This is a genomic window from Methanobacterium sp. (assembly GCA_012838205.1).
Lineage (GTDB): Archaea > Methanobacteriota > Methanobacteria > Methanobacteriales > Methanobacteriaceae > Methanobacterium.
In genome coordinates, this window is sequence record DUPR01000010.1 from 1 (window position 1) to 42,186 (window position 42,186).

Annotated in this window: 44 protein-coding genes and 1 tRNA gene; 27 read left to right on the forward strand and 18 right to left on the reverse strand. The window is 36.7% G+C overall.

The genetic code is table 11. The annotated features are described in order from the left end of the window. Window positions 1-385: 385 nt before the first annotated feature. The 11 genes from GXZ72_01180 to GXZ72_01230 all read left to right on the forward strand — a co-directional run bounded on the left by GXZ72_01180 (window position 386) and on the right by GXZ72_01230 (window position 9,228). On the forward strand, window positions 386-1,540 hold the full coding sequence (locus tag GXZ72_01180; protein HHT18167.1) for a TIGR04083 family peptide-modifying radical SAM enzyme: 1,155 nt from the start codon (window positions 386-388) through the stop codon (window positions 1,538-1,540). 28 nt (window positions 1,541-1,568) lie between these two features. After that, window positions 1,569-1,823, forward strand: coding sequence for a hypothetical protein (locus GXZ72_01185; protein HHT18168.1), 255 nt, complete (start codon window positions 1,569-1,571; stop codon window positions 1,821-1,823). Window positions 1,824-1,896: 73 nt separating this feature from the next. Then, complete coding sequence (locus GXZ72_01190) at window positions 1,897-2,073, forward strand: TIGR04165 family Cys-rich peptide (GenBank protein HHT18169.1); 177 nt, start codon at window positions 1,897-1,899, stop codon at window positions 2,071-2,073. A 259-nt stretch (window positions 2,074-2,332) separates the two neighbouring features. After that, on the forward strand, window positions 2,333-2,503 hold the full coding sequence (locus tag GXZ72_01195) for a 4Fe-4S binding protein (GenBank protein HHT18170.1): 171 nt from the start codon (window positions 2,333-2,335) through the stop codon (window positions 2,501-2,503). A 1-nt stretch (window position 2,504) separates the two neighbouring features. Next, window positions 2,505-3,686 (forward strand): NAD(P)/FAD-dependent oxidoreductase, encoded by a 1,182-nt coding sequence (locus GXZ72_01200; protein HHT18171.1) that lies wholly within the window; start codon window positions 2,505-2,507, stop codon window positions 3,684-3,686. 615 nt (window positions 3,687-4,301) lie between these two features. Continuing rightward, window positions 4,302-5,798: a DUF2769 domain-containing protein gene (locus GXZ72_01205; protein HHT18172.1), complete on the forward strand. Its 1,497-nt coding sequence runs from the start codon at window positions 4,302-4,304 to the stop codon at window positions 5,796-5,798. Between the two features lie 130 nt (window positions 5,799-5,928). Beyond that, window positions 5,929-6,993, forward strand: coding sequence for a PAS domain-containing protein (locus GXZ72_01210; GenBank protein ID HHT18173.1), 1,065 nt, complete (start codon window positions 5,929-5,931; stop codon window positions 6,991-6,993). Continuing rightward, the gene (locus tag GXZ72_01215) at window positions 6,993-7,907 is read left to right on the forward strand and encodes a DUF5591 domain-containing protein (GenBank protein HHT18174.1); all 915 of its coding nucleotides are present in this window, start codon (window positions 6,993-6,995) and stop codon (window positions 7,905-7,907) included. The genes GXZ72_01210 and GXZ72_01215 overlap by 1 nt, the downstream gene beginning before the upstream one ends. 156 nt (window positions 7,908-8,063) lie before the next feature. Beyond that, on the forward strand, window positions 8,064-8,354 hold the full coding sequence (locus GXZ72_01220) for a metal-sulfur cluster assembly factor (protein ID HHT18175.1): 291 nt from the start codon (window positions 8,064-8,066) through the stop codon (window positions 8,352-8,354). A gap of 48 nt (window positions 8,355-8,402) precedes the next feature. Continuing rightward, on the forward strand, window positions 8,403-8,960 hold the full coding sequence (locus GXZ72_01225; protein HHT18176.1) for an AAA family ATPase: 558 nt from the start codon (window positions 8,403-8,405) through the stop codon (window positions 8,958-8,960). Window positions 8,961-9,155: 195 nt separating this feature from the next. Next, window positions 9,156-9,228 (forward strand) — tRNA-Ile (locus GXZ72_01230). Between the two features lie 584 nt (window positions 9,229-9,812). Here the strand turns inward: GXZ72_01230 and GXZ72_01235 are convergent. The 7 genes from GXZ72_01235 to glmS all read right to left on the reverse strand — a co-directional run bounded on the left by GXZ72_01235 (window position 9,813) and on the right by glmS (window position 18,223). Then, window positions 9,813-12,305, reverse strand: coding sequence for a DEAD/DEAH box helicase (locus GXZ72_01235; GenBank protein ID HHT18177.1), 2,493 nt, complete (start codon window positions 12,303-12,305; stop codon window positions 9,813-9,815). 78 nt (window positions 12,306-12,383) lie between these two features. Beyond that, a complete protein-coding gene (locus tag GXZ72_01240; GenBank protein HHT18178.1) occupies window positions 12,384-12,908 on the reverse strand; it encodes a 2'-5' RNA ligase family protein in 525 nt (174 codons plus the stop codon). A gap of 26 nt (window positions 12,909-12,934) precedes the next feature. Then, window positions 12,935-14,593, reverse strand: coding sequence for an AMP-binding protein (locus GXZ72_01245; GenBank protein ID HHT18179.1), 1,659 nt, complete (start codon window positions 14,591-14,593; stop codon window positions 12,935-12,937). Between the two features lie 100 nt (window positions 14,594-14,693). Then, window positions 14,694-15,104 (reverse strand): acyl-CoA thioesterase, encoded by a 411-nt coding sequence (locus GXZ72_01250; protein ID HHT18180.1) that lies wholly within the window; start codon window positions 15,102-15,104, stop codon window positions 14,694-14,696. Between the two features lie 29 nt (window positions 15,105-15,133). Continuing rightward, the gene (locus GXZ72_01255; GenBank protein HHT18181.1) at window positions 15,134-15,715 is read right to left on the reverse strand and encodes a helix-turn-helix transcriptional regulator; all 582 of its coding nucleotides are present in this window, start codon (window positions 15,713-15,715) and stop codon (window positions 15,134-15,136) included. A 133-nt stretch (window positions 15,716-15,848) separates the two neighbouring features. Next, a complete protein-coding gene (locus GXZ72_01260; protein ID HHT18182.1) occupies window positions 15,849-16,130 on the reverse strand; it encodes a hypothetical protein in 282 nt (93 codons plus the stop codon). A 311-nt stretch (window positions 16,131-16,441) separates the two neighbouring features. Next, on the reverse strand, window positions 16,442-18,223 hold the full coding sequence (gene glmS / locus GXZ72_01265) for a glutamine--fructose-6-phosphate transaminase (isomerizing) (protein ID HHT18183.1): 1,782 nt from the start codon (window positions 18,221-18,223) through the stop codon (window positions 16,442-16,444). A 153-nt stretch (window positions 18,224-18,376) separates the two neighbouring features. On the opposite strand from glmS, the gene GXZ72_01270 reads away from it, so the two are divergent. From GXZ72_01270 to GXZ72_01305, 8 genes are all read left to right on the forward strand, one after another. Then, window positions 18,377-19,123: a phosphoribosylaminoimidazolesuccinocarboxamide synthase gene (locus GXZ72_01270; protein ID HHT18184.1), complete on the forward strand. Its 747-nt coding sequence runs from the start codon at window positions 18,377-18,379 to the stop codon at window positions 19,121-19,123. A gap of 80 nt (window positions 19,124-19,203) precedes the next feature. Next, a complete protein-coding gene (gene purS, locus GXZ72_01275) occupies window positions 19,204-19,458 on the forward strand; it encodes a phosphoribosylformylglycinamidine synthase subunit PurS (GenBank protein HHT18185.1) in 255 nt (84 codons plus the stop codon). Window position 19,459: 1 nt separating this feature from the next. Beyond that, window positions 19,460-20,110 (forward strand): phosphoribosylformylglycinamidine synthase subunit PurQ, encoded by a 651-nt coding sequence (gene purQ / locus GXZ72_01280; protein HHT18186.1) that lies wholly within the window; start codon window positions 19,460-19,462, stop codon window positions 20,108-20,110. Between the two features lie 77 nt (window positions 20,111-20,187). Further along, window positions 20,188-20,913 carry a uroporphyrinogen-III C-methyltransferase gene (gene cobA / locus GXZ72_01285; protein HHT18187.1) on the forward strand — a complete coding sequence of 242 codons (726 nt, stop codon included), beginning with the start codon at window positions 20,188-20,190 and terminating at the stop codon, window positions 20,911-20,913. Continuing rightward, window positions 20,910-21,698: a uroporphyrinogen-III synthase gene (locus GXZ72_01290; GenBank protein ID HHT18188.1), complete on the forward strand. Its 789-nt coding sequence runs from the start codon at window positions 20,910-20,912 to the stop codon at window positions 21,696-21,698. Before cobA ends, GXZ72_01290 begins: the two co-directional genes overlap by 4 nt. A 112-nt stretch (window positions 21,699-21,810) precedes the next feature. Beyond that, window positions 21,811-22,104 (forward strand): signal recognition particle protein Srp19, encoded by a 294-nt coding sequence (locus GXZ72_01295; GenBank protein HHT18189.1) that lies wholly within the window; start codon window positions 21,811-21,813, stop codon window positions 22,102-22,104. A 112-nt stretch (window positions 22,105-22,216) separates the two neighbouring features. Then, the gene (locus GXZ72_01300; protein ID HHT18190.1) at window positions 22,217-23,614 is read left to right on the forward strand and encodes a DHH family phosphoesterase; all 1,398 of its coding nucleotides are present in this window, start codon (window positions 22,217-22,219) and stop codon (window positions 23,612-23,614) included. A gap of 66 nt (window positions 23,615-23,680) precedes the next feature. Next, window positions 23,681-24,484: a winged helix-turn-helix transcriptional regulator gene (locus tag GXZ72_01305; protein ID HHT18191.1), complete on the forward strand. Its 804-nt coding sequence runs from the start codon at window positions 23,681-23,683 to the stop codon at window positions 24,482-24,484. A gap of 86 nt (window positions 24,485-24,570) precedes the next feature. On the opposite strand, the gene GXZ72_01310 is transcribed toward GXZ72_01305, so the two are convergent. Next, the gene (locus tag GXZ72_01310; protein ID HHT18192.1) at window positions 24,571-25,485 is read right to left on the reverse strand and encodes a GHMP kinase; all 915 of its coding nucleotides are present in this window, start codon (window positions 25,483-25,485) and stop codon (window positions 24,571-24,573) included. 125 nt (window positions 25,486-25,610) lie between these two features. On the opposite strand from GXZ72_01310, the gene GXZ72_01315 reads away from it, so the two are divergent. Then, window positions 25,611-26,276: a histidinol phosphate phosphatase domain-containing protein gene (locus GXZ72_01315; protein HHT18193.1), complete on the forward strand. Its 666-nt coding sequence runs from the start codon at window positions 25,611-25,613 to the stop codon at window positions 26,274-26,276. A 14-nt stretch (window positions 26,277-26,290) separates the two neighbouring features. On the opposite strand, the gene GXZ72_01320 is transcribed toward GXZ72_01315, so the two are convergent. Further along, window positions 26,291-26,944, reverse strand: a complete 654-nt coding sequence (locus GXZ72_01320) for a 2,5-diamino-6-(ribosylamino)-4(3H)-pyrimidinone 5'-phosphate reductase (GenBank protein HHT18194.1) — start codon at window positions 26,942-26,944, stop codon at window positions 26,291-26,293. A 263-nt stretch (window positions 26,945-27,207) separates the two neighbouring features. Between GXZ72_01320 and GXZ72_01325 the strand changes: the two genes are divergently transcribed. Then, window positions 27,208-27,597 carry a carboxymuconolactone decarboxylase family protein gene (locus GXZ72_01325; GenBank protein HHT18195.1) on the forward strand — a complete coding sequence of 130 codons (390 nt, stop codon included), beginning with the start codon at window positions 27,208-27,210 and terminating at the stop codon, window positions 27,595-27,597. Between the two features lie 60 nt (window positions 27,598-27,657). Here GXZ72_01325 and GXZ72_01330 read toward each other — a convergent pair whose 3' ends face one another. The 3 genes from GXZ72_01330 to mtxX all read right to left on the reverse strand — a co-directional run bounded on the left by GXZ72_01330 (window position 27,658) and on the right by mtxX (window position 30,045). After that, window positions 27,658-28,416: a TatD family hydrolase gene (locus tag GXZ72_01330; GenBank protein ID HHT18196.1), complete on the reverse strand. Its 759-nt coding sequence runs from the start codon at window positions 28,414-28,416 to the stop codon at window positions 27,658-27,660. 27 nt (window positions 28,417-28,443) lie between these two features. Next, complete coding sequence (uppS, locus tag GXZ72_01335; GenBank protein ID HHT18197.1) at window positions 28,444-29,211, reverse strand: di-trans,poly-cis-decaprenylcistransferase; 768 nt, start codon at window positions 29,209-29,211, stop codon at window positions 28,444-28,446. A 132-nt stretch (window positions 29,212-29,343) separates the two neighbouring features. Continuing rightward, window positions 29,344-30,045: a methanogenesis marker protein Mmp4/MtxX gene (gene mtxX, locus GXZ72_01340; protein HHT18198.1), complete on the reverse strand. Its 702-nt coding sequence runs from the start codon at window positions 30,043-30,045 to the stop codon at window positions 29,344-29,346. 415 nt (window positions 30,046-30,460) lie between these two features. Between mtxX and GXZ72_01345 the strand changes: the two genes are divergently transcribed. Next, window positions 30,461-31,099, forward strand: a complete 639-nt coding sequence (locus tag GXZ72_01345) for a hypothetical protein (protein ID HHT18199.1) — start codon at window positions 30,461-30,463, stop codon at window positions 31,097-31,099. 59 nt (window positions 31,100-31,158) lie between these two features. On the opposite strand, the gene hemL is transcribed toward GXZ72_01345, so the two are convergent. Beyond that, window positions 31,159-32,427 (reverse strand): glutamate-1-semialdehyde 2,1-aminomutase, encoded by a 1,269-nt coding sequence (gene hemL, locus GXZ72_01350; GenBank protein ID HHT18200.1) that lies wholly within the window; start codon window positions 32,425-32,427, stop codon window positions 31,159-31,161. 1 nt (window position 32,428) lies between these two features. Next, window positions 32,429-33,055, reverse strand: coding sequence for a cobalt-precorrin-8 methylmutase (locus GXZ72_01355; protein HHT18201.1), 627 nt, complete (start codon window positions 33,053-33,055; stop codon window positions 32,429-32,431). 331 nt (window positions 33,056-33,386) lie between these two features. Between GXZ72_01355 and GXZ72_01360 the strand changes: the two genes are divergently transcribed. Continuing rightward, the gene (locus GXZ72_01360; GenBank protein ID HHT18202.1) at window positions 33,387-33,653 is read left to right on the forward strand and encodes a hypothetical protein; all 267 of its coding nucleotides are present in this window, start codon (window positions 33,387-33,389) and stop codon (window positions 33,651-33,653) included. Between the two features lie 128 nt (window positions 33,654-33,781). On the opposite strand, the gene GXZ72_01365 is transcribed toward GXZ72_01360, so the two are convergent. The 4 genes from GXZ72_01365 to GXZ72_01380 form a co-directional block, all read right to left on the reverse strand. After that, on the reverse strand, window positions 33,782-34,186 hold the full coding sequence (locus GXZ72_01365; GenBank protein ID HHT18203.1) for an RDD family protein: 405 nt from the start codon (window positions 34,184-34,186) through the stop codon (window positions 33,782-33,784). A gap of 63 nt (window positions 34,187-34,249) precedes the next feature. Then, entirely contained in the window at window positions 34,250-35,260 is a 1,011-nt protein-coding gene (hypE, locus tag GXZ72_01370) for a hydrogenase expression/formation protein HypE (protein HHT18204.1), read from the reverse strand. Between the two features lie 260 nt (window positions 35,261-35,520). Continuing rightward, window positions 35,521-36,645 carry a PAS domain S-box protein gene (locus tag GXZ72_01375; GenBank protein ID HHT18205.1) on the reverse strand — a complete coding sequence of 375 codons (1,125 nt, stop codon included), beginning with the start codon at window positions 36,643-36,645 and terminating at the stop codon, window positions 35,521-35,523. After that, window positions 36,635-37,795, reverse strand: coding sequence for an iron-containing alcohol dehydrogenase (locus GXZ72_01380; protein ID HHT18206.1), 1,161 nt, complete (start codon window positions 37,793-37,795; stop codon window positions 36,635-36,637). Before GXZ72_01380 ends, GXZ72_01375 begins: the two co-directional genes overlap by 11 nt. A 521-nt stretch (window positions 37,796-38,316) precedes the next feature. On the opposite strand from GXZ72_01380, the gene GXZ72_01385 reads away from it, so the two are divergent. From GXZ72_01385 to GXZ72_01400, 4 genes are all read left to right on the forward strand, one after another. After that, window positions 38,317-38,697: a 30S ribosomal protein S8e gene (locus tag GXZ72_01385; GenBank protein HHT18207.1), complete on the forward strand. Its 381-nt coding sequence runs from the start codon at window positions 38,317-38,319 to the stop codon at window positions 38,695-38,697. 116 nt (window positions 38,698-38,813) lie between these two features. Continuing rightward, a complete protein-coding gene (locus tag GXZ72_01390; protein HHT18208.1) occupies window positions 38,814-39,458 on the forward strand; it encodes a hypothetical protein in 645 nt (214 codons plus the stop codon). A gap of 342 nt (window positions 39,459-39,800) precedes the next feature. After that, window positions 39,801-40,481 carry a TIGR02253 family HAD-type hydrolase gene (locus GXZ72_01395; protein HHT18209.1) on the forward strand — a complete coding sequence of 227 codons (681 nt, stop codon included), beginning with the start codon at window positions 39,801-39,803 and terminating at the stop codon, window positions 40,479-40,481. A 49-nt stretch (window positions 40,482-40,530) separates the two neighbouring features. Continuing rightward, entirely contained in the window at window positions 40,531-42,078 is a 1,548-nt protein-coding gene (locus GXZ72_01400) for an ATP-binding protein (GenBank protein HHT18210.1), read from the forward strand. Window positions 42,079-42,186: the final 108 nt, after the last annotated feature.

A 42,186-nucleotide genomic window follows, 5' to 3' on the forward strand; every position in this document is an offset into this window, starting at 1 on the left:
AAACTCTATATTGATACTATATAATATTACAACCAGAACAATATGAACAATTACATTTCCAATTTATTTATTGTCAGGATTTATTGTCAGGGGAATTAATTAATAGTTCATCATAATATTGGGAAAATTACTGGAATAAGTAAAAATTACTGGAATAAGTAAAAATTACTGGAATAAGTAAAATATGGGCTTTTCTTAGGATGTGTTTAGAATTTTTTTTGGCCTGATCAAATATTTATTTATAGGATACTAATACTTGTAATCTGAGGATGTCTGGAAAAAAAGACAATTATTTAAAAAACATAAGTAATTAGTATAATATTAATTTAAAATTAATCATTGAATTTATATTGTTTATAATTTTTCTTTAAAATGGTGAATTTTTATGGCTTTTCATGTGATGCTGGTTCCCACATTGGGATGTCCTTCCAGTTGTGAGTATTGTTGGAGTTCGGAGGAAAGTTCCCCAATAATGGATGTCAATATAATTAGAGAAACAGTAGAATGGCTTAAAGACTTCCGAAACGAACCAGTTACTTTCACCTTCCATGGTGGAGAACCATTACTGGCAGGATATGAATTTTTTAAAGAATCATTACCACTCTTGGCTGATGGATTAGCACATCTTAAGCCAGCTTTTGCAATTCAAACCAATTTATGGAACTTGACACCTGAACTGGCAGAATTATTTAAAGAATATGAGATACCTATTGGTTCAAGTCTGGATGGTCCAGAGGAACTGAATGACTTGCAGAGGGGAGAAGGATACTATCAGAAGACAATGAAAGGTTATGAAATTGCAAAGGAACATGGTTTGCAGGTAAGCTTTATATCTACTTTCACCTCCTATTCCATCCAATTCAAGGAAGAAATTTTCAATTTTTTCCTGGAAAATGGTTTGAACCTTAAACTACACCCTGCTTTGCCATCATTACGTGGTGCTAACCCTGAAAAATGGGCTTTATCCCCTGAAGAGTATGGGGAACTTTTAATTTACCTACTTGATCAGTACTTGGAAAATATGGACAGAATCGAACTTAAAAATATTGATCACCTAGCAAAATGTGTTTTCACACGCCGAGGGGTGGTTTGCACCTTTGTGGACTGCATGGGAGACACCTTCGCAGTTGGTCCAGATGGAAGTATATATCCTTGCTATCGTTTCGTGGGAATGCCTGAATATGTTATGGGAAATGTAAGGGATCATCCCAGTATGGAAGATTTAGCCCAGTCTGATTCTTGGAAGTTACTTCATGGCTTCAAAGACTACGTAGACTCAGAGTGTAAAAGATGCAATTATATAAAGTTCTGCAGAGGAGGATGTCCCTACAACGCCCTTACTATCAATGAAAAAACAGGTAAAGCCGAAATAAGTGGAGTAGACCCCCACTGTACTGCATATAAGATGATCTTCAAGGAAATCACCAAACGAGCTACCAAAGAAATGCTAGGACCCAGTTTGGGCATGGTAAATGATGCATCAGGCATGGACCGAAAAACTAAAAGGGGAATAATGTCTATTATGCTCAAACCTTCTTAGAAAAATAGTAAATAGTGAGTAGATCAATATGAAGAAAAACACTCCAGTGATTATGGGGATAGTTTTAATTTTAGGCATAGCTGCCATTGGTTATTTCGCTGATTTGGACCAACAAAACAATCATTCAACTAATTACTCCCTTTTTAAATATCATAATGTTTCTAATAACACGACATCAGATAATACCATCCAAACTTCAAAATCTTCGCATAAATCATCCCAAAATAAAACTAAAAACAATGATACCAATATAACCGGTCCCTACAATATGACTGTAACTTAACAAAAATTAATCTTATTAGTATCATAATAAACAAAATAAACATGTCTTGTTAATGTGTGAGGAGACAAAATATATGAACCTAGGAAAACTTAATGAAAAATGCCCTGAATGCGGTTCTATGGATAAAACCCTTAGAAGGAGATTAGATAGAGAACATCATGCATTTGGTACAACACAGTCTTTTTCGTGCAGTAATTGTGGTTATGTGTTCAAATCCCCTGAAGATGAAAAAAAAGAGGATGAAAAATAGACACTAATCTCTTTAAATCAATTATATAAAATATTAAGATTTTCAATACGAAAATAGGTATTATTATTCCCAATTAATATTGTGTTTCATCCTTTTTTAAAAAAAAGATCATTTATTCTACTGTGAATAGAAAAAGTTTAAAAAAAAAGTAAAAACTATAAGTAAGAAAGCAAAATGTTTGATAATACTTTAATTAAGTAATTTTTTCAATTAGAATTCAAATAGTTAATTTTTTTAAAATCAATAAGAGACTGATAATATGATAGTTAAGGAATGGTGTATGTACTGCGGAGAATGTGCAGGTGTATGTCCTCGTAACCTCATTGAAGTACGCGAAATAAGCTTAAATTTCAACGAAGAAGATTGTAAAGACTGCAGAATATGCGTTAAGGCATGTCCAGTGCAGGCCCTGGAAAAAGGGGATGATTAATATGATTGAAACTGATATTTTAGTTATAGGGGCCGGCCCTGCAGGTTCAACTGCTGCAAAACACGCAGCCATAGCTGGTTCCAGTGTAATTTTAATGGACAAAAAATCCGAGATAGGATCTCCCAAAAGATGCGCTGAAGGCGTTTCTAAAGAGGGGCTTAAAAAGTTAGGAATCGAACCATCTGAACGTTGGGTGACTAAAGAAGCAAGCGGAATCCGTATGGTTTCCCCAAATGGAACTTCAGTGACCCTTACTGAGGATAAAGTAAAACTCCCGGAAGCAGGTTACATCCTAGAACGTAAAGTCTTTGACAAATACATGGCCATGGATGCTGGTCGTGCTGGTGTGCAAATCATGATCAAAACCCTGGCTACTGGTATGCGAAGAGAAGATGGTCAGATGGTGGTTACTGCTGAGAGCATGGGTGAAGAATTCCAAATCAAGGCTAAGATTGTAATAGCTGCTGATGGCCCGGAATCAAGGGTTGGTAGATGGGCTGGACTTCGAACTTCTCTTAAACCTAAAGATATGGAATCTTGTGCCCAGTTTGAAATGGCAGGAGTTGAGATGGAAGAACCAGACTGCATAGAATTCTATTTTGGTAGTGTATCTCCTGGAGGTTATGCTTGGATTTTCCCTAAAGGCGATGACATAGCTAATGTAGGTCTGGGTGTTTTAACCACTATGACTGATAAAAGCGCCTATGAACACCTTTTAGAGTTTGTGAAGAATAATCCTGCCACCAAAAATGCACAAGCAGTTGAAATCAATGTTGGTGGAGATCCTGTTGGTGGATTACTCAAGAAAAAGGTAACCGATAATGTTCTGGTCACTGGAGACGCTGCAAGTATGGTAAACCCACTTACAGGCGGAGGTATTATTAGTGGAATGTTAGGAGGTCGAATTGCTGGTCAAGTGGCCGCACAAGCTGTAATTGAAGGTGATTACTCGGAAAAAAGCCTTGAAATATATGAAGAACTTTGTGAAGCCGAACTAGGCAAATCATTTGAAAAATATTTAAAGGCCAAAAATTATCTTTTAAGTCTTTCTGATGAGGAATTAGACCAGATTGCAGAAGCATTCCAAAAGAGTGACTTTGAAACTATTAACACCGCAGAAATGGTTAGAAAACTGGTTAAAATCTCGCCAAAAGCCCTTTTAAAGTTGGGTAAATTGTTCTAAATTTTTTTTTAAAAAAAAAAATGATTTTATTTTAACCTCCCCCCCCCCTTTTTAATTTTAGATATATAAACCCTTAATTGGTAATTTTTTTAACATCACTGTTAATGTTGAAATGCGCCTAATTCATCGAGAACATCCTCTTTTTCACAATTGACAAGCATTTTCCAAGCAGTCTGCAGTATAATATTTTTTTCCCAAACTCATTTTTTTTTGTTCTTCAAAATTTCATATATTTATGTTGGATATAAAATAAGCTTCAAATCTAATACTTAAAGATTCAGATTTATCAAAATCAGTCTGCTGGCTGAAACCTACTTTCTTTAGGTGTTATAAGTGAAAATCATAAAAATATTCGGTATAGAAACGGGATGATTGATATTAAATTATTCCATAAAGAATTAATCTCAATTTACGAGTGGTAATTAGTCATATGAAAATATGTATCATTAACCCCAATATAGAGGTTGATCATAATAATGAATGGAACATTAATGGAAAGATTAACATGAACTTACAACTTATTCTAAAATAAGTAAAAAAAAATTCTATTGAAGTAAGAATTGGAGATATAAAAAAAATAAGGAAAATAGTAAATATTGTTGTGGAGGCAATGAAATGAAAGAGGATTCATCACATGAAAGCAGAATTGAAAACACACCAGAAAATAGAGCAAAATGCTTATGCACTTTCTGTCCAAGTTATTCCCAAAACTGCAAGGATGAAGTTCTTTATTGTAGTATTGGGGCTAGTAAATGTGAAATCCCTGTCAACGGTTGCATCTGCAACAGTTGCCCCCTATACTTTGAGTACAATCTGCAAAATATTTATTTTTGCAGCCTAGAAGAAGTGGGAGAAAATAAAACTCTTATGCGCCGGAAATATAATGAAGAAAACACTGATTTTTATGAAAAAATAGTCGAAATCAAAGATAAAGTTGCAGGAGAAAGTTTGATATCTGCCATGGGCTCCTTGAAGGAAATTCCCTGTAAACTAGATGATCTCCATTTTTTACCAGCGCAAATTGAACGGATACCCCTCAACAAAGAGGAAGATGTTAATACATCTATAACTATCGGACCTAAATCTAAAAAACCTTTGAAAGTGTCTTCACCCATCATGATCTCAGGTATGAGTTTTGGAGCAGTTTCCAGGAATGTGCGTCTGGTAATATCCCAAACAGCATCTAAAATGAATATTGGATTTAACACCGGAGAAGGAGGTGTGCTTCATGAGGAAAGAAAAACTTCCCCTGAATTGATGATAGTGCAATATTCAACAGGACGTTTTGGTTTCGATGAAGAACTACTCCAATCTGCTGGTGCTGTGGAGATAAGGTTTGGTCAGGGAGCTTATCCTGGTAAAGGAAGTTATCTGCCTGCCGAAAAAATCACAGAAGAAGTGGCAGAAATTCGTGGACTTAAAAAGGGCGAATCAGCTTATTCCCCAGCCCATCACCCTGACATCACCAGCCCTGAACAATTAGAAGAAAAAATTAACTGGCTAAGGGAACTTGGCAAAGGAATCCCCATAGGGGCGAAAATTGGGTGTGGAAATGTGGAAAAAGATGTTAAAATCTTGTCAAAGGCAGGGATTGACTTTATTTCACTGGATGGTTTTGGTGGAGGTACTGGAGCCACTAATACATATGTGAAAGACAATATGGGAATTCCCATACTGGCTGCTTTGCCCCGTGCCCATAGGAAACTTGAAAAAATGGGAGTTCGTGACAATCTTAGTCTCATTGCCGGCGGAGGATTGATGAACTCTGCAGATTTTACTAAATGTCTAGCTTTAGGTGCGGATGCAGTTTATATAGGCACATCAGCACTGATAGCTATGAATTGCCAACAATATCGTGTCTGTTACAGTGGATTATGCCCAACTGGAGTGACAACTCAAAATCCACAATTAATGGAACAGTTAGATGTCAAAAAGGGGATACGAAATCTTTCTAATTTCATAAATGTTTCTACAGAAGAAATAGCCACCATTACCCGCATGGTTGGTAAAAATGATGTTAACCTTCTGGAAAAAGATGATTTGATAAGTTTAAGCAGGGAAACCGCAATGATCGCCAATGTTAAATGGTTGGATGGTCATTATTTGAACTAGTTTCTCCCTGTAAATGAAATGATATTTATTAATTAACTTATATTCTATTATTTTATTTAGTCTAAGAAATGAATTAAAAATAATGATAATTATTATTTGAAAATTGATTATATTAGTGGGGAATAGTAATTTGAACAAAAAAGATACTGAAGAGCTTTTAGAATGCGAACACATTAGAAATGCTCTTTTATTGGCTAACAAGGAATGGGACAGAACATTCAATGCCCTGCCTGATCTGATAACCATCATGGACACCGAACACCGAGTGGTGAAAGTTAACAAGGCAATGGCTGATAGTGTGGGAGTTTCACCAGAAGAAATCGTTGGAAAAAATTGTTATGAGATGGTTCACGGAACCAGATGTCCCATTGATACTTGTCCACATTCTTTACTTCTTGTTGATGGTGCTCAGCACAAAGCTGAAATTCAAGAGGATAACCTTGGAGGTTTTTTCTTGGTGACTGTCACCCCGATTGAGGATGAAGAAGGAAACATAATGGGTAGTGTGCATGTTGCCAGGGATATCACCAAACGGGTTAAGATGGAAAAGGATCTTAAGAAAGCTTTAAAAGAAAAAGATGTGCTTATGAAAGAGATTTATCATCGGGTTAAAAACAATCTTTCAGTGGTGTCCAGTCTCCTGAGTTTGCAATCTCGCTACATTGAGGATGAATCTGCCAGGGAGATTTTCAAGGACAGCCAAAGCAGGATAAAGACCATGGCCCTTATACATGAAAAATTGTATAGTTCTGGAAATCTTAAACTGGTTAATATGAAAGAATATATTGAGGAGTTGTCACGAGATTTTTCCAATGTTCACCTATCCAATCATGACAATGTAAGTCTGGTGTTAGATATTGAAAATATAATGTTAGATGTTGATACTGCCATCCCAGTAGGCCTTATTATCAATGAATTGCTAACCAACTCTGTGAAACATGCTTTTCCAGCTAAGCAAATAGGGACAATAAATTTGAATTTGAAGAAAGTAGAAAATGGTGAATTGTTACTTGAAGCCAAAGACAATGGTAAAGGGTTACCTTCTGGTTTTAAAATTGAAAATAGTGATAGTTTAGGTTTAAGATTGATACATAGCTTAACTGATCAAATTAATGGCCAGATAGAGGTTGATGGAAGTCAAGGAGCTCATTTTTCTATAAAATTCCATGAACAAAAAAGGGGAAAACGTAAATGATCAAAGTACTATGCACCAATGAAACTTCACTCCACCGACCTGAAGCTCGTCGTTGGAGAGAACGCATGGGGCTATTAGAACCTCTGGGAGAAGTGGTGGTGGTACTGCCTTGCAGCATGCGGAAACCATATTCATCAAGTAAGTCTCATCGGATTTTCAGCCAAGCCACTAGAGGCTTTCAGGAAGCTATTTTAACATCGCCCTTTGGAGTTTGTCCACGAGAAATGGAAAATACTTATCCTATCCAGTCTTATGATGTTTCTACAGTTGGTGACTGGTCATTGGAGGAGATTGCACTCACCGGGGAATGTTTAGCTGAATATGTTCAGGATAAAGAAGTGATAGCCCATGTAGCACATGGTTACTTGACCGTGTGTCAAGAATACTTGCCCAATGCTATTTTTACTTGTATTGATGGTAGGACCACTTCTTCTGAATCCATGCAAAACCTTAAAAAGGAAGTTAAAAAATATGGCAAAATTAAGAGTCGCAAAAGACAGACACATATGCTCAGATCAATTGCAAGATATCAGTTTAATACACAAAAAGCAGATAAATTAGTACCATCCAATTATAAATTGATAGGAAGATTTGACCGGCGTTTGATGCATGAAAATGAACAAATTGCCGTGTTGCATCATGATAACGGCCTTTACAGCCTAAATATGAAAGGGGGCATCTTATTGAATGACATTGGTGTTAACTGGGTTGAAATCGATTTTGATCTTAAGACCAACACCCTTTTTGCACCAGGAGTGGTTGATGCTTATCCCAAGATAATCCCCAAAGATGAAGTGGTTATCATTAGAAATGGAGAAGTTATTGGAGTTGGAAAGTCCCTCATGTCTGGTGAAGAAATGAAAAAAGGAGAAAAGGGTGTTGCTGTGCGGGTAAGGCACAGATTGAGCCAATAGTCTGTGGACTAATATTATGAATAAATATAAATACCATTAATAGAAATAAAAAAAATGTCTTTATTTAATTTATATGAATGTTTTTTAGAGTATTTTACATTATAATCCTATCAAATGGTGTAAAATATACAAAAATCAATTTTTTGAGGTATGATTATGAGCGAAGAATTAATAGCAAAGGTTAGAGAAGCTCTTGGCCAAGTAGCTGATCCCCATATGGGTATTAGTATTGTGGAAATGGGACTTGTGGCAGATATTCAAGCAAGTGAAAAGGATAAAACTGCTAAAATTGTAATAAAACCAACAAATCCAGGTTGTATGAGTGCTGCTAATATGGCAATGCAAGCTCGAGTTGCTGCTGAAAAATTAGAAGAAATTGACAAAGCAGAGATCGAAATTGAAGGCCATATGATGGCTGATGCCATAAATGAAATGGTGAATAAATAATTACCCCCTTTATTGTGTTGGAAGGTCTCGCTACAAGTTGTGTTTAAAATGAGGCCATGGGAGCGAGTTGCTGTAGTGGGAGTTCCTGGAGCAGGTAAAACCTCACTATGCACAGCTGCCTCTGAAAATTCCAAATATCAACACGTGAACTATGGACGGGTGATGTTGGAAATAGCTCAGAATAGAGGTTTAGCCACCACCCTCCCTGAAATGTTCAGTTTAGACCTTACAATTCAACACGGAATATGGGAAAAAACTGCACTGCAGATTAAGGATAAAAAAAATATTCTTTTAGACCTTCATGGTTTAGACCATTTTAGGGAAGGTTATCTGATTTCACTACCCCTGAACATAATCAGGCCAGATATTATAATCATTATCGAATCTGCATATGAGGATATTATCCATAGAATACGTGCTGACCCAATGAAAAAAAGAATTATCCCAGGACAAAAAACACACAATGAACATGTTAAGATGTTAAGACTGGCCATGATCAGTGCTTCGGCATGTTTAGGCTGCAATCTGATAATATTAAATAACTATGATTTTGAAACGTGCTTAACAGAACTGGAATCAATACTGGTAAATAAATCTGACTATTGAAATGTAAATGATTGTAATCTATAACTGGTCTGCCGATATTGTCTAGTAAATGCCAAAATTCCAATAATATTTTCATTAAAAATCTATCAACATCACAAGGATTATATATGATGAAATCTAAATCTTGCATCTACCCCTGCAGTTTTTAAATTAATTATAAAATTCTTGTTCTGAAAGCTGTACTACTATTAAATGGGGCCCGTGGCTTAGGCGGTAGAGCGCACGGCTGATAACCGTGAGGTCCTGGGTTCGAACCCCAGCGGGCCCATTACTACCTTCATTAAGACTTTTTTTAAAGAAATGTCATAATTTTTGACAATCAAAACCCAAAATAGAGATAGTTCCAAAGTTATTGTAAATTTACTGTTGACATCAAATTCTACCTAAAAATAATAAAAAACTCCAATTTAGAAAAAATATATATGCTGAGTTTGGGATACTATATGATGGAGCAATGGTAAATTTGGTAATTAATTACCTCATTTTTTTACCTCTTTTACCATTTTCTTCCTTTTATTTTCGAAAATTAATGACATAATTCTTTATTTTTCCCATTCTAACCCATTTAGTGCCTTATTTTTGCATGATAAACCTTATTATGGTATTTTAATAATGTGAAATCATTCATGTATAAGTAAGCAATTTTTTACAAATTTCCATCCTAAATCTGTTAAAAATATAGACTATAAAAACAAATGATAACTTGAAAAATAATCACATACTACTTATGTATATTTTGAATTTTATTGGACTGGGAAAGGTAATTTTAATCTATTTCTAAACTGGTTCATCAAAAACTTCCAAAAAAAAACTCAAATAGTAATAAAATTTTATTCACATTTAATTAAAAAATCAGTTTTCAATATCCCTTATCAACTGATTAGTTTGCCTGACTACTTTTTTATTTCGGTAAGCATTGGCTATCCTGCGCACTGCTTCAAGCATCCTGATGAGGGAATCCAACCAACTGAAAACATCTCCAGCATAAGCATGGATTTCATAGTCCCGCATTAGTTTTCGACTGATTTCAACTGGATCCCTCCGGTTGAGTCTCTTTTTAACAATTTTACGGGAAAGTTCCCTTTGGAAGCAACCACAAAATGGTCTTTCCTTACATTTACAGGTATAAAAATCCATTTGAAGTTTCATAACACGCTCTCTCAGATGGGGTTCTAGTTTGGAAATTGCACTGCTAGAGCTGAGAATATCAAGAGTGCTGTCTGCAAACAAACGGGTTGACATATTTATTTTTAGTATTCTGCCAATTTGGGTGGTGATTCTGTTGGAAAGATAGGCATTTTCAAAGGGTTCCAACTCTAGGGCAATATCCAAGGGATCCATCTTCATCATATTTTCCCGGATGAAATCACCCTCCTCATAGGATAAAAAAGACACAGAAACTGCTCTACCATAATCTGTGGCTGATATTATGCCCTCTTGTTCATTCACCAGATGATAATCTAAGAGGATGTTGAATGCTTCTTCAAGTTCCAGTGGGAATTCTTCGTTTTCATAATCTTCAGTTAGTTTTGAGAATGTGTCCGCACGTCCAGCACATATATCAGCTAGGAACTGTTCCAGTTGACTGTCCTCAGAATAAGTAACCTTCACTGGTTCCGTTTCACTGGCCAACAACTCCATAGCTTGTGATTCTTCTGTTTCATCCCCATAGCTTCTCCCAACTTCAGGCAAAAGATATACTTTTCCCTGATCATGGTAAGCCGGTCTGCCAGCACGACCTAACATTTGAGAAAATTCATTTGCTGTTAATCGTTTATTCCCCATAACCAGACTTTCAAATAAAACTTGCGAAGCTGGAAAATCCACACCAGCAGCCAATGCAGCAGTAGTTACCACTGCTGCCAACTTTTGATTGGCAAAATCTTTTTCAATCCTGTTTTTCTTAACATAAGATAAACCAGCATGATATGCTGCTGCTTTAACGCCCCTTCTAACCAGATAATCTGCAATACTATGTGTTTTACGGCGTGAATTAGTGAAAATGATACTTTGACCATGATATCCCTTTTTTGATCTGTTCTGGTATTCAACACGGGATAACTGGCTTAAAAGGTGATTTTTTTCCTCTTCTGTGGTGACAAATATTAGGTGTCTTTCTAATGGCACCGGGCGTTGGGGATATTCTACCAGTTTGAGACCAAATTCCGTGGCAATTTCACGGGGATTTCCAACAGTAGCAGATAAACCTATTAACTGTACCGATGGGAAAAGTGTCTTCAAACGATGAATAAGTCCACGAAGTCGAGGTCCTCTTTCATCATCCCCTAACATGTGGATTTCATCTACCACAACTGTCTTTAGGTTGTTTAAATGGGATGATTTACCTGCTCGGAGGAGGAAATCCAGACCTTCATAGGTTCCCACTATTATGTCCGCATCATTAATATCTTCTTCAGGAATAACAATCTCTTCTTTAGCATTGATCCGGCTCATTCCTACTCTTATTGAAACATTTAATCCCATTTTTTCATATCTTCTCTTGAAATCCCCATATTTTTGGTTGGCTAATGCAACTAGGGGGGTTAAAAAAAGGAGTTTTCCACCGGTTAGGGCCTCTGGTATTCCAGCCATCTCTCCAATGAGTGTTTTTCCACTTGCAGTTGCTGAAACCACCAGTAGGTTCTCGCCTTCCAAAAGTCCAGCTTGAATTGCCAGGACTTGTACTGGCAACAGATGGGTGCCCTGTTTTTTAAAAGAGTCTATAAGTTTTTTAGGAATTTTAAGATGGTCTATTCTAACTTTTGGAAGATTAAGAGCACTTTTGGTGCTGATTTTATCATACATGGTGAGTTCTGTATTTTTCAAAGGATCAAAACGGGGGTTAAAAACACTTAGAACCCGTTCCAAGTTACCTGTTTCATCCAACATCTGTTTAAATCTGGGAAACGTGCTCAAATCATACGATCTTGATTTTAATTCTCGTTTTATCTCGTTTTCAGCACATATACGGCAGAGGTAATCTTCGTGGAAAATATATGATTTTTCCTTATTTATTAGGGTGATGAAACCTTCAAATGTGCAGTGCTTGCAGATAAGCGTGTGTTTAAAATTAATATTTAATGAATTAAGTAATTCTTCAGTGTCTGGATCTGAACCTATCAAAAAAATGTTTTGTTTTCTGAGAATTTTCACTGCTTCACTGGGTGGGAATATAATTTCTTTATCCTTCTTAACAATGAACTTGTGAATCTTTAAATTACCATCAACACGACGAAGCTTAATATAACCATAGAAAAGAGGACTTCTCCTACTGTTAATAGCTCCTTTAGAACTTCCAATGGGAAATAACTCCACTATCTTTTTTTTTCGTCTTAAGATTATCATTTTTGCCTTGTTTTATTAATATTCCTAATTGTATTTCCCATAATTAGTTTTAAAAATTGAATATAAAAAAAATGTTGATTAAGATAGTTTTATTTTTTCAAGGGTTTCTACTCGTTCGTCATGATACTCAACCACATCTAACTCCTCTATGCTCCCCTTAATTTCTAGATTCAAATAGTTTATCTGGTCTACCCATTCTTTACAAGTCCATTTTTCCACAGAATTGGCAATTTCAATATGAGGGATGAATGGTGAATCCATGCGCAATTCATGGGACAATTTTCCAGAATACAAGCTGTCATGTAGTTTGATGATCTGACTGTACCCTTCATCTGGCACTAGATAAACATGCCAATATGGTGTAAAAGCGTTTTTATCCATTACTGCACATCGTATGACAAAATTTATTGAGTGATGATCAGCAGAACGGCTTTTGATCTCTTCTATGAAAGTTTCTGGTCTCTGGTTGAATACTGGGAATACCAGAGCAAAATGTGGTTCCATCACTCTGCGATTGAGTTCATCATTTTCTTCTCGGAAGTCATTAATCCACTTATAATCTTTTTTACTTATACGTGGATATGCAAGGGCTAAAAGTGACATGTGAATCCTGATAAATTAAGTTTGAATTATAAACCTTCATTTTCTTCTAATTTCTTTTTTAGTAGTTCTTCAGCTTGTTCTCTCAAGATAAATTTTTGTATCTTTCCACTGGCAGTGAGTGGGAATTCATCTACAAAGAAAACATGTTTTGGTACCTTAAAACGGGCAATTTTAGTGACTGCATAGTCCCGAACATCTTCTTCTGTGAGTTCAGCACCTTCTTCCAGTATGATGAAAGCACCGACAATTTCACCATATTTTTCATCAGGAATTCCCACAACTTGAACATCCAGAACTCCAGGCATGGTATATAAAAATTCCTCGATTTCACGGGGGTAGATGTTTTCCCCACCACGGATGATCATGTCTTTGATCCTTCCAACAATGGAATAATATCCATCTTCATCAAGAGTTGCCAGATCCCCACTGTGAAGCCAACCATCCTCATCAATCACTTCCCGTGTTTTTTCCGGCATTTTATAATACCCTTTCATAACATTGTATCCTTTACAACATATTTCCCCAGTCTGGTTAGGTCCAAGTGTTTCTCCGGTTTCAGGATCCACTATTTTAACTTCACAGTCTGGTAAGGGTTTTCCCACTGTTTCCACTCTTTTTATTAGAGGGTCATCAACACTGGTCTGGGTGAATCCTGGTGATCCTTCTGTTAAGCCATATACACTGGTTATTTCAGTCATGTTCATGTCATTTACCACTTTTTTCATAGCTTCAATTGGAGGTGTGGAACCAGCCATGATACCAGTACGCAGACTGGAAAGATCAAACATTTCAAACATTGGATGGCTGTACTCAGCAATGAACATGGTTGGAACCCCATATAGGGCTGTGCAGCGTTCTTTTTGAACGGCTGCTAGTACCATCAGAGGATCAAAAAGTTCCACCATAACCATGGTAGCCCCATGACTGAAAGCAGCCATAACTGCGAGTACAATACCGAAACAATGGAATAATGGCACACAAATACATAATCTGTCTTTTTCTGTGAATTTTTGCCTTTCACCAATGTAGTATCCATTGTTAAGGATATTACGATGGGTTAACATGACTCCTTTGGGAAATCCAGTGGTTCCTGAGGTGTACTGCATGTTTACCACATCTTCACTGTTTATGGATGATTTGATGCTTTGGAATTTCTCTTCATTACCATGTTTTCCTAAAAGTAGTAGTTCGTTGGTGTTGAACATTCCACGGTGCTTCTCCGGACCTACATAGATTACGCTATCCAGGAAAGGGAATTCTTTACTATCCAATTTACCTCTTTCTTGGGTTTTCAATTCTGGAACTAATTCATAAAGAGTTTGAATGTAATCAACATCCCTAAAACCATCGATTATGGCCAGTGCTTTCATATCAGACTGTTTTAGAACATAATCAAGTTCATGGCTTTTGTAGGCTGTGTTAACAGTGACGAGTACCACTCCTATCTTAGATGTTGCGAACATGAAGGTAAGCCAATCTGGAACATTTTTAGCCCAGATGCCCACATGATCTCCTTTTTTTATTCCGATCTCCAGAAGTCCCTTTGCTAAAAGATTAACTCTTTCATCGAATTCTTTATATGTAAATCGCAGATCTCGGTCAGGGAAAACCATGAACTCCTGATCCGGATCCTTTTCTACCATTTTTTCCAGGAAATCGCCAATTGTAAGCTCAGTGAAAACCATTTTAAAAACTCCAATTTCTAGTTTATATAAAATACAATTTTTAACCTAAAACAATAGTCTAATAATCAGATTATAATGCAACTAATTCATTTAATGATTTTTATCTTACAGAATCATATTCTAAATGTTCTTCTAACCTTTTTCTTATGTCACTGGGTATTGGGATTGATTTTTGTTGGATGAAATCATAATGAACCAGAACAGCTGTTCCTTTTGCCTTAATATGGCCTGATTGCCATGCTTCATGGTAGGTGGTGAATGATGTGTTACCTATTTTCTGGACTTGGGTTTTGATGTCCACATCACCATTGTAGTACATCTGTCCTAGAAATTCAAAATCAGTCTTCACCATTATCAGTTTCCATTTTTCATAGCTAAGATCTAAATCTGGTGTGAAATATTTGTAAAGCCGGTTTCGGGCCAGTTCAAACCATTCGGCAAGGACTATATTGTTTATGTGCCTTAATCCATCTGTATCTCCAAAACGGGGCGTCACTGTAATTTTGTACATGCGTAATTCTCCAAGGTCAACTTCCACAGCTAAAATGGAGTGTAAACCACTGCTAACATTTTGGAGTTTTTCTCTTTAGCATGAACATGATGGGGTACTGCAGAGTCGTAGTAGATACTATCTGATGCTTCTAGTTCATATTTTTCTTGACCGTATAGTACTTCTATTTTTCCCTGTAGAACGTAGAGAAATTCTTCACCTTCATGGGATGATAGCTGGTAATCCTGGTCATCATGGGGATGGACATCAATAATGAATGGCTCCATATGCCGGTCTCCCTTACCATAAGCCAGTGAATAAAATTCCATCGCACTCTTATTACTATGGTCGCCTAACCCTTGCCCTGAAAACCGGATAATATTATCAGATTTTCCGGATTTAACCATAAACGGTCCGCTATGCGGGGAGTCATCCAGAAAAGTGCCAAGACGAACACCCATAGCCCTGGCAATCTTTAAAAGAGGAGTTAATGAGGGTATCAGTGCTCCGCTTTCCAATTCTTCAATGAGTTCTACACTGCTTTGACTGGATTCTGCTAATTCTTCCTTTGACATTCCACGGTCTTCTCTTATTTGACGTATTTTTACGCCTATTTTGTTCTCCTCGGACATCTAATCACCTAATTCTAATCATAAATTAAATATTAAAATACTGAACTTGTTTACCAATTATTCATATTACTATAAGATTTTTAAAAGATGACTGTGCTGCAAAACTTCTATGTGAAACCTTGTGAATGTGGGATTAGTTAGTGTTGTTTGTTCTGGTTCTATTGACTGTCTTGTTAGTTTTGTTAGTGGTGTTGGTGGTGTTAACAATTATATGTCTGTAGATCTGTACTGGTGTGAAATTAGAATTATCAATCTCACTGATCTTCTGTTCACCATTGAAATTTAAATCAGAGGGAATAAACCCCACACCTATATCTGTGCCGATGTTCAAAGCGTTAGCTCCTGAAGCAGCTCCAAATGCCAGCATTGCAATCATCAATACAATGAAGAGTGTACCAGATTTTTTGGGAGTCATTATACTTACCTTAAAACTTTCATAACCAACTAAATCTTAAGATTGGATTTTTTTTACATGTGAAGTATGATAATATTATTAGTTATCATTCAATTTTATATTGATAATTTAATTATTTTTGGTGAATCTTTATTTATTGGTGATAGTGAGAATTATCTAATTAGATTATGTCTCAAAACAGCTTTAAATATTAATGACCATACTGATAAAAAAAAACAGTCATTCATTTTTTTAGTACTGAATTTCGAATCTAATTAGTGTACTAATTTTTTTAAACCATGTGCTGATTAATATGGAAAAAAATAAAGATATTATTCTACAGTAACACATTTAGCCAAGTTTTTAGGCTTATCTGGATCAATTCCCCTGGCCACACTTATATGATAGGATAGTAGCTGTAAAGGTAACACATATAATAGTGGAGATAAAATTTCACTGATTTCCGGTGAAAATTCTATCATATCATGTGCTTCAGACTTTAAGACATCGTCGTCAGCTGACCCCAGAGCTATAACCCTGGCTCCTCTGGCTTTAACCTCTTCAAGATTGTTAAGTGTCTTATCATGACTTTTACCTGGAGGTACAATAGCTACAACTGGTACTTCGTCATCTATGAGGGCTAACGGCCCATGTTTAAGTTCTCCAGCTGCATATCCTTCAGCATGAATGTATGTTATCTCTTTTAATTTTAAAGCACCTTCCATAGCTGTTGGATAAGAAAATCCACGCCCTATGTAGAAGAAATCACATGCATCTTTGTATTTGTTAGCCATGTTTCTGATGTCATCCCCACAAGGCAGTATTTTTTCCATTAAATCTGGAACTTGGTTTAATTGTTCTAAAAGTTCCTTATCCTTACCCATACATGCTACCAAAAGATATATGGAGATTAATTGGCTGACATATGTTTTTGTAGCTGCAACACCTATTTCAGGGCCAGCTCTGGTATATATAACATGATCGGCTTCTCTGGTAGCTGTGCTGCCCAGTACATTGACAATAACCAGTGTTTCAGCTTTTTTATTAGCGATTTTTAGGGCTTTGAGAGTATCAGCAGTTTCTCCTGATTGGCTGATGAAGATCACCAGTGATTCTGGATCGAGTGCACCTACCCCATATTCAAACTCCGAAGCCAGGAGAACTTCGGCAGGTAACCCTAAAAGACCTTCGAATAGATATTTACCCACCATAGAAGCATGATATGATGTTCCGCAAGCCACAAATGTTATTTTCTTGAATTTAGGAAACTTATCAACAATCTTTTCGATTTCAGAAAGTTCAAATAAAGTGTTTTTAACTGCATCTGGCTGCTCATAGATTTCTTTTAATGTGAAATGATCATAACCACCCTTTTGGGCCATTTCAGGAGTCCATTTAATGTTTTCTATTGCTTTATCCACTACTTTTCGGTTAAGATCCCTCACAGTGATGCCGTCAGATTCTATGAGGAAAGTTTCATTATCTGCCAAGTATATTACTCTGCGAGTATGGTGCAACATAGCTGGAACATCAGAGGCTAAGAAATATTCACCATCACCCACACCCAGAATGAGAGGGCTTTCTTTTTTAGCCCCCACAATCTTACCTGGTTCATCAGCAGATATAACTGCAAATGCGTATGATCCCTGGAGCTTGGCAATGGTCTGATGCAATGATTCTTCCAATCCCAATCCTTGTTTACAATATTTTTCAATAAGATGAGCAATGACTTCAGTATCAGTTTGAGAATTGAAATGATGTCCCTCGCCCTCTAACTGGTCTTTTAGTTCTTTATAATTTTCTATGATACCATTGTGAACCACTGCTATCTTCCCATCACAATCCATGTGAGGATGTGAATTTTCCTGAGTTGGGAGGCCATGAGTCGCCCAACGAACATGACTTATTCCTATTTTTCCTGGGAGTTCTTCTAAATTGATTTGGTCAAAAACCTCTTCAATTTCACCCTTGTCTTTTTTGATCGTGATTCCTGATGATGAATAGGTAGCAATGCCCACCGAGTCATAACCCCGATATTCTAAGCGTTTTAAGCAATCCCGGAGAACTGGTGCTGCTTGATTATCTTTAAGTATACATCCCACAATTCCGCACATAAATCTCACCTAAAAAAATGTTTTCCTAACTAAATAAATGACAACTAATCTATTATAATCATAAGATATAATATTGTCTAATGTAGTTTTATCTTAATGTAGTTTAATATCTATATAAAGATTTGACATCAACTAAAGAAAAAGGAGTTTAACATGAATCTTGAAAAGGGTAACCTCCTATACCGGGGTAAAGCTAAAGATATCTACCAAACAGACCAACAAGAACAAGTTATAGTTAAATTCAGAGATGATATAACTGCAGGTGATGGGGAAAAAAAGGAAGTTATGGGATTGAAAGGTTATTATAACTCCTTAATCTCAGCAAAACTGTTCACAATTCTAGAAAATGCTGGGATAAAAACACAATTCATTGATTTACCAGAACCTGGATTTATGCTTTCCCATAAATTAGAAATGATACCTTTAGAAGTGATCACCCGAAATATTGCCGCAGGAAGCCTCCTGAAGAGATTTCCATTCCAAGAAGGACAAAATTTTAATCCACCAATCATACAGATGGACTTTAAAAACGATGAATATCATGACCCCATGCTCAATGATGATATAATATTGGCATTAGGCCTTGCAACTAGTGATGAGTTGGAAATAATTCGCAAAATCACAATAAAAATCAATGATGTTCTTAAAAATTTCCTGGAAACTAGGGGTCTTCTCTTTCCTGATTTTAAAATTGAATTCGGCCGAGACTGTGATGATAATATTGTTCTTGGTGATGAGATCAGCCCTGACACTTGCCGTTTTTGGGATAGAGAAACTAAAGATATTTTGGATAAAGACTTATTCCGCAAAGGCGAATCTGGAGTTATTGAAGCCTACCAAAAGGTGGCTAACATGATATTAGATGAGGAAGATAAAAAGAAATGGAGTTTAAATTTCTAAAATTAAATATAGAATGCTTAGCATAATCTTCACGATTTATTTATAAATAAAATATTTAAAATGTAATCATTGGTGATGGAATGAAATACCATGCAAAAGTAAACATAAGCCTGAAAAAAGGAATGCTAAACCCTGAAGCTTCCACTATTCAAAGAGCACTGGCTCTTCTGGATTATCATGTGGAGGAAACATCTACAACCGAAACAATCGAGTTCTTGTTGGATGCAGAAGATCCAGAGGTGGCTCACCAACAAGTAGGGGAGATGTGCGAAAGACTGCTCTGCAACCCAATAATCCACGACTATCAAATCCAAATCAACCCTGCAGGTGACTAATATGAAAGTGGGGATCATACGCTTCCCCGGCTCTAACTGTGACCGGGATGTGTTCCATGCCGTGCAACTGGCTGGTGGTCAACCCGATTATGTGTGGTGGAACCAAAAAGATCTATCCATGTTTGATGGACTCGTTATCCCAGGAGGATTCTCCTATGGAGACTATCTCCGGGCAGGAGCCATAGCAGCCATAACTCCAGTTATTGAAGGGATTAAAAAAGCTGTTAATGATGAAAAACCTGTTTTGGGTATTTGTAATGGTGCCCAAATACTGGCAGAAGTGGGCTTGGTTCCAGGAGTATTCACCCTCAACCAGAAAGCACAATTCATCTGTGAATGGGTAGAACTTGAAGTTAAAACCAATAGAACACCATTCACTCGCCTTTATAAAAAGAATGAAATCATCAAAATGCCCATTGCCCACACTGAAGGTCGTTATTATACTGAATATATTGACACCCTCCATGATCAGGACCAAATTGTACTTGCATTCAGTGGAGAGGACCCTAACGGTTCATTGGAAGCTATTACTGGAGTTTGTGATCAAGACGGCCTGGTTTGTGCCATAATGCCTCACCCTGAAAGAGCTTCAGAATCCATTTTAGGATCAGATGATGGTTTAAAGTTTTTTAAAGGCATGGTTGATTATTAACACCGCCCAATAGCAAGAAGTAAAAATTACTTAGAATCAGGAAATAAATTCTCATAATGTAATAAGATGGTGGATTAATGGTAGTATATTTAGTGGGAGCTGGTCCTGGAGATCCAGATCTGATCACCCTTAAGGCTATTAAAGCCTTAGAAAAAGCCGATGTAGTGATTTACGATCGTTTAGCCAATGAAGAAATATTGAAATATGCCAATGGGGCTGAAATGATCTATGTTGGTAAACGAGCAGGGAAACATTCCAAAAAACAGGAAGAAATTAATGAAATACTCCTAAAACAGGCTAAAAAACATGACATGGTAGTTCGGCTTAAAGGAGGAGATCCTTTCGTCTTCGGAAGAGGTGGTGAAGAGGTACTGTCCCTTTTAGAAGAAGGAATACATGTGGAGTTTATACCTGGAGTAACATCAGCCATTGGTGTTCCAACTACTGTTGGATTGCCAGTGACTCACCGGGGAGTGGCAACCTCTTTCACTGTTGTTACTGGCCACGAAGATCCCACCAAAAAAGAAAAACAGGTTAAATGGAATTATAATGCAGATACAATAATCATTCTCATGGGTGTTGACCGCTTGAAAAAGAATACTGAAGAAATAATGAAGCATAAAGACCCTGAAACTCCGGTTTGTGTTATAGAAAATGGAACAAAACCTGATGAAAAAATCATTCTAGGCACCCTGGAGAATATTAGTGAAAAAAATATCAACCCCCCAGCACTGGTGATTATTGGGCCAGTTGTGGACTTGTTTAAAGATATTCAGAAAAATATGCCAGAGGATCAGGCATGAGCCAATTAAGGGGATTTAAAAACAAGATCATCGCCATAACCCGGCCACTGGAAAGAGCAGATGTAGCGGTTAAGATAGTAGAAACCAATGGTGGAGTTCCGTTAGTGGTGCCCACACTTGAACTGGAAGCCTTTCCCAGCGAATCTTTAATGGACTTGTGTCATAATGCCAAAAATTTGGACTGGCTAATATTCACATCACCAGCATCACTTAAATCATTGTTTCATTACTGTGAAGATTTCAAAGAAAATCTCAATCCAGACTGTCAAGTTGCAGTTATAGGACCCCGTACTGGAAGGGTTTTGAATGAATATGGTCTTAAAATAAACTTAATTCCAGAAGATTATACTGCAGAGGGATTATTAGAACAGTTTAAAAAAATAGATTTACAGGGAATGAAGGTAGGAGTTCCTCGCACATTCAAAGCAAGAGATGTGCTTCCTGAAGGTTTGGAAAAAATGGGAGCCATTGTTTACTTGGCAGAGGCTTATAAATCAACCAAACCTAAGGACACCAGCCAAGTCAAAGTCCTCGTGGACAATATCATAAAAGGAAAAGTCGATGCAATAACTTTCACCAGCCCCCTAACTGTTACCAACCTCTTTGAGATAGCTGGAGATAAACAAGACCAATTAATAGAATCTTTAAAAGAGGGAGAAATTTTAGTGGCAGCCATTGGCCCCATAACTCAGAAGCCTCTTAATGAATTAAAAATAAAATCCATCACACCAGTCAAGTATACAGTAGAAGACATGCTTCAAGAGTTAATGGCAAAAATGGATTAGCAATATATCCCAGAAATTTTAAAACTAAAAATTTGTTGTTAAGTCTTAAAATCCCTGCAAAACACAACCTCCTGATTGAACGGATAAAATAGACCTTGTGAGGAGTAAATAAATGAAAGATGAAAAAAGAACCATCATATGGCCTAGTTACATTGATTCTAATAAGACTAAATCTGAAGGAAGGAAAATTTCCAAAAAACAGGCTGTAAACACTCCCAAAATACGTGAAATTACTCAGGCAGCAAAAAAATTAGGATTAAATCCTAGTGTAGAGAAATACAAATCATATCCCCCCTCCTGGTGGGAAGGATCCGGTAGGGTGATAGTTGATAAAAAGATGAGTAAAACAGAAGTTCTAATTAAAATCAGTAATTTAATCAATGGCTCCAGAGCCCAAAAGGGATGATGATAAATTATTCCATCTATAACTCTATAGCGGATACTATGGAGTTTAAAAAATAATCAGTTTTTGATTTAACATTTAAATTCATGATTTAATAATGTAAAAAGGGATATTAATGGCTGAAATTCCAAAGGACATGAATAAAAAATTAATGAAAGCTCATGAAATAGTGGAAAATTCAGAAGATGTTAAAATATATAGTCACATAGATTGTGACGGAATATCAGCCGGAGCAATACTATCCTTAACCCTTGATCGTCTGGAAATCGACCATGAACTGGAATTTATTACTTTGGATATGATACCAGATTTAAAACGGGAAAATCAAGTCACTATATTCTCTGACTTGGGCTCAGGACAAGACTTAGATCATTTCAGAACTTCCAAGTCCCAAGTCATCATCCTAGATCATCACCCCCCTTTAAGGAATATTTCATCAGATGATAGTGGTTTTCTGGAGATTAACCCCCATTATCATGGGATTGATGGTTCTTTCCAAGTTTCAGGTGGAGGTATGTGTTATCTTCTGGCCAGGACATTTGAATTTCATGATTTGAGCTGGATTGGAGTTTTGAGTGCTGTTGGCGACATGCAAAACAATTTATCCGGAAAACTGGTGGGTATTAATGAACAGATAGTTCAAGATGGTATTGATATAGGGATGGTAGCATCAGAAAACGATCTTGCCCTATACGGAAGGCAAACAAGACCACTTTTTTTAGCCCTTTCATACTTTGGTGATGTTAAACTCCCCATCACCAACAATCGAAACGAAGCAATACAATTATTAAAAAAACTGGACATTCCAACAAAAAACCAAGACAAGCAACGAACACTTTACGACCTTAGCATGGACGAAAAAAAGAAGCTTTTCAATGAACTGGTGCGGATGATGAGTCGTGAAGTACCCCCTAAGTATGTTAAATACATTCCTCGACTGGTTTCAGGAGATGCCTATGAATTTTTAAGTGAAAAAAAATACACAGCACTGCGAGATGCCAGTGAATTTTCCACGGCTATAAACGCATGTAGTAGGCATAAAAATACTGAAATAGCACTAAAAGTTCTTAAAGGCGACAGAGGTCTTGCTTTAGATGATATGTATTATTTAGGGCGTGAACATCGCAGTTATCTGGCCCAGAAGATGCAATGGATCCAGGAAGAGGGCCGTATTTCTACCATGAATAATTTACAGTACTTCAATGGAAACCAAATCAAAAGTGAAGTTATTGGAACCATTGCTGGGATGGTTTTAAGCAATGGTGACTGGAAAAAACCTATGCTTGGTTTTACCAGTATAAATGATGAAAATGAAGGACTGAAAATATCATTACGTTGCTCCCGGCTTTTAGCCTTTGATGGAATTCATTTCGGACACTTAATCAGTAAGGTTGCAAAAAAAGTGGGAGGAAATGGTGGTGGTCACTCTGTGGCTTGTGGTGCTTACATACCCAATGGAAAACAGGAAGAATTCCTGAGAATCTTCGATGAATCATTAAATGGAATCATTTAAATTAAAATATATGATATTATGTGCATCTAAGTTTAATAAATCAGCATTATATGGAAGGGTGGAGTTATGAAAGTTTTTAAAAAAAAAGGGGAGTTAACCAAGTTTCAAATACTGGCTGAAATTGCCAAAGACCAGCCTCATCTCCGTCAGAAAGACATAGCAGATAAATTAGGAATCACTGTCCAAGCAGTTTCAGAGAATTTGAAAACCCTAGTTGATGAAGGATGGGTTGAAACTGGCAGTGGACAGTCACGCTACAAAATTACTAAACGTGGAATCGAAAAAGTAAAAAAAGGAGCTGTTGACCTCCGAAAATATGCTGACCAAGTCCTGGACACTATGAACACCTATAAATCGGTGTGGCCAGCCCTTGCACTGGAAGATCTGAGTGCAGGAGAAACAGTTTGGCTTAAAATGGAAAACGGAACATTATACGCGGGTAAAGAAGAAAGTTCCGCCTATGCCGAAGTCCTTCACCAAGCAAAAAAAGGTGAAGATGTGGCACTTGTTAATTTAAATGGAATAATTGAACTTGAATCTGGACTAGTGGTTATTATTAAGCTCCCAACTATTAATCAGGGCGGATCAAGGGCATGTGACTTGGATCAAATCCGTGAAATTCTTAGAAAATATCCGGAACAATTCCATAAAGTAGGAATCATGGGAACAGTATCCAGAGCTATTGTTGATAAACTAGGAATAAAGGCAGATTTCGAGTTTGCCACACCACAGGCAACAATTGCTGCATCTAAAAGAGGTTTAAATGTTCTTATATTTGCCGTGGGTAAAATGTCAAGAAGTTTAACCAAAAAGATGGATGAGGAAGGAATAAGTTATGTTATTGAGGATGTTGTTGATTCAAAAAGGTGAAAACTCATAAACTTCCCATAAATCAAAAAAAACTAGAAAAGGGGATGACTGCACACAACTACAACTTATTTTTATATCCAACTATTCTACTGGAATCTGCAACCACAATTATCAACCCTGGCAACCATCACTCCATCCACACTGGAATCTGGAGTTTCAGAGATTGCAAAAGCTGTTTTTCCAAGCATGGCCATTGAAGCGCCAAGTGTTTCATCTTTCATTACCTCCACAATTTCCAGTATATCCGGGTCAATAAGTCCTGTTTCTCGGGCAAATTCAAAAGACAAATCCATTAAATTATTGATTTTGGGATTTGAAAGTAATTTCTTCAGCATGTGTCTGGCTACTATGTTTATCTTGCCAGTCATGGCCGGGTCCTGCAAAACTGATGACGTTTCAATGGTTCCCAAAGTTTTAGATATTACAAACAAGTCTCCCTGACTTTTATTATTAGCACCACTTCCATAAAGAATTTTATCCGCCTTCCCAATCCCAGGGGCTCCGGGTTCTATCCTAATAGGAAACCCACCAATTACCGCCCCTGTAACATCACCTAAACCAGTTTTTAATTGAATTTCTGCGTGATGAGCAATAGCTGCTGCTTGATAGAATGTGAAAGGTAGTTTAAAAATTCGTGACAAAGCAAGGGATGTTCCTAGTGCTAGCCCGGCTGATACTCCAAACCCTGATTCCACTGGAACTTGAACTTGATGATTGATGGTGATCTTAATATCATCCCATTCAATTAGTTCTGTTTGTTTCCTGATCAAATCAAGAGTTCTGTAACTTACAGATGTATCAGGAGAATATTTCTGACTAATAGATTTTCCATTGTTTTTGATGATGATCTCACCATTTCCTTCACTTACATCTACCTGAGTTAAAACTCCCTGATCAAGGGTTACTCCAGCACCTCTTGATCCCTTGATAAAAGGGTTAGGATCATCAACTACTTCAAAAAATCCTGTTATATGGGAAGGTGCGAAGACTGAAGATTGCAATTTATCACCACCTTTATTATGTCCACAGATAAATAAATAATCAAGAGATTTTTCATCCATATAAAGTTATATTAAAGTAATTGAGCAATATTAAAAATCCTAGGAAAATATTAGGAGAGCACTCTATGGGAAAAAGAATTGATCTGCATACTCACAGCATATTTAGTGATGGAGAACTCCTCCCATCAGAAATAGCACGCCGAGCATGTGTTTTAGGCCATGAAGCAATTGCTATTACAGATCACGTGGATGCTAGCAATCTTGATTGTGCTGGTAGAGTCATTAATGCGGTTTTAGACATAAGAGATAACTGGGACATTGAAGTTATCCCTGGAGCAGAAATTACCCATGCACCTGCCGAGATAATTCCCAAACTTGCTCGGAAGGCCAAAAAGTTAGGAGCAGAGATTATTGTGGTTCACGGTGAAACAATAGTGGAACCAGTAATTGAGGGTACCAACTGGAGTGCAGTAAACTGTCCTGATGTTGATGTATTAGCACATCCCGGGCTAATAACCCCTGAAGAAGCCCATGTTGCCAAAGACAATAACATAGTCCTGGAGATAAGTGCAAGAAAAGGTCACAGCCTGGGTAATGGGCATGTGGTACAGACTGCTCTAGAGGTGGGGGCAGATATGGTGGTTAACACAGACACCCATGCACCTGAAGACCTGATAACTTACCAAATGGCAGAAAAAATAGCATTAGGGGCAGGTTTACCTAAAAAAGAACTTAAAAAAGTCTTAAGAGACAACCCCCTCCGCATACTTGAAGAAAAAGGCATTCTCTAAATTGATCTTTTTTTTTATAACACATCGTATTCCACTATTAAATCTTCACCAAGCGTGTAACTTTTTTTAAACTTTAAACGGAATGCATCTTTCATATAATCCACTCCATCACCATCAGCCAATGTTTTAGCCTGACTTCCACCGGCAATCATCGGTGCGATACATAGTTTCACTTCACTTACCAATCCAGCTTGGAACATGGAATAGTTGAGAGTGGACCCTCCTTCCAGCATCAATGTTTTAATCCCTTTCTCACCTAACTTTTCCATTAAAGATTCTAAATCTACCTGTTTATCACCACAAATTATAACTTCAACAGTATCTTCTGCTTCCAACATTCTAACCCGTTTTACAGGTGCTTGAGTAGAAACTGCAATTATGGTGGGAGCTTCACTGTTGAGAATCCGATAATTGAGGGGTGTGCGGGCCTGGCTGTCAACCACTACCCTGATGGGATTATCATCTGGTTTTGAGGATATTTTATGAACAGATAAGCGAGGATCATCAGCCAAAACAGTGTTTATCCCCACCATTATAGCATCCATATCTTTACGGAGCTTGTGAACTCTTAATAAATCTTCCGGACCCGATATCTCTGAACTGCCAGTTTTGGTGGCTATTTTACCATCCAAGGTCATGGCCGCACTTAAGGTAACTTTAGGTTTAATCATAAACTCCCCCAGACAATTCCATTAAAACTTATTTATTTTATTTGGTGATAAATATTAGCTGTAACACAATAATACTAATCTAATGGTAACCACTTGATTATAGCCAATAGCTAGTTTGAAACTAATTTTATCTTATTATAAATTGAACTTGAGGTAGTTTATAATATTTATACTTAAATATGTAAACTCCCAATTCTAGAACAAGTAAATATTAATAAATAAAAAAAAGTGTTAATTTTAAAAAAAAGGCGAGTGTGACTGTGAGTGAAGATAGATACCAAAAAGGTCTTGAATATTTGGAAAAAATGAATCCTGATTCTTTCAAAGTATTGGAAAAAAATCTGGAAGATGTAGCTCCAGACATGGCACGCTATGTTGCTGAGTTTGCCTATGGAGATATTTATTGCCGGCCAGGTTTGGATTTTAAAACTAGGGAGTTAGTGACCATTGCCGCCATAACCACCTTGGGAAGTGCCCAAACCCAGCTAAAAAGCCATATACATGGTGCTCTAAATGTTGGCTGCACTCCACAGGAGATTATCGAAGTTATCATCCAAATGGCAGTTTATGCAGGTTTTCCGAAAGCATTAAATGGTTTGTTCTCTGCCAATGAAGTTTTCACTGAAAGAAAGGAAAAATTAGATGAATAACAAGAAAACTAGCTGTTGTTAGTACGAGCAGAATCTTAAAAACTAGTACTTAAGGATTTATTAAAATCCGAAAATTCGTCGGGCATTAGACTCTGTGATTTTGGAAACTTCTCCTATGGATCTGGACTTGACATGAGCAATGGTTTTTACGGTTTCTTTTACAAAGGCCGGCTCATTTCTCTGCCCCTTAAATGGTGATAAGTAGGGGCTGTCAGTTTCAGTGAGAAGAGATGATAAAGGAATTTCACTTACCAAATGTTGATGATGTTCACTGAAACATACAATGGTGGAAATTGATATAAAATATCCTTCATCCACTATTTTCTGTGCAGTTTCAAGCTCCCCACCATAACAGTGAAAAACAACTTGTGGGATGGAAGAATACTTTTTGACCATTTTAAGGGCTTGTTCTTCTGCATCACGGGCATGTATGACTAGAGGGATCTGGTATTCAACAGCCAATTTCAGAAAAGTTTCAAAAAGTTCTATCTGCCTATTTTTAGACATTTCATCATCCGAACGATAAAAATCAAGTCCTGTCTCGCCAAGGGCAACAGCATCATCAATATTAGATTCAATTTCAGTTAAAACTTGTTGTATTACAGAATTATCAGATTTAGATGCATTTAGAGGATGAAATCCGAGTGTAGGGTATAAGAAATTTTTATACTCCTCTGCCAGTTTAAGTGTGCGCCGGTTACCACCTAGGGAAGCTCCTGAATTCACTATTGCTTTGAGATTTTCCTTGGCGTTTTTCATTATCTCATGTCGATTTTTATTGTAGACCTTAAAATCAACATGGCAGTGGCTGTCAATCAAACCATATCACCCCATATATCAATTAATTCAAACACCAAATCTACGTTCCCTCTGCTGGTATGAACGTACAGCCCTAAGAAAATCAACTTTCCTTAGTTGTGGCCATAAACTATCACAGAAATAGAGTTCAGAGTAAGAAGACTGCCACAATAAAAAGCCACTGAGTCTTTCTTCACCACTAGTCCTGATGATTAGGTTTGGATCCTCCATTCCTGCTGTGTAAAGATTTTTATTAACCAAATTCTCATCAATATCTTCAGGACGTATTTTGCCATTTTCAACCTCATCGACTATCTTTTTTATAGCATCAACTATTTCCATACGCCCATCATAACCAATAGCAATATTAACTAACCTTTTATTGTAGTTAGCAGTTGATTCTTCAGCTAAACGAATGGCCTCCCGCACATCATCAGGCAAAAGTTCTAATTTACCTACTGCTTTTACTCTAACCTGGTTATCATGGATCTTTTTGTTACGGGCAATTCCCTCAAAATTCTCTTTAAACAGCCTCATAAGACCTTCAACTTCATTAGGTGGCCTATTAAAGTTTTCAGTTGAAAATGCGTAGGCTGTGACAATTTCAATACCTAAATCAACACACCAATCAAGCACACTTTCTAAAGTATTAATACCCTTCTTATGCCCGTCAACTGCGTCCATGTTTCCCTGGATTTTTGAAAAACGACGATTTCCATCCATGATAATAGCAATATGCTTTGGCATGTTCTCTGGCCGTAAGTTCCGGGATATGTACCATTCATAAAGTTTGTAAACGGGTTTTAGAATTGACATATTAGATTCCTGTTATTTATTTATAGTTAGATTAATTTTTAGATTTAGTTTAGAACATAGTTGAGGATGACCTTAGACTTGTAATACGTTTTTATCTAGTTAACCTTTTTTTGCCATATGGGATGTGGGGAATTATTCTTTTCTCAATTTTGCTAGTTTTTCTGCAAATTTAAGAGCCCGCAGGTATCCTTCTTCATTCTGAGATCTGGATGTGTCAATGAATATTTCTTTAATTCCCAGAGTAACTGCACCATAACTTTTCATAGAACCCATTAGAACAAGGCTGCGAAAGATCAAGTTTCCACATATACCATCTGGTGCCAGTATTAAATTAGCACCATCAGAAACAGCATCTTCAATTAGTATAAAGTAGTGTTTAACTGGATATTTATCCTTTGTGATCATTGTTAACTGTTCAGCTTCCCTTATGGAACTGTCGATCCTAGAACTTCGACCCCTATCCTGAGGTCTTCCTCCAGAAAGAACTGCAACCCGAGGTTTGAAACCGATATCTTCCAAAAATTGAACACCATTATCTATTATTTTCTCCTTCTTTTCCAGTGTGTCACCTTCATCAATACCCACCGGTGCAAGAAGAAATTTATGCCCATTTAATTCTAAAAAAGATGCCCTGGAAACTTCAGGATAGTATTCACGAATTTTTGACATGAAATGCGATGCACTAAGCGATCCCCGTACTGCGGCATCAACACTGCCAGTTATTAGTAAATCTAAAAGTTCATCTTCAGATTTAGTTAGGATTACTTCAAAGTCAACTTTCTGGGCGGCCTTAACAATGGCCAAGTTTTTGCCAACACCAACTGCAATTTTCATACTGGTTATATATTTTTTCTTTTAAACCTATTTATAATTGTAAATATTTAAAAAACAAATTTTAGTGATAAATCTTAGTAAATATCTTGTTGTTCCTTAATTTTTTCGTTTATTTAGTGAAATAATATTAAGTAACTCATAACTTTAATTGACAGACATTCCATCCAGTCCAGAATTAATATCTTATAAAATGTTAAAAAAAAGATTTGTAGAATAATTAAATTCATATCTCATTAAACCATTTTAGGGTATAAATAATTGATTTTATTAAATAGATATTAGTTTAACCAATTTATTTAAATAAAATAAGAATAATATTTGATAGTAAAGAGGATGGGAAAAAAGACTGTATTTGATAGTAAAGAGGATGGGATAAAAGACTGTTAGGAAGCTAATTCGTTTTAAAGGTGTTTAAATGGTTTCAGACCATGATAAAAACAATGAATATTTTGATTTTCCAGATACTCCTTATGGATACTTAGTGTGTACTTTCTGCAGAGGATATTACGAGTTACAAGAAGGTGAAAGCCCTGATGACTTTGATAGATGCGAATGTGGGAATGTGCTGGAATATCATAGTACCATGCCGTTCAATTCCCCAATTCATAACCCTAACCTCGATGGACCTGGAACAGTTCTGGGAAGTTACAGTGAAGACGCAAATACAAATTTCCAAGACGAATTAAACTCCCAGCACACTCAGATTCCAGATAATCGTCAGATTATTAACCAATTATCACAGCAAGGTACTGTGGCAGAAGAGACCATAGCAAATATCCAACAAGATACCAGAGAATTCTGGGATATTGTCGATCAATATAAACCCAACACTGGAGAGGATAACCAAACCACCTCATCCCAAGATGTTATAGAGATGGATCGCTTGATGATGCTTGTTGACGAGAGAAGAGCCATTGGAGAAAGTAGAAATTCATCCAAATTGAAGTCAATCGTTGGTAGAATGGAACCCGTCAACTTCTTAGGCGTTACAGTAGTACTGTTTATTATTGTTTTTATCTTATTTTTAGCCAATGAACTGTTCAACATAATTTAAGGCCTAATAATGCCTTTATTATGGCTAAAATAAGTGTTTAATAAAAATTTAAAAAAAGTTTATATTTTCTTTTCAGCAGTTAAAACAGCATCTGACATTGCTTCTAACGTTACTTCAATATCATCCAATGAATGGGCTTTAGATATGAAGCAGCATTCAAATTGGGATGGCATGACAAAAACATCAGCACTAAGTAGGCTATGGAAATATTGGGCAAATTTATCAGTGTCCGCTGTTTTTGCCTGTGAATAGTCCCATACCTCACTAGGGGTGAAGTACAACTGAAACATGGATGATAATCCAACTACCTGATATTCAAGAGAAAGATCGTGGAGTATGTCCTGAAGACCCCGACGCATTTTAAGACCTTTTTTTTCTGATTCCTGATAAAATTTCCGGTCAAGGTGTTTTAAAGTTTCCAGACCCGCTGTGATTGAAATAGGGTTTCCATTAAATGTGCCTGCTTGATAAACATCTCCTAAAGGAGCTATCCTTTCCATAAATTCTTTCTTACCAGCTAACGCCCCCATGGGAAATCCTCCCCCCAGTATCTTCCCTAAAGTTACCAAGTCTGGAGTAACACCAAAATATTCCTGAGCCCCACCAGCATCTATTCTAAAACCAGTTATAACCTCATCAAAAATTAGTATAACATTATTCTCACTAGTTATTTTTCTTAAAAATTCCAAGTAACCTTTTTTAGGAGGTATGCATCCCACGTTTCCCATAACTGGTTCAAGAATAATAGCTGCCAAATCCTCACTTTCTCGGTTGAAAAGGTCAGAAACAGCTTCTTTATTGTTGAACGGGATTAAAATTGTGTTTTCGGTTGTTTCTTCTGGCACTCCTGGAGAGTCTGGTAAACCTATTGCACCAGAACCAGATTTAACCAAAACATAATCATGTGCTCCGTGATATGCTCCTTCAAACTTCACAATCTTTTTTTTACCAGTAACTGCTCGAGCCAAACGAATAGCACTCATAGTAGCTTCTGTTCCTGAATTAACAAAACGAACCATTTCAGCACAGGGAATGCGTTTTATAACCTCTTTTGCCAGTTTTATTTCATTTTCAGTTGGCACTCCATAAGCTGAACCTTTGAGGAGCTGTTTTTTAACTGCATCCACTACCGGAGGATAAGCATGACCTAAAACCAGAGGCCCGTAAGCCAGACAATAATCAATGTAACTATTCCCATCTACACTGAAAAGACGGGACCCTTCAGCTTTACTTGCAAAAAATGGATACGGCTTAAAAGCCCTTACTGGGGAATTAACTCCCCCTGGAAGATAATTTTTAGCATATGCAAATAATTCCTCAGATTTCATGTCATTCACTCCTTATAATATTAATTAAAGAATTTACAGCAGCAACAGCCACTGGAGTTCCACCTTTAGGACCTTCAGTGACCAAGTAGGGGATTGAAGTTTCTTGAAGTGCTTGTTTAGATTCTGCAGCACCAACAAAACCTACGGGAACTCCAATAACTGATTTTACATCCATTGAACCCGAATTTACAAGTTCAATCACTTTCCATAAGGCAGTGGGTGCGTTACCAATAACTACAACACCATCAAAGCCATTCAATGCTGCTAATTCCATAGCTGCTGCGGCTCTAGTGATTTCCTTCTTTTTAGCGAGTTTGATTGTTAATTCATCACCAATATAGCATCTAATATTACCTTTATATTTATTTATGCCTGTTTTAACCATGTTTATGTCTGTTAAGATTTCTTTTCCATTATAAATCGCTTCAAGGCTTTTTTCAACGAAATTTGAGCTCATTCGAGTGATATCCGCATACTCGGTATCAGCTGTGGAATGCACAATTCTTTCCACTATTGATCTTTCTTCCGGAGTTAAATCTTTTGTTTTTGAATCAATCAGGGATTTGACGATTTTTCTACTTTTTTCTGCAATTTCATATCCCTGCTTTGTAGATGCACCCATAGACATGGTTTTATACCTCGAATCTACTTGATTAACATTTTTTTTATTGATAAATCTTTTTTTATTTAAATTAAATCTTAGTTTTGAAAAATATTAGTTCGTTAGTTCCAATTTTATTATAATTAGGTTTATTTTTTTTGTCCTTATTTAAGTAGTTGTGATGTGGATTTGCTAAAAAATTTTTAGCTATTATGTAACGTGAAAATCCTTTTACAATTTTTAGCTGTTATAATAAAATGAATAAATGGATATGCTAATAGTTCGTTGTAATTTAAAATATAAATAATTGTAAGATTATGAATTAATATTAAATAGAGATTTTTTTTGTAGTGGAGGTATAAAAAAAATGACAAATGAAGTGAAAGGACAAGTAATGCAAACAATTGCCACATTGTTGACTACCGCCTTTGGGTTGATTGCTGCTTTGGCATGGAATGAAGCAATTAAGTCACTTATTACAACATTTGTTGGAAAAGGAAGCGATCTAATTGGCCTGTTTATATATGCAATTATAATTACCATTATAGCTGTTGTCGCTACCTTACTGATTGCCAGAGCCATACCTGTGCCTGAAGAAGTCCAACTTGTTAAAATCGTGGAGTAAACTAAAAAAGAATACTTATTAGATCACTTTTTTAGGCATATTTTTTTCTTCTTTTTTTTGTTTCACTTAAAAATTGGATGCGAACACCAATATCTATTAAAAAAAGAATAATCCAAGGACAAATCTGACTATTCTAGTAAAATTATCCTAGTATTAGCAATGTCATCTAAATATCGTCGTTTATTTGCCTTTGCACCTATAAATCCAATTGTAACATCAATTAACAATGGAATCCATAGGAATTTGGAGAGGTTTCTCATTAATGCTGTTTGGTAATTCATATCCCCCTGGATAGCTTGAACTTTCAGCTTCATCAAACCTTTACCCAAGGTTGTGGACCATTTCCCCTCCATTAATGTGAAATAGGCTAGGGTAATAAATCCCCATAGTATAAACCAGAAATTAAAAACAAAGTAAAGATTAGTCAATGCAATTAATGGGTATAAAATGGCAGTTAATGCCCACATAAATAGAGTGATAAAAATTACATCAATAATTAAAGCCACTGCTCTCTTACCCCAAAATTCTTGCATTAACATCACCTATTATTTCTATTTCCTAGTTTAATATGCAATTAACTATTACTTAATTAATATTTAACATACTCGAGGTACTGGATCTGCTATTGGTGCCTCCAGTATTCTTTTACCACCCATTGCTGTTTCTAGGATCACGTGTTTATCCTCAGTTACCTCACCAATGATCTGGGCTTGGTCACCATATTTTCTTTTTCTGATGGCTTCCAGGATTTCATCGGCTTTTTCTGGTTGGACACTCATTATGACTTTACCTTCATTTGCAACTTCAAATGGATCTATTCCCAGCATCTCTGATGCGGCATGCACTTCTCTTTTAACTGGTATCTTTTCCTCATGAAGGAACATTCCCAAACCAGATTTAGAGGTCATTTCATTAAGTGCATTGGCAATCCCGCCACGCGTGGGGTCCTTCATAGCATGAACCCCCCCAATGTCCAGTGCGGTTTTCACTATATCCCATACCGGAGCTACATCAGATTTAAGGTCTGTTTCGAAGCCAAATCCTTCACGGTAGCTCATCAGAGAAATACCATGGTCTCCCACACTTCCAGATAGTATGATTTTATCTCCTATTTCCAGTCCAGAATCAGGGGTGATTGCACCTTTAGGGGCTATGCCTATACCAGTGGTGCAGATGATAATTTTATCTAATTTATCATTTTCCATTACCTTGGTATCGCCAGTTACAATAGACACACCGGTTTCTTGGCACACTTCATCCATAGATTTTATTATACGTTCTAATTCATCCCCACTGAATCCTTCACTTATGATCATGGCATTGGCTATGGCTAATGGTCGTGCTCCCATTACTGAAACATCATTCACTGTGCCAGCTATAGAAATTCTGCCAATATCCCCCCCTGGAAAGAATAATGGATCTATAGTGTGACTATCAGTGCTGATTACAATTTCATGCTCTCCCAGTGGGATGGTTGCACCATCATCCAAATTTTCCAGGCCCACTCCACCATTTACTCGCTTGTTTTTAATATTGCCCAGTATCATATCCGAAATGAGGCTTTGCATTATTTCTCCGCCAGCCCCATGTGACATTCCTATTTTCATGAATTCACCAGTTTTAAATCAATTCAATATATAATATATTACATTTAAGACCATTTTAAAGTCATTCAAATGTGATATAAATAATATAATAATAACTCCGCTTGTTGTGAATTGGGATCTTACGATATTTAAATATACCCATCTAATTAATATGACCAGGATAAGTAGTTTAATAAACCCAAAAAGTCTGAAAATATCTTTAAAACAGCAATAGTTTAAGATTTCATCTCAAAATAATTTTTTTTGGGAATTGATTCGGATTAAAACCGTTCTTCATATTTTAACTCTTTGAAGACTATTTTAAATTTAGTTCCACCATTTCTTTCTAGTTCAACTGTACCTTCCAATTGATTGACCAGACTATCAACCAGTACCAATCCTAGGGTTTCTGTTTTTTCAAAGTTAAGATTGGGCGGAATACCCACCCCATTGTCACTGATAATTAGATGGTAAAATCCATCAATTTCATACATTTCAATTCTAAATTCACCTTCCATTTGGTTGGGGAAAGCATATTTAAGAGTGTTAGTCACAAGTTCACTGATAATCAGGCCACAGGGAATGGCAGTTTCCAGTCCCAACATTATCTCATCAAATATCATCTTCTTTTTGATCCGCCTTGAATATGAGCCATAAGAAGAAAAAAGATCATCCACTAGACTTGTGATGTAGTCTCCGAAGTTAATTTCTGAAAAATTTTGTGTTTGATAAAGTTTTTCATGAATCATAGCCATTGATTTAACTCTATTCTGGCTTTCCAGTAGAACATTACCTGCTTCTTCATCATGGACATACTGTTTTTGCAGGTTCAGTAGGCTTGAGATAATTTGCATATTATTTTTAACCCGATGATGTATCTCACGGATTAAGACTTCTTTTTCTTTAATGGAAGATTTGAGTGCGTTTTCAAATTCTTTACGCTCAGTAATGTCACGGGCCACCATTACAATATAGTCATCATCACTAAAACACACCAAACTAATGTTGATCTCCACGTTTATCAGGGAATTATCCTGCCTTTTTAGGAATGTTTCTACTGTGAGGCGGTTTTTAAATTGCCTACCCTCAACTAAATTATCAATAATATGTTTCATGCCTTCGATTTCACCAGGACTAATAATATCTTGAACAGACATTTCAGACAATTTCTGAGGAGAATATCCCAGTTGTTCGCATGCTGAATTGTTAAAATCGGCAAATTTACCCGAAGAAACTTCTGAAAGAAAAATAGCATCGTTAGTTTCATCTAATAATGCCCTGAATCGTTCCAACTCAGAAATACGTTGTTGTAGTTCAGGGTAATAACTTTTTCTAATTGATTGTTCCCCTAACCCTATTATTTTCTCGCGTATGGAATCCCAATTATTTTCATTATCAGAGCGCATTTCTAAATATCTCCTCAACATCGCTCTGTGTTGGTTTTCTAGGGTTAGTGATGATGCAAGCATCATTCATGGCTTTTCTTGCCAGTTCAGGAATATCCTCAGGGGTGACTCCGGTGTGTTTAAGAGTATAAGTTACATCAGCCTGGGATTTTAAATCTTTTATTCGGCTGAGGATAACTTTTTTAGCATTATAATCACTCATACCATCAAGTTCCAGCCCTAAAGCTTTGCCTATCTTCCTGTATTTCTGGATTTCTGAGTCAAAATTGAAATCAAGCACATGATCCAGTAGCAGGGCGTTGCATTCCCCATGAGGTAAATCTAAAAATCCGCCTAAACTATGGGCCATTGCATGTATCAATCCCAAACTTGCATTTGAAAAGGCTAATCCAGCATGGAGACTGCTTAACATCATCTTTCCCCTTAAATTAATGTTCTTAAGATCATTACTGGTGGGTATGATGTTTTGTGATACTAAACGTATGGCTTCCAGTGCATGTAAATCAGTTATTGGTGAACTGGCATTTGAGGCAAATGCTTCAACTGCGTGGCTTAAAACATCAAAACCAGTGCATATGGTCAGTGATTTGTCCATGGTGAGTGTTGTTTCTGGATCAATAAGGGCAACATCAGGAACTACAGTTTTACTGACTATGGCCATCTTCAATTTCCGATCATTATCAGTGATTATGGCAAATTGAGACACATCTGCAGCACTTCCTGCAGTTGTTGGAATGCAGATCAGTGGAGGTGAAGGAATCAGAACTTTATCCACACCTTCAAATTCACGCACCTCCTTATGATTAGAACTGACAATCCCTATGGCCTTCGCACAATCCATAGGACTTCCCCCACCCACTGCTACAATAAAATTGCAGTTTTTGTCAAGATAAAATTTGGAACCTTCTGTAACTTGTTGGACTGTGGGATTTGGTTTAATGTTAGAATATATCTCATAATCAATTCCTTCATCTTTCAAAGCTTCAAAAACAGGATCAACTAATCCTGCAGCCATTACATCATGGTCAGTGACAATTAACACTTTGCGTGCACCGAAATTTTTAGCATAACGTCCCACCAGCAATCTGGCACCAGAACCAAAGATGAATTCAGGAGCCACAAATTTCCGTAATTCTAGAGCATTATTCATGATATCTCTCACAATACCTGATATTTTTAATTTGAATAATTATATCTGATAAGCTTAAATTCTGATTTTACACTTACTGAATCTGATTTTCATATAATAGATTTAATTATTCACTTACTAATATTTTTTACATATCTTTTTTTTAAAAAATATCACAATAAACTGTGTTTTGAAGCAGATAATTTTAACAAAAACCCATCCAGTAAAATCGTGTTAAATATGATAATTATTTGAGGATTAAGTGTGGGAATTATAATATCTTCCAATGCAGCATTTCATACTCGGGTAGGGGAAGGTTAATATCATACTTTTATTCCATTTCAAATCAAACTCCTATTGTGTTCATACTCAAATAGGGGAAAGGTTAATATATCATACACATTAAAACCATAACATCTGGAGTTGAAGACTCAGGAAGACTTTTTTACGCTCCAAGGAATTATTCAATAAAGAATTTCCATGATTTTTTTGATAAAATAGATTGGAATAAATTTCAAATTAGGATAATAGAGGTGAATTTAATGGCGATATGGCAAGGAACATCCGTGAGAAAACCAAGTGGTGCGCGGGCGAAAAGTAATCGTAACAAAAGGAAAAAGGAATTTGGCAGACAAGCTGCTGAAACCAAAATCGGAGACCGGAAAATTAAAACAATCAGAACCAAAGGTGGTAACGAAAAAATCCGGCTCACCAATGAACAGAAAATTAACGTAGTCAACCCTAAAACCCAAAAGGTTGACTTGGCCGATATAATACGTGTAGTGGAAAACAATGCCAATGCTCACTTTGTGAGAAGAAACATCATCACTAAAGGGGCAGTCCTAGAAACCAGTGCAGGTAAAGTTAAGGTGACCTCACGACCTGGACAAGATGGTATAATTAATGGAATAATCGTTGAATAATATTTAAGTTATTTGCATACAGAACTATTTGTATGCAAATTCTACTATTTCTCAAAATACACCAAAACATCACTTGAAAGTCCTTAACTAAAAATTCCATTAAAATTGGTGTGTATTTGCAAAAAGAAATTAAAGAAAAGGTTGACCAGTTCCTGGATTCAGTCAACCATGAACTTCCCCCGGGAATGGAACTGGAATTTGAAGGATTCTATGAAAGGGGCTTTTTTGTCACTAAAAAAAGGTACGCCCTGATACAAGAGGGTAAAATTGTGGTTAAAGGGTTGGAGCTAGTTAGGAGAGATTGGGCTCCGGTAGCTAAAAAAACTCAGGAAAAAGTGATGATGGCCATCCTAAAAGATGCATCACCAGAAAAAGCAGCCAAGATCATTAAGGATGTTATCATCCGTATAAAGAATGGTGAAATACCCCTTGAAGATCTGGTAATTCACACCCAACTAACCAAAAATCCGGATAAGTATAAACAAAAAGCTCCACATGTACTGGCTGCAAAAAAAGCCATTGCAAAGGGGCGGAAGGTAGGGCGTGGATCCATAATCCGATACATAGTAGTTAAAGGTAAAGGACCCATAAGCCAGCGTGCAGAACCATTGGAAGATGCAGATGTGGCAAACTATGACCCATCCTATTACATTGACAACCAAGTTCTGCCTGCAATTTCCAGGATAATTGATAGTCTTGGTTATTCTCAGGAAGAAATGGTTCACAAACAAAAACAAAGTAGTTTAGATGCTTTTTTATGATTAAAACTAAAATTCAACCATACTACAGCTGTACTTGGCTAAATCATCAGTCCCCAATTATTATTTATAGTATTGTTATTTAATGTTGGAAATATAAAATACTAAAATGAAAAGTTTTTCATCCAAATTATAATTTGTGCCAAAGAAGAAATAGATTATAAATGGATAAGATCAATGCCTTGATGATCCCCTTAAAAAAAAAATAATATTGCCTATGAAAACTAAAAAAAATGTGTTAATGGTTTAATCTGATTATTTGTGATAATATTCTTAAAATAGATGGATACTCCCGTTATAAGATTACATGAAATGTATTAAAAAAAATGGAATAGGCAGATAAAAATGATCAAAGCTGTTTTTTTCGATATTGATGATACCTTGTATGACACTTCTGGTTTTGCTGAACTGGCACGGAAAGCAGCCCTCAGAACAATGATCGATGCTGGTCTGCCATTATCCCATAAGGAATCCTATTTACTTCTCAGGGAAATTGTTAAAGAGAAAGGATCCAACTATGATAAACATTTCAATGTATTAACCAGAAGAGTTTATGGGGAGGAAAAACCGTTACTCATTGCTCTGGGAATGATCACCTACCATAACGTGAAATTTGCTTTATTAAGACTTTTCCCAGGCACGGTGGCTACTCTTATGCATCTTAAAAAAAATGATTACCAGTTAGGAGTGATCTCCAATGGATTGACCATTAAACAATGGGAAAAGCTCATCAGACTGGGGCTTTACCATTTTTTCGATGATGTGGTCACATCTCAGGAGGCTGGGTCTGAAAAACCGGACTATGAAATATTCCAGATGGCACTGGACCGTATGGGATGCCAAGCCAACAAATCAGTTATGGTGGGGAACAAATTCAGTGAAGACATCTTAGGTGCGACAAATGCTGGGATGTCAGCCATACTAGTTAACTCTCAACTTTCTGCTGATGAAAAAGAGCTGATTAAAACAGAAGATCTCGATGTTAAAGTGGTGTCAGACATCAGCCAGGTGAAAAATTTACTTTAATATAGTTTATGAGAAAAAATTTGTGGGTGAAAAGAGATTTGGTGATTGAATGAGTTATTATCATGATGAGAAGATGGAAAAAATTTTCAAAGCCCTGAAACAGCCGAAAAATTTAGATGATTTGGAGCTTTCTGAAAGCTTTGTGGAGGGTTTATTACTAAAAGTAATTGCCAGTTATGGAACAGTGAAAACAAGTACCATTAATGAATTAACTGGAATCCATTGGGATATTCTTGAGAAACATTTAAGCAAGATGGAAAAAAGTGGTTTTTGTGCCCCGGTTAGTGGAGGGTTCTTGTTTTCAAGTGTTGAGTACACCATAACTATGAAAGGACGGGAAAAATCTAAGAGTATTTCTGAGGACAATCCCTATGTTGGTATGGCCCCGGTTCCTTATGATGAGTATTTTCAGATCATGAAGCTTCAGATGAACCATCGACACCCCCTTAAAATACCATCTGAAGTGGTGCATGACACCTTCAATGAAGTGGTGGGTGTTGAATATGCTAAAGAAGCCCTGATAGAATCTTCCATTATTAGTAAGGGTGTTTTTGTTTACGGACCACCAGGAACTGGTAAAACTTTTATTATCAGTACCATGCCCCGATTACTACCACCACTGGTAATCCCCAAGTACATAGAATTTGGTGGGAAAATCATACAACTCTACGACCCTGATTTCCATAAAATGTGCAAAGAACAACCTGATGATCCTCGTTGGGTTAAAATTTACGCCCCATTCGTATTAACAGGGGCTGAACTGAGTTTGAACCAGTTGGAAACGAATTATGATCCGAATAAGGGGGTTTATGAAACTTCTCCGCAAATTAAGGCTAACGGTGGTGTGTTGCTTATTGATGATTTGGGAAGGCAGCGTGATGATCATGAACTTATCCTAAACCGTTTAATTGTGCCTATGGAAAATAAAGAAGACGTGGTTTATGTGCGTGGTGTTCCGGTTATTCTGCAAACCCATTTCATCCCTGCCTTTTCCACTAACTTGGATATTAGTATTATGGATGAAGCTCACCTTCGACGTGCCCCACTCCATATTTTCCTTAAAAATCCTGAGATTGATGAAGTGGAAGAAGTTTTCCGGAGAAACTTGGTTAAGCTGGGTGAAACCTATGAGTCTGAAGCAATGGAAAGGTTTAAAAAAGTTTATATCTCCACGAGAAATGGTGGGGAGGGTTTGCAGCCTAGTTTTGCCCATTCAAGGGATTTGGCTCAGATATGTCAGGCTGTGCGTATTAACTTGAAAAAGGATACTATTGATGTTGAAGTTATGGAAAATGCTCTGGATAAGCACGTTCTTATAGTGTTGCAGAGGATGAATATTGACATTGCCCAGATTGCCCATAAGACCCGTTCTTTCCGGGTGAAGACTAGTGATATGGAGAAGGCTTTTGATGTTTTATCCCATTATGGTGCTAGTGCTTTGTCCCGGGAAAATGGTTCCATTCTTTTTGATGTTGATGAAAGTACCAGTCCGACTGAAATAGCAGAATATTTGCAGGATAAAGATGTTAAGGTTGAAAAAATAGAGTTGATAGCCGAATCAGAGAAAGAACTCCGAAGAACTCTGTTAAACTGGTAATAAATATAAAAGTAGGCCCCCCAACACAGCCAGATTCTAATTAATGGTGAGGAGGCCTGCAGCAAACTTTTTCTTCTTTTTTATCTGGTTTAGTGTGAATTATGATTT

Coding starts and splice junctions, on each gene's coding strand:
- GXZ72_01355 (HHT18201.1), bottom strand. CDS start 33,055: ATGTCTATGGGTGCATCTACAAAGCAGGGATATGAAATTGCAGAAAAA.
- GXZ72_01400 (HHT18210.1), top strand. CDS start 40,531: ATGAGTTATTATCATGATGAGAAGATGGAAAAAATTTTCAAAGCCCTG.
- GXZ72_01375 (HHT18205.1), bottom strand. CDS start 36,645: ATGCGCTCTGATAATGAAAATAATTGGGATTCCATACGCGAGAAAATA.
- GXZ72_01290 (HHT18188.1), top strand. CDS start 20,910: ATGAGCCAATTAAGGGGATTTAAAAACAAGATCATCGCCATAACCCGG.
- GXZ72_01380 (HHT18206.1), bottom strand. CDS start 37,795: ATGAATAATGCTCTAGAATTACGGAAATTTGTGGCTCCTGAATTCATC.
- GXZ72_01195 (HHT18170.1), top strand. CDS start 2,333: ATGATAGTTAAGGAATGGTGTATGTACTGCGGAGAATGTGCAGGTGTA.
- GXZ72_01220 (HHT18175.1), top strand. CDS start 8,064: ATGAGCGAAGAATTAATAGCAAAGGTTAGAGAAGCTCTTGGCCAAGTA.
- uppS (HHT18197.1), bottom strand. CDS start 29,211: ATGTCAATTCTAAAACCCGTTTACAAACTTTATGAATGGTACATATCC.
- GXZ72_01300 (HHT18190.1), top strand. CDS start 22,217: ATGGCTGAAATTCCAAAGGACATGAATAAAAAATTAATGAAAGCTCAT.
- cobA (HHT18187.1), top strand. CDS start 20,188: ATGGTAGTATATTTAGTGGGAGCTGGTCCTGGAGATCCAGATCTGATC.
- GXZ72_01395 (HHT18209.1), top strand. CDS start 39,801: ATGATCAAAGCTGTTTTTTTCGATATTGATGATACCTTGTATGACACT.
- GXZ72_01205 (HHT18172.1), top strand. CDS start 4,302: ATGAAAGAGGATTCATCACATGAAAGCAGAATTGAAAACACACCAGAA.
- GXZ72_01260 (HHT18182.1), bottom strand. CDS start 16,130: ATGACTCCCAAAAAATCTGGTACACTCTTCATTGTATTGATGATTGCA.
- purS (HHT18185.1), top strand. CDS start 19,204: ATGAAATACCATGCAAAAGTAAACATAAGCCTGAAAAAAGGAATGCTA.
- GXZ72_01245 (HHT18179.1), bottom strand. CDS start 14,593: ATGGTTTTCACTGAGCTTACAATTGGCGATTTCCTGGAAAAAATGGTA.
- GXZ72_01185 (HHT18168.1), top strand. CDS start 1,569: ATGAAGAAAAACACTCCAGTGATTATGGGGATAGTTTTAATTTTAGGC.
- GXZ72_01240 (HHT18178.1), bottom strand. CDS start 12,908: ATGTCACTTTTAGCCCTTGCATATCCACGTATAAGTAAAAAAGATTAT.
- GXZ72_01295 (HHT18189.1), top strand. CDS start 21,811: ATGAAAGATGAAAAAAGAACCATCATATGGCCTAGTTACATTGATTCT.
- hemL (HHT18200.1), bottom strand. CDS start 32,427: ATGAAATCTGAGGAATTATTTGCATATGCTAAAAATTATCTTCCAGGG.
- GXZ72_01345 (HHT18199.1), top strand. CDS start 30,461: ATGGTTTCAGACCATGATAAAAACAATGAATATTTTGATTTTCCAGAT.
- GXZ72_01225 (HHT18176.1), top strand. CDS start 8,403: ATGAGGCCATGGGAGCGAGTTGCTGTAGTGGGAGTTCCTGGAGCAGGT.
- GXZ72_01180 (HHT18167.1), top strand. CDS start 386: ATGGCTTTTCATGTGATGCTGGTTCCCACATTGGGATGTCCTTCCAGT.
- GXZ72_01305 (HHT18191.1), top strand. CDS start 23,681: ATGAAAGTTTTTAAAAAAAAAGGGGAGTTAACCAAGTTTCAAATACTG.
- purQ (HHT18186.1), top strand. CDS start 19,460: ATGAAAGTGGGGATCATACGCTTCCCCGGCTCTAACTGTGACCGGGAT.
- GXZ72_01250 (HHT18180.1), bottom strand. CDS start 15,104: ATGTACAAAATTACAGTGACGCCCCGTTTTGGAGATACAGATGGATTA.
- GXZ72_01255 (HHT18181.1), bottom strand. CDS start 15,715: ATGTCCGAGGAGAACAAAATAGGCGTAAAAATACGTCAAATAAGAGAA.
- GXZ72_01365 (HHT18203.1), bottom strand. CDS start 34,186: ATGCAAGAATTTTGGGGTAAGAGAGCAGTGGCTTTAATTATTGATGTA.
- glmS (HHT18183.1), bottom strand. CDS start 18,223: ATGTGCGGAATTGTGGGATGTATACTTAAAGATAATCAAGCAGCACCA.
- GXZ72_01200 (HHT18171.1), top strand. CDS start 2,505: ATGATTGAAACTGATATTTTAGTTATAGGGGCCGGCCCTGCAGGTTCA.
- GXZ72_01270 (HHT18184.1), top strand. CDS start 18,377: ATGAATCTTGAAAAGGGTAACCTCCTATACCGGGGTAAAGCTAAAGAT.
- GXZ72_01315 (HHT18193.1), top strand. CDS start 25,611: ATGGGAAAAAGAATTGATCTGCATACTCACAGCATATTTAGTGATGGA.
- GXZ72_01190 (HHT18169.1), top strand. CDS start 1,897: ATGAACCTAGGAAAACTTAATGAAAAATGCCCTGAATGCGGTTCTATG.
- hypE (HHT18204.1), bottom strand. CDS start 35,260: ATGAAAATAGGAATGTCACATGGGGCTGGCGGAGAAATAATGCAAAGC.
- GXZ72_01235 (HHT18177.1), bottom strand. CDS start 12,305: ATGATAATCTTAAGACGAAAAAAAAAGATAGTGGAGTTATTTCCCATT.
- mtxX (HHT18198.1), bottom strand. CDS start 30,045: ATGAAAATTGCAGTTGGTGTTGGCAAAAACTTGGCCATTGTTAAGGCC.
- GXZ72_01385 (HHT18207.1), top strand. CDS start 38,317: ATGGCGATATGGCAAGGAACATCCGTGAGAAAACCAAGTGGTGCGCGG.